The sequence below is a fragment of the Pseudomonas moorei genome (assembly GCF_008801475.1).
Classification (GTDB): Bacteria; Pseudomonadota; Gammaproteobacteria; order Pseudomonadales; family Pseudomonadaceae; genus Aquipseudomonas; species Aquipseudomonas moorei.
The window spans coordinates 56,228-112,114 of the sequence record NZ_VZPP01000010.1 but is presented as its reverse complement, the minus strand read 5'-3'; the positions used below and the strand labels follow the sequence as shown (position 1 = coordinate 112,114).

55 protein-coding genes and 1 pseudogene (2 of these 56 only partly in view) are annotated in these 55,887 nt (G+C 59.4%); 33 read left to right on the top strand and 23 right to left on the bottom strand.

Features of this window, described 5'->3' with window-relative positions; all coding sequences use genetic code 11:
* A protein-coding gene (gene hisD, locus F7R06_RS20115) for a histidinol dehydrogenase (RefSeq protein ID WP_090316141.1) crosses the window boundary here: on the top strand, positions 1-1,200 show its 3' portion. 126 nt of this gene lie to the left of the window's left edge; the window shows 1,200 of its 1,326 coding nt (coding positions 127-1,326); its start codon lies beyond the left edge, outside the window; its stop codon occupies positions 1,198-1,200.
* A 2-nt stretch (positions 1,201-1,202) separates the two neighbouring features.
* Entirely contained in the window at positions 1,203-2,255 is a 1,053-nt protein-coding gene (gene hisC, locus F7R06_RS20110; RefSeq protein WP_090316144.1) for a histidinol-phosphate transaminase, read from the top strand.
* Positions 2,256-2,370: 115 nt separating this feature from the next.
* Here the strand turns inward: hisC and algW are convergent, their stop codons facing one another.
* A complete protein-coding gene (algW, locus tag F7R06_RS20105) occupies positions 2,371-3,531 on the bottom strand; it encodes a Do family serine endopeptidase AlgW (protein WP_090316147.1) in 1,161 nt (386 codons plus the stop codon).
* A gap of 103 nt (positions 3,532-3,634) precedes the next feature.
* Between algW and F7R06_RS20100 the strand changes: the two genes are divergently transcribed.
* The 6 genes from F7R06_RS20100 (at position 3,635) to F7R06_RS20075 (ending at position 9,264) form a co-directional block, all read left to right on the top strand.
* A complete protein-coding gene (locus F7R06_RS20100) occupies positions 3,635-4,393 on the top strand; it encodes a Nif3-like dinuclear metal center hexameric protein (RefSeq protein ID WP_090316150.1) in 759 nt (252 codons plus the stop codon).
* A 262-nt stretch (positions 4,394-4,655) separates the two neighbouring features.
* Positions 4,656-5,573: a sulfate adenylyltransferase subunit CysD gene (gene cysD / locus F7R06_RS20095; RefSeq protein ID WP_090316153.1), complete on the top strand. Its 918-nt coding sequence runs from the start codon at positions 4,656-4,658 to the stop codon at positions 5,571-5,573.
* Between the two features lie 9 nt (positions 5,574-5,582).
* Complete coding sequence (gene cysN / locus F7R06_RS20090) at positions 5,583-7,481, top strand: sulfate adenylyltransferase subunit CysN (RefSeq protein WP_090316160.1); 1,899 nt, start codon at positions 5,583-5,585, stop codon at positions 7,479-7,481.
* Positions 7,482-7,881: 400 nt separating this feature from the next.
* The gene (locus tag F7R06_RS20085; RefSeq protein ID WP_139204748.1) at positions 7,882-8,421 is read left to right on the top strand and encodes a hypothetical protein; all 540 of its coding nucleotides are present in this window, start codon (positions 7,882-7,884) and stop codon (positions 8,419-8,421) included.
* Positions 8,411-8,965, top strand: a complete 555-nt coding sequence (locus tag F7R06_RS20080) for a 2OG-Fe(II) oxygenase (RefSeq protein ID WP_090316166.1) — start codon at positions 8,411-8,413, stop codon at positions 8,963-8,965. The genes F7R06_RS20085 and F7R06_RS20080 overlap by 11 nt, the downstream gene beginning before the upstream one ends.
* Before the next feature lie 41 nt (positions 8,966-9,006).
* A complete protein-coding gene (locus F7R06_RS20075; protein WP_151149693.1) occupies positions 9,007-9,264 on the top strand; it encodes a hypothetical protein in 258 nt (85 codons plus the stop codon).
* A gap of 683 nt (positions 9,265-9,947) precedes the next feature.
* On the opposite strand, the gene F7R06_RS20070 is transcribed toward F7R06_RS20075, so the two are convergent.
* From F7R06_RS20070 to F7R06_RS20060, 3 genes are all read right to left on the bottom strand, one after another.
* The gene (locus tag F7R06_RS20070; RefSeq protein ID WP_090316170.1) at positions 9,948-10,853 is read right to left on the bottom strand and encodes a 1-acylglycerol-3-phosphate O-acyltransferase, YihG family; all 906 of its coding nucleotides are present in this window, start codon (positions 10,851-10,853) and stop codon (positions 9,948-9,950) included.
* Complete coding sequence (pta, locus tag F7R06_RS20065; RefSeq protein ID WP_090316173.1) at positions 10,854-12,953, bottom strand: phosphate acetyltransferase; 2,100 nt, start codon at positions 12,951-12,953, stop codon at positions 10,854-10,856. It abuts the gene before it with no gap.
* Between the two features lie 94 nt (positions 12,954-13,047).
* A complete protein-coding gene (locus tag F7R06_RS20060; RefSeq protein ID WP_090316176.1) occupies positions 13,048-13,374 on the bottom strand; it encodes a DUF3565 domain-containing protein in 327 nt (108 codons plus the stop codon).
* On the opposite strand from F7R06_RS20060, the gene F7R06_RS20055 reads away from it, so the two are divergent.
* From F7R06_RS20055 to F7R06_RS20045, 3 genes are all read left to right on the top strand, one after another.
* Entirely contained in the window at positions 13,343-13,828 is a 486-nt protein-coding gene (locus F7R06_RS20055; protein ID WP_090316179.1) for an FKBP-type peptidyl-prolyl cis-trans isomerase, read from the top strand. The genes F7R06_RS20060 and F7R06_RS20055 overlap by 32 nt on opposite strands.
* 123 nt (positions 13,829-13,951) lie before the next feature.
* A complete protein-coding gene (locus F7R06_RS20050) occupies positions 13,952-14,434 on the top strand; it encodes a glutathione peroxidase (RefSeq protein ID WP_090316182.1) in 483 nt (160 codons plus the stop codon).
* Positions 14,435-14,654: 220 nt separating this feature from the next.
* Positions 14,655-15,758 (top strand): NADH:flavin oxidoreductase, encoded by a 1,104-nt coding sequence (locus tag F7R06_RS20045; protein ID WP_090316186.1) that lies wholly within the window; start codon positions 14,655-14,657, stop codon positions 15,756-15,758.
* Positions 15,759-15,827: 69 nt separating this feature from the next.
* On the opposite strand, the gene F7R06_RS20040 is transcribed toward F7R06_RS20045, so the two are convergent.
* Together F7R06_RS20040 and cysZ are read right to left on the bottom strand one after the other, a co-directional pair.
* Positions 15,828-17,027, bottom strand: a complete 1,200-nt coding sequence (locus F7R06_RS20040; protein WP_090316189.1) for a glycosyltransferase family 4 protein — start codon at positions 17,025-17,027, stop codon at positions 15,828-15,830.
* A 40-nt stretch (positions 17,028-17,067) separates the two neighbouring features.
* A complete protein-coding gene (cysZ, locus tag F7R06_RS20035; RefSeq protein ID WP_090316193.1) occupies positions 17,068-17,820 on the bottom strand; it encodes a sulfate transporter CysZ in 753 nt (250 codons plus the stop codon).
* Positions 17,821-18,135: 315 nt separating this feature from the next.
* On the opposite strand from cysZ, the gene trxB reads away from it, so the two are divergent.
* Complete coding sequence (trxB, locus tag F7R06_RS20025) at positions 18,136-19,092, top strand: thioredoxin-disulfide reductase (protein ID WP_090316196.1); 957 nt, start codon at positions 18,136-18,138, stop codon at positions 19,090-19,092.
* Between the two features lie 178 nt (positions 19,093-19,270).
* Here the strand turns inward: trxB and F7R06_RS20020 are convergent, their stop codons facing one another.
* The 7 genes from F7R06_RS20020 to F7R06_RS19990 all read right to left on the bottom strand — a co-directional run bounded on the left by F7R06_RS20020 (position 19,271) and on the right by F7R06_RS19990 (position 23,907).
* Positions 19,271-20,521, bottom strand: a complete 1,251-nt coding sequence (locus tag F7R06_RS20020; protein WP_090316199.1) for a 2-aminoadipate transaminase — start codon at positions 20,519-20,521, stop codon at positions 19,271-19,273.
* A gap of 252 nt (positions 20,522-20,773) precedes the next feature.
* Positions 20,774-21,112 carry a HopJ type III effector protein gene (locus tag F7R06_RS20015; protein ID WP_090316202.1) on the bottom strand — a complete coding sequence of 113 codons (339 nt, stop codon included), beginning with the start codon at positions 21,110-21,112 and terminating at the stop codon, positions 20,774-20,776.
* Positions 21,105-21,401, bottom strand: a complete 297-nt coding sequence (locus F7R06_RS20010) for a DUF1244 domain-containing protein (protein WP_047537806.1) — start codon at positions 21,399-21,401, stop codon at positions 21,105-21,107. The genes F7R06_RS20015 and F7R06_RS20010 overlap by 8 nt, the downstream gene beginning before the upstream one ends.
* A gap of 69 nt (positions 21,402-21,470) precedes the next feature.
* Positions 21,471-21,842 carry a dihydroneopterin triphosphate 2'-epimerase gene (gene folX, locus F7R06_RS20005; protein WP_008026970.1) on the bottom strand — a complete coding sequence of 124 codons (372 nt, stop codon included), beginning with the start codon at positions 21,840-21,842 and terminating at the stop codon, positions 21,471-21,473.
* A gap of 2 nt (positions 21,843-21,844) precedes the next feature.
* Positions 21,845-22,420 carry a GTP cyclohydrolase I FolE gene (folE, locus tag F7R06_RS20000; protein ID WP_090316205.1) on the bottom strand — a complete coding sequence of 192 codons (576 nt, stop codon included), beginning with the start codon at positions 22,418-22,420 and terminating at the stop codon, positions 21,845-21,847.
* A 20-nt stretch (positions 22,421-22,440) separates the two neighbouring features.
* Entirely contained in the window at positions 22,441-23,151 is a 711-nt protein-coding gene (gene folM, locus F7R06_RS19995) for a dihydromonapterin reductase (protein WP_090316212.1), read from the bottom strand.
* A 186-nt stretch (positions 23,152-23,337) separates the two neighbouring features.
* Positions 23,338-23,907, bottom strand: a complete 570-nt coding sequence (locus tag F7R06_RS19990) for an antibiotic biosynthesis monooxygenase (protein ID WP_090316215.1) — start codon at positions 23,905-23,907, stop codon at positions 23,338-23,340.
* 212 nt (positions 23,908-24,119) lie between these two features.
* On the opposite strand from F7R06_RS19990, the gene F7R06_RS19985 reads away from it, so the two are divergent.
* Positions 24,120-25,079, top strand: coding sequence for a MerR family transcriptional regulator (locus tag F7R06_RS19985; RefSeq protein WP_090318320.1), 960 nt, complete (start codon positions 24,120-24,122; stop codon positions 25,077-25,079).
* Positions 25,080-25,081: 2 nt separating this feature from the next.
* On the opposite strand, the gene F7R06_RS19980 is transcribed toward F7R06_RS19985, so the two are convergent.
* Both F7R06_RS19980 and F7R06_RS19975 read right to left on the bottom strand, forming a co-directional pair.
* A complete protein-coding gene (locus F7R06_RS19980) occupies positions 25,082-25,687 on the bottom strand; it encodes a hypothetical protein (protein ID WP_090316218.1) in 606 nt (201 codons plus the stop codon).
* A 72-nt stretch (positions 25,688-25,759) separates the two neighbouring features.
* Positions 25,760-26,218, bottom strand: a complete 459-nt coding sequence (locus F7R06_RS19975; protein WP_090316220.1) for a PAS domain-containing protein — start codon at positions 26,216-26,218, stop codon at positions 25,760-25,762.
* A gap of 101 nt (positions 26,219-26,319) precedes the next feature.
* On the opposite strand from F7R06_RS19975, the gene F7R06_RS19970 reads away from it, so the two are divergent.
* The 4 genes from F7R06_RS19970 (at position 26,320) to F7R06_RS19955 (ending at position 29,864) form a co-directional block, all read left to right on the top strand.
* A complete protein-coding gene (locus F7R06_RS19970; RefSeq protein WP_090316222.1) occupies positions 26,320-26,775 on the top strand; it encodes a flavodoxin in 456 nt (151 codons plus the stop codon).
* Positions 26,776-27,008: 233 nt separating this feature from the next.
* Positions 27,009-27,791 (top strand): class II aldolase/adducin family protein, encoded by a 783-nt coding sequence (locus tag F7R06_RS19965; RefSeq protein ID WP_090316226.1) that lies wholly within the window; start codon positions 27,009-27,011, stop codon positions 27,789-27,791.
* Positions 27,791-28,693 (top strand): alpha/beta fold hydrolase, encoded by a 903-nt coding sequence (locus F7R06_RS19960; RefSeq protein ID WP_090316229.1) that lies wholly within the window; start codon positions 27,791-27,793, stop codon positions 28,691-28,693. Before F7R06_RS19965 ends, F7R06_RS19960 begins: the two co-directional genes overlap by 1 nt.
* A gap of 259 nt (positions 28,694-28,952) precedes the next feature.
* On the top strand, positions 28,953-29,864 hold the full coding sequence (locus tag F7R06_RS19955) for an SDR family oxidoreductase (protein WP_090316232.1): 912 nt from the start codon (positions 28,953-28,955) through the stop codon (positions 29,862-29,864).
* A 49-nt stretch (positions 29,865-29,913) separates the two neighbouring features.
* Here F7R06_RS19955 and F7R06_RS19950 read toward each other — a convergent pair whose 3' ends face one another.
* The gene (locus tag F7R06_RS19950) at positions 29,914-30,684 is read right to left on the bottom strand and encodes an N-acetylmuramoyl-L-alanine amidase (RefSeq protein WP_090316235.1); all 771 of its coding nucleotides are present in this window, start codon (positions 30,682-30,684) and stop codon (positions 29,914-29,916) included.
* 839 nt (positions 30,685-31,523) lie between these two features.
* Between F7R06_RS19950 and F7R06_RS19945 the strand changes: the two genes are divergently transcribed.
* From F7R06_RS19945 to F7R06_RS19930, 4 genes are all read left to right on the top strand, one after another.
* Positions 31,524-33,317 carry a DUF1302 domain-containing protein gene (locus F7R06_RS19945; RefSeq protein WP_090316238.1) on the top strand — a complete coding sequence of 598 codons (1,794 nt, stop codon included), beginning with the start codon at positions 31,524-31,526 and terminating at the stop codon, positions 33,315-33,317.
* 23 nt (positions 33,318-33,340) lie between these two features.
* Entirely contained in the window at positions 33,341-34,708 is a 1,368-nt protein-coding gene (locus tag F7R06_RS19940) for a DUF1329 domain-containing protein (protein WP_090316240.1), read from the top strand.
* Between the two features lie 140 nt (positions 34,709-34,848).
* Complete coding sequence (locus tag F7R06_RS19935) at positions 34,849-37,401, top strand: LuxR C-terminal-related transcriptional regulator (RefSeq protein ID WP_090316243.1); 2,553 nt, start codon at positions 34,849-34,851, stop codon at positions 37,399-37,401.
* Positions 37,402-37,544: 143 nt separating this feature from the next.
* Entirely contained in the window at positions 37,545-37,871 is a 327-nt protein-coding gene (locus F7R06_RS19930; RefSeq protein ID WP_090316246.1) for a hypothetical protein, read from the top strand.
* A gap of 33 nt (positions 37,872-37,904) precedes the next feature.
* Here the strand turns inward: F7R06_RS19930 and F7R06_RS19925 are convergent, their stop codons facing one another.
* Positions 37,905-38,720: an IclR family transcriptional regulator gene (locus tag F7R06_RS19925; protein ID WP_090316249.1), complete on the bottom strand. Its 816-nt coding sequence runs from the start codon at positions 38,718-38,720 to the stop codon at positions 37,905-37,907.
* Between the two features lie 166 nt (positions 38,721-38,886).
* On the opposite strand from F7R06_RS19925, the gene hmgA reads away from it, so the two are divergent.
* The 3 genes from hmgA to maiA are packed head-to-tail and all read left to right on the top strand — an operon-like array spanning position 38,887 to position 42,147.
* Complete coding sequence (hmgA, locus tag F7R06_RS19920; protein WP_090316252.1) at positions 38,887-40,191, top strand: homogentisate 1,2-dioxygenase; 1,305 nt, start codon at positions 38,887-38,889, stop codon at positions 40,189-40,191.
* A 3-nt stretch (positions 40,192-40,194) separates the two neighbouring features.
* On the top strand, positions 40,195-41,499 hold the full coding sequence (fahA, locus tag F7R06_RS19915; protein WP_090316255.1) for a fumarylacetoacetase: 1,305 nt from the start codon (positions 40,195-40,197) through the stop codon (positions 41,497-41,499).
* 12 nt (positions 41,500-41,511) lie between these two features.
* Entirely contained in the window at positions 41,512-42,147 is a 636-nt protein-coding gene (gene maiA, locus F7R06_RS19910; RefSeq protein ID WP_090316258.1) for a maleylacetoacetate isomerase, read from the top strand.
* A gap of 34 nt (positions 42,148-42,181) precedes the next feature.
* Here maiA and F7R06_RS19905 read toward each other — a convergent pair whose 3' ends face one another.
* A complete protein-coding gene (locus F7R06_RS19905; RefSeq protein ID WP_090316261.1) occupies positions 42,182-42,985 on the bottom strand; it encodes a SirB1 family protein in 804 nt (267 codons plus the stop codon).
* A 183-nt stretch (positions 42,986-43,168) separates the two neighbouring features.
* Here F7R06_RS19905 and F7R06_RS19900 point away from each other — a divergent pair, with 183 nt between their 5' ends.
* A complete protein-coding gene (locus F7R06_RS19900; protein ID WP_090316263.1) occupies positions 43,169-44,188 on the top strand; it encodes a Glu/Leu/Phe/Val dehydrogenase family protein in 1,020 nt (339 codons plus the stop codon).
* Between the two features lie 185 nt (positions 44,189-44,373).
* Here the strand turns inward: F7R06_RS19900 and F7R06_RS19895 are convergent.
* Positions 44,374-44,613: pseudogene (locus tag F7R06_RS19895) on the bottom strand (YebG family protein); the annotation flags it as partial.
* A 281-nt stretch (positions 44,614-44,894) separates the two neighbouring features.
* On the opposite strand from F7R06_RS19895, the gene F7R06_RS19890 reads away from it, so the two are divergent.
* Positions 44,895-45,395, top strand: coding sequence for a phosphate-starvation-inducible protein PsiE (locus F7R06_RS19890; protein WP_090316269.1), 501 nt, complete (start codon positions 44,895-44,897; stop codon positions 45,393-45,395).
* Here the strand turns inward: F7R06_RS19890 and F7R06_RS19885 are convergent.
* The gene (locus tag F7R06_RS19885; RefSeq protein WP_090316271.1) at positions 45,392-45,709 is read right to left on the bottom strand and encodes a DUF3509 domain-containing protein; all 318 of its coding nucleotides are present in this window, start codon (positions 45,707-45,709) and stop codon (positions 45,392-45,394) included. The two genes, F7R06_RS19890 and F7R06_RS19885, sit on opposite strands and share 4 nt — an antisense overlap.
* 327 nt (positions 45,710-46,036) lie before the next feature.
* Positions 46,037-47,413, bottom strand: coding sequence for an L-serine ammonia-lyase (locus F7R06_RS19880; RefSeq protein ID WP_090316274.1), 1,377 nt, complete (start codon positions 47,411-47,413; stop codon positions 46,037-46,039).
* Between the two features lie 135 nt (positions 47,414-47,548).
* Between F7R06_RS19880 and F7R06_RS19875 the strand changes: the two genes are divergently transcribed.
* From F7R06_RS19875 to F7R06_RS19855, 6 genes are all read left to right on the top strand, one after another.
* Entirely contained in the window at positions 47,549-48,496 is a 948-nt protein-coding gene (locus F7R06_RS19875; RefSeq protein ID WP_090316277.1) for a LysR substrate-binding domain-containing protein, read from the top strand.
* Between the two features lie 214 nt (positions 48,497-48,710).
* Positions 48,711-49,121, top strand: a complete 411-nt coding sequence (locus F7R06_RS19870; RefSeq protein ID WP_090316280.1) for an HPF/RaiA family ribosome-associated protein — start codon at positions 48,711-48,713, stop codon at positions 49,119-49,121.
* Positions 49,122-49,309: 188 nt separating this feature from the next.
* Positions 49,310-49,456 carry a hypothetical protein gene (locus tag F7R06_RS30790; RefSeq protein WP_159437779.1) on the top strand — a complete coding sequence of 49 codons (147 nt, stop codon included), beginning with the start codon at positions 49,310-49,312 and terminating at the stop codon, positions 49,454-49,456.
* The gene (locus tag F7R06_RS19865; RefSeq protein ID WP_090316283.1) at positions 49,453-50,025 is read left to right on the top strand and encodes an RNA polymerase sigma factor; all 573 of its coding nucleotides are present in this window, start codon (positions 49,453-49,455) and stop codon (positions 50,023-50,025) included. The genes F7R06_RS30790 and F7R06_RS19865 overlap by 4 nt, the downstream gene beginning before the upstream one ends.
* Positions 50,022-51,011 carry a FecR family protein gene (locus F7R06_RS19860; RefSeq protein WP_090316286.1) on the top strand — a complete coding sequence of 330 codons (990 nt, stop codon included), beginning with the start codon at positions 50,022-50,024 and terminating at the stop codon, positions 51,009-51,011. Before F7R06_RS19865 ends, F7R06_RS19860 begins: the two co-directional genes overlap by 4 nt.
* Before the next feature lie 179 nt (positions 51,012-51,190).
* Positions 51,191-53,617 (top strand): TonB-dependent siderophore receptor, encoded by a 2,427-nt coding sequence (locus F7R06_RS19855; protein WP_090316291.1) that lies wholly within the window; start codon positions 51,191-51,193, stop codon positions 53,615-53,617.
* Positions 53,618-53,749: 132 nt separating this feature from the next.
* Here the strand turns inward: F7R06_RS19855 and F7R06_RS19850 are convergent, their stop codons facing one another.
* A complete protein-coding gene (locus tag F7R06_RS19850) occupies positions 53,750-54,625 on the bottom strand; it encodes a helix-turn-helix domain-containing protein (protein WP_090316294.1) in 876 nt (291 codons plus the stop codon).
* A gap of 138 nt (positions 54,626-54,763) precedes the next feature.
* Between F7R06_RS19850 and F7R06_RS19845 the strand changes: the two genes are divergently transcribed.
* Positions 54,764-55,666 (top strand): DMT family transporter, encoded by a 903-nt coding sequence (locus F7R06_RS19845; protein WP_090316297.1) that lies wholly within the window; start codon positions 54,764-54,766, stop codon positions 55,664-55,666.
* A gap of 25 nt (positions 55,667-55,691) precedes the next feature.
* On the opposite strand, the gene F7R06_RS19840 is transcribed toward F7R06_RS19845, so the two are convergent.
* Positions 55,692-55,887: the final stretch of a DUF2165 domain-containing protein gene (locus tag F7R06_RS19840; protein WP_090316302.1), read on the bottom strand. The gene runs 314 nt beyond the window's last position; only the last 196 of its 510 coding nucleotides appear in the window; the start codon falls outside the window, past its right edge — the gene reads right to left on this strand; its stop codon occupies positions 55,692-55,694.

Sequence of the window (55,887 nt, the reverse complement as noted above, 5' to 3'; positions counted from 1 at the left end):
ATCAAGGCCGTGCGCGAGCGTGGCGATGCCGCGCTGGTGGAATTCACCCGTCAGTTCGATGGGCTCGATGTCGCCTCCATGGCCGATCTGATTCTGCCGCGCGAACGTCTGGAACTGGCGCTCACCCGCATCACCGTAGCGCAGCGCGAAGCCCTGGAAAAAGCCGCGGCCCGCGTGCGCAGCTACCACGAAAAGCAGAAACAGGACTCCTGGACCTACACCGAAGCCGACGGCACCGTGCTGGGCCAGAAGGTCACGCCGCTGGACCGCGCCGGCCTGTATGTGCCGGGTGGCAAGGCATCGTACCCGTCGTCAGTATTGATGAACGCCATTCCGGCCAAGGTTGCCGGTGTGACCGAAGTGGTCATGGTGGTGCCGACTCCGCGTGGCGAGATCAATGAGCTGGTGCTGGCCGCCGCCTGCATCGCTGGCGTTGACCGTGTGTTCACCATTGGCGGCGCACAAGCTGTCGCCGCGCTGGCCTACGGCACCGAAAGCGTGCCGAAGGTCGACAAAGTGGTCGGGCCGGGCAACATCTATGTCGCCACAGCCAAGCGCCACGTGTTCGGTCAGGTCGGCATCGACATGATCGCCGGGCCGTCCGAGATCCTCGTGGTGTGTGACGGTCAGACCGATCCGGACTGGATCGCCATGGACCTGTTCTCCCAGGCCGAACACGATGAAGACGCCCAGGCGATTCTGGTCAGCCCCGACGCCGAATTCCTCGACAAAGTGGCCGTCAGCATCGCCAAGCTGATGCCGACCATGGAACGCGCGCAAATCATCGAAACTTCGATCAATGGTCGGGGTGCGTTGATCAAGGTGAGCGATATGGCCCAAGCCATCGAAGTCGCCAACCGTATCGCGCCGGAGCACCTGGAGTTGTCGGTGGCCGATCCGCAAGCCTGGCTGCCGCAGATCCGTCACGCCGGTGCGATCTTCATGGGGCGTCACACCTCTGAAGCCCTGGGCGACTACTGCGCCGGCCCGAACCACGTGCTGCCGACTTCCGGCACTGCACGTTTCTCTTCGCCGCTGGGGGTGTATGACTTCCAGAAACGTTCGTCGATCATCTTCTGCTCCGAGCAGGGTGCGTCCGAGCTGGGCAAAACCGCTTCCGTGCTGGCCCGTGGCGAGTCGCTGACCGCTCACGCCCGCAGCGCCGAATACCGCATCCTTGTCGACAAGAAGGGGAACTGAGCATGAGTAAATTCTGGAGCCCGTTCGTCAAGAATCTGGTGCCGTACGTGCCGGGCGAGCAGCCGAAACTGGCAAAACTGGTGAAGCTCAACACCAACGAAAACCCTTACGGTCCATCGCCCAAAGCGCTGGCCGCCATGCAGGCGGAGCTGAACGACAATTTGCGTTTGTACCCGGATCCGAACAGCGATCTGCTCAAGAGCGCGGTCGCCCGGTATTACGGCGTGCAGACCAACCAGGTGTTCCTCGGTAACGGTTCCGATGAGGTCCTGGCGCATATTTTCCACGGTTTGCTGCAGCACGATCAGCCGTTGCTGTTCCCGGACATCAGCTACAGCTTCTATCCGGTCTACTGCGGCCTGTACGGCATCCAGTTTGATGCGGTGCCGCTGGACGAACACTTCCAGATCAATCCGGCGGACTACGCCAGGCCGAACGGCGGGATCATTTTCCCTAACCCGAACGCGCCAACCGGTTGCCTGTTGGCCCTCGATGCCATTGAACGGATCCTCAAGGCCAGCCCGGATTCGGTGGTCGTGGTGGATGAGGCTTACATCGACTTCGGCGGCGAAACGGCAATCAGCCTGGTAGATCGTTATCCAAACCTGCTGGTGACCCAGACACTGTCCAAGTCCCGTTCGCTTGCCGGTCTGCGGGTTGGCCTGGCGGTGGGGCATCCGGACCTGATCGAGGCGCTGGAGCGGATCAAGAACAGCTTCAACTCCTACCCGCTGGACCGGATGGCGAATGTCGGCGCGGCGGCTGCGTTTGAAGATCGTGAGTACTTCGACAAGACCTGCCGGCTGGTCATCGAGAATCGCGAGCAGGTGATTGCACAGTTACAGGCGAAGGGTTTTGAAGTCTTGCCGTCGGCAGCGAACTTCATTTTCGCCCGTCACCCCAATCACGATGCGGCGGGCCTGGCGGCCAAGCTGCGTGAGCAGGGTGTGATTGTGCGGCACTTCAAGCAGGAGCGGATTGCCCAGTTCCTGCGGATTTCGATCGGCACGCCAGAGCAGAATCAGGCGCTGATCGACGGCCTGGGCGAGCTCTAAACCCCCCCGCGGGAGCGTGGTTTACCCACGATGGGAACGGCGCGGTGTATCTGGTTCACCGCGTTATTGTTCCTCTCGGGCAAGTCCCGCTCCCGCAGGACTCGCCAAGACAGTATCACTCCTCTTCTTTCTCTTTGACCGGCGCCGGCGGCGGACGCAAGCCGATTTCCGCCGTGAGCTTGAGTTCCTTGCCGTTGCGTATGACCTGAACCTCGACCTTGTCGGTCGGTTTGATCCGTGCGACCTGGTTCATCGAGCGACGGCCATCGCTTGCTGGCTCGCCGTCGATGCTGAGAATCACATCGCCCAATTGCAGGCCGGCCTTCTGTGCCGGGCCGTCTCGGAAAATCCCGGCGACCACGATGCCGGGGCGTCCGGACAGACCGAAGGACTCCGCCAGCTCCTGGGTCAACGGTTGCACTTCAATACCGAGCCAGCCACGAATCACCTGGCCATGTTCGATGATCGACTTCATCACTTCCATCGCCAGTTTGATCGGGATCGCGAAGCCAATGCCCTGGGAGCCACCGGACTTGGAGAAAATCGCCGTGTTGATGCCGGTCAGGTTGCCGTTGGCGTCCACCAGCGCACCACCTGAGTTGCCGGGGTTGATCGCGGCGTCGGTCTGGATGAAGTCTTCATAGTTGTTCAGGCCCAACTGGTTACGCCCGGTCGCACTAATGATGCCCATGGTCACGGTCTGGCCGACACCGAACGGGTTGCCGATGGCCAGGGCCACGTCGCCGATGCGGATGCTGTCAGAGCGGCCTACGGTGATCGCCGGGAGGTTCTTCAAATCGATCTTCAGCACCGCGAGATCGGTTTCCGGGTCACTGCCGATCACCCGGGCCAGGGTTTCGCGACCGTCCTTTAGCGCGACCACGATCTGGTCGGCACCGCTGGTCACGTGGTTGTTGGTCAGGATGTAGCCTTCCGGGCTCATGATCACGCCCGAACCCAGGCTCGACTCCATGCGTTTCTGCTTGGGCGAGTTGTCGCCGAAGAAACGGCGGAACTGCGGGTCTTCGAACAACGGGTGGCTGGGTTTGTTGATGACTTTGGTGGTGTACAGGTTCACCACGGATGGCGCGGCAATGGTCACCGCGTCAGCATAGGACACCGGACCTTGCTGCACGCTAGTGGTTTGCGGAGCTTGCTGCAGATTGACGTCGAGGCTTGGCAGCCCGACCCACTGCGGGTAACGCTGGATTATCAAAAGAGCGACAAGCACGCCGGCCAGTAGCGGCCAGCCGGAAAAACGCAGCGCCTTGAGCATTAAGCATGTCCTGAGAGGGTTGCAGGCGGTATCGGACCGCCCATAATGACGCGCATTATACGAGGCCGCGCGTGCCTCTGAACGGGATATTTAGGAGTCTTTTATGGCCGTCGCTCTGAGCACCCTGGTCGAAGAAGCCGACCGTTACCTCAGCAGTTCGAAAATTGCCGATTACTGCCCCAACGGCCTGCAGGTCGAAGGCCGGCCGCAAGTGATGCGCATTGTCAGTGGCGTCACCGCCAGCCAGGCGTTGCTCGATGCTGCCGTGCAAGCCAACGCCGATCTGGTGCTGGTGCATCACGGCTACTTCTGGAAGGGTGAAAATCCGTGCATCACCGGCATGAAGCAACGTCGCTTGAAGACGTTGCTCAAGCACGATATCAGCCTGCTGTCCTATCACCTGCCACTGGATCTGCACCCGGACGTCGGCAACAACGTGCAGTTGGCCCGGCAGCTCGACATCACCGTCGAAGGCCCGCTGGATCCGGACAACCTGAAGATTGTCGGTCTGGTCGGCTCGTTGAGTGAACCGATGATGCCTCGGGATTTTGCCCGCAGGGTCCAGGAAGTCATGGGGCGCGAGCCATTGCTGATTGAAGGCAGCGAGATGATTCGTCGGGTCGGCTGGTGCACGGGGGGCGGTCAAGGGTACATCGATCAGGCCATTCTGGCGGGTGTCGATCTGTACCTGAGCGGCGAGGCTTCCGAGCAAACCTTCCACAGCGCACGGGAAAACGACATCAGCTTCATCGCCGCCGGTCACCATGCCACCGAGCGTTATGGCGTTCAGGCGCTGGGGGATTACCTGGCGCGACGCTTTGCCCTCGAACACATCTTCATCGATTGCCCCAATCCCATCTGACGAAACGCTATCCCTGTAGGAGCGAGCCTGATCACGATGTTCGTCAACGATAACGCCAGGGGGCCTGACACCCCGCGGTGTTCTCAGGTTCATCGCGAGCAGGCTCGCTCCTGCAAGGGAGCGCGTTCTGCCCAAACAGGCGGGCATATTCATATGCTCTTTCGATCTAGTCGGCGTCCTGATTAGAAGAGGACGCTGTGCTAGGATTCCCCGCTCGAACACGGCCCGCTGGCCGTTCATAAGAAAGCTTTCGTGAGTAGCCATGGTCGACAAACTGACGCATCTGAAACAGCTGGAGGCGGAAAGCATCCACATCATCCGCGAGGTGGCCGCCGAGTTCGACAACCCGGTGATGCTGTACTCCATCGGTAAAGACTCCGCCGTGATGCTGCACCTGGCACGCAAGGCATTTTTCCCTGGCAAGCTGCCGTTTCCGGTGATGCACGTCGACACCCGCTGGAAATTCCAGGAGATGTACGCCTTCCGCGACAAGATGGTCGCCGAGCTGGGCCTGGACCTGATCACTCATGTGAACCCGGACGGCGTGGCGCAAGGCATCAACCCGTTTACCCACGGCAGTGCCAAGCACACCGACATCATGAAGACCGAAGGCCTGAAGCAGGCGTTGGACAAATATGGTTTCGACGCCGCTTTCGGTGGTGCCCGTCGCGATGAAGAGAAATCCCGCGCCAAGGAGCGCGTGTACTCGTTCCGCGACAGCAAGCACCGCTGGGATCCGAAAAACCAGCGCCCGGAGCTGTGGAACGTCTACAACGGCAAGGTCAACAAGGGCGAATCCATTCGTGTGTTCCCGTTGTCGAACTGGACCGAACTGGACATCTGGCAGTACATCTACCTTGAAGGCATCCCGATCGTCCCGCTGTACTTCGCCGCCGAGCGTGAAGTCATCGAGAAGAACGGCACGCTGATCATGATCGACGACGAGCGCATCCTCGAACACCTGAGCGATGAAGACAAAGCGCGCATCGTCAAAAAGAAAGTGCGTTTCCGTACCCTTGGCTGCTACCCGTTGACGGGCGCGGTGGAGTCCGAGGCCGAAAGCCTCACGGACATCATTCAGGAAATGCTCCTGACGCGAACTTCCGAGCGCCAGGGCCGTGTCATCGACCACGATGGCGCCGGCTCGATGGAAGACAAGAAACGTCAAGGTTATTTCTAAGGGGCTGTCATGTCGCATCAATCTGATTTGATCAGCGAGGACATCCTCGCCTACCTGGGCCAGCATGAACGTAAAGAGCTGCTGCGCTTTCTGACCTGCGGTAACGTCGACGACGGCAAGAGCACCCTGATTGGGCGCCTGCTGCACGACTCCAAGATGATCTACGAAGATCACTTGGAAGCGATTACCCGCGACTCGAAAAAAGTCGGCACCACCGGCGAAGACATCGACCTGGCGTTGCTGGTCGACGGCCTGCAGGCCGAGCGTGAGCAAGGCATCACCATCGATGTCGCGTACCGCTATTTCTCCACCGCCAAGCGCAAGTTCATCATCGCCGACACTCCTGGCCATGAGCAGTACACCCGCAACATGGCCACCGGTGCGTCCACCTGTGACCTGGCGATCATCCTGGTCGACGCCCGTTACGGCGTGCAGACCCAGACCCGTCGCCACAGCTTCATCGCCTCGCTGTTGGGCATCAAGCACATCGTCGTCGCCATCAACAAGATGGACCTCAAGGACTTCGATCAGGGCGTGTTCGAGTCGATCAAGGCCGACTACCTGAAGTTCGCCGAGGGCTTGAAGATGAAGCCGACGAGCATGCACTTCGTGCCAATGTCTGCCCTCAAGGGCGACAACGTGGTGAACAAGTCCGAGCGCTCGCCGTGGTACACCGGCCAGTCGCTGATGGAAATTCTCGAAACCGTGGAAGTGGCGGGCGATCGCAACTTCACCGACCTGCGTTTCCCGGTGCAGTACGTCAACCGTCCGAACCTGAACTTCCGTGGTTTCGCCGGCACCCTGGCCAGCGGCATCGTCAAGAAAGGCGACGAAGTCGTGGTCCTGCCGTCGGGCAAGAGCAGCCGCGTGAAATCCATTGTCACCTTCGAAGGCGAGCTGGAGCACGCCGGTCCTGGTCAAGCGGTGACGCTGACCATGGAAGACGAAATCGACATCTCTCGCGGCGACCTGTTGGTTCACGCCGATAACGTGCCGCCTGTCACCGACAGCTTTGAAGCGATGCTTGTGTGGATGGCGGAAGAGCCGATGCTGCCGGGCAAGAAGTACGACATCAAACGCGCCACCAGTTACGTGCCGGGCTCCATCGCCAGCATCGTCAACAAGGTCGACGTGAACACCCTTGAAGAAGGCCCGGCCAGCGCGTTGCAGCTGAACGAAATCGGCAAGGTCAAAATCGCGCTCGATGCGCCGATTGCCCTCGACGGTTACGACAGCAACCGCACCACCGGCGCGTTCATCATCATCGACCGCCTGACCAACGGCACCGTGGGCGCCGGCATGATCGTCGCCCAGCCTCTGGCACACGGCAGCGCCACCCACCACGGCAAACTGGCCCACGTCGCCACCGAAGAGCGCGCCCAGCGCTTCGGCCAGCAACCGGCCACCGTGTTGTTCAGCGGCTTGTCGGGCGCGGGTAAAAGTACGCTGGCCTACGCCGTCGAGCGCAAGCTATTCGACATGGGCCGTGCGGTCTTTGTGCTCGATGGCCAGAATCTGCGTCACGACCTGAACAAAGGTCTGCCACAGGATCGCGCCGGGCGTACCGAAAACTGGCGTCGTGCCGCGCACGTTGCGCGTCAGTTCAACGAAGCCGGTCTGCTGACCCTGGCGGCGTTCGTTGCGCCGAGTTCCGAAGGTCGTGAACAGGCCAAGGAACTGATCGGCAAGGAGCGTCTGCTGACGGTCTACGTCCAGGCTTCGCCAGCGGTCTGTGCCGAACGCGATCCACAAGGTCTGTACGCGGCGGGCGGCGATAACATCCCTGGCGAGTCCTTCCCGTACGACGTGCCGCTGGATGCCGATCTGGTGATCGACACCCAATCGCTGTCGCTGGAGGAAAGCGTCAAGCAAGTGCTGGATCTGCTGCGCAAGCGTGGTGCGATCTAAGCTCAAAGCAGCGGCAAGCTTCTAGCTTCACGCTGCAAGAAAAAGCCCGCAGACAGGTAACTGTCTGCGGGCTTTTTTTGTGCTCGGAAAAACGCGTGAATGGCCAGCGTTATTGGTGCTTGGGAAATGGACTACAGGGATATCGGAAATCGGTAAGTTACATTTGTTTGCATAGGGAGATATTGTTGTTAGCAGAGATGAGGTTGATATCTGTTTCGGTTTCTTTTGGGCGAAAAGAAAATACAAAGCGCAGGATTTTTGAATTTTAAGCGCTCTGAAATATTAAAGTTTAAAGAATTGGATTTCTCGGCGAGAAAAATCTGAGTTTCGAGCGGTGCCAATCCCTGTCAGGTGTGAGTGTTTAATGTTGTTTTTGATAGGCGTCTGGAGGTTGGTGTGCGTGCAAAAAATTTATATATCCCTCCTTGATATATTGCCGGGGTCGGTGAGGTTGTTTTTTTTACTATTTTTGTTTGTTGGTCTGGTTGTCGCTTCTATTTTTATGTATGGGGAAATACAGGAGATTCCTCCCTTGCCGGAACGGCTGGTTATGGAAAAAGCTTATTTGTATAGAGATGTTTCGCAGTCAAGAACTACGTCATCTTTATATTTGAGGGTCGGGCTGGGTGAAGATGCCTATAACTACATTATTGAAGCTTCTGCGAGTGACATTCAGCACCTGAATTTGAGGAAGGGGAAAAAATTATGGGTTGCTGTGGATTCAGATCGGACTAAACGGTTTGTTTGGTGGATCTATGATGTTGATACCAATTTGTTGATCAGTCGTAAAGATATATTGCTTTGGATAAGGTCAAATAACATTGAATGTTATTTTGTATTGATTGGGTGGTCAATTATATTGTCTTACTTGCTGTTGATAATTGTTCGGAATGGAATTTGGAACAGGGTTGTAGCGAAAGGGAGAGCGTATGAAAATTGAGCGCATTGATAATGGAATATATGTGATTGATGACTTTTTGACGGAAAGCGAAGAAGTCGCCATAAACCTTTTGCTCAAGGGGGCTGTCTGGAGATACAACTGGCCAAATTATGAAGAGCTGCCCTTTGTCAGGCCCTGCTGGCACGTATTCATTGCGGGTAAAGGTCGCCCTGAGCGGCAGTCCTGCCTGGAAGAATTGAACGGCAATGAATCATGGCGTTTTCTGGTAAGTTTCTGGGAGCGATTTTCAGATTTACATGATTTCAATATGACGTTGTTAGGTGTTTACGCAAACGGACAGACGTTCGGGCAAGACACCATTATTCATCGTGATAACAAAACCCATCCGGGATTGACTGTTATCGTTTTCTGCAACGAGCACTGGCCCACGTCCTGGGGAGGAGAGCTCGTTTTCTATGATGATGCGAAAGAAAATGTCATTAAGGCCGTGCTTCCAAAATCTCGTCGTGTGGTGGTTTTCGAGGGGCGAATTCCACATGCGGCGAGATCACCTTCCGTCAAACGGCGCAAACCGGTGCTGTAATAGCGAGCGTGACGTCAGTCACCAAGCTGGCAGGACCTTATGTGCCGATTGTGAGCATTCCAGCCAATATGGTTGCCGGTACTATTACTTTCCTGAAAATTGGAGTGGATGTCAGGAATGGCAAAGGATTTAGTTATGGTGATGTGATCAGTCTTATCGGGAATGTTGCAGGTGTGATTGCTGTCTTTGCTGTTTTAGTCGAAGCACCATTCATAGTCATAGGTACCGCTAGTGTTGTAGGGGGGGCGCCGCTGGTTTGTACTCAATTAGTGACTCAGGCATTTTCAAGGAGGTTTTAAAGAGTGCTGCAGACTTCTTTAGAGATAATGATTTGGATAACTACCTTGATTACGTCTGTGCACCCGATATGAGGATAGTGCACAAGGAAACTCTGAGGGTGGCGTACGGTAATCAGATGCTTTCTTGTAATTGATTTTCTGCAACCGGCGAATTTTTGCCTTCTGCGATAGCTGTATTCAACGAAAATATCGGGGGAGGGGGTTCTTATGCTCCTGCGCCTTTTTGTTCCTCCACCACCGCCACCTGAAAATATCGCAACGGTAACGATCGGGCCACTTGAAATAGGTGGTAACTCTGATGATACCGGTGACGAATATGGGTGCTGTACAAGCGGTAGTGATGGTTATATTTAACAGGCTGCACTGCAAGGCTAGTGGTGTTTAAGCAAACAATCCTTGGTTTTGGATAAAAGCGCGATTGAGTGCGAGTCGATTCAAGTTCGCGTCATACTGGGGCGTGCAGCTCATTACTTATAGAGGCCAGCCTATCCGTTTATCAAGTTCTTGCCATGCAGGCAGTGAGCATTAGCCCGTAATGAAAACCCCGCCGATGAGTGATCATCGGCGGGTTTTTTTCAGATTGATTCGATCAAATGTGCGAGCTTGCTCGCGAATACGGTGTGTCATTCAACATTGATCTAGGCTGATCCGCTGCATTCGCGAGCAGGCTTGCACACAGGGGATCAGCGTTTGTCTGGATATTCCCGATGCATCTGCCCCAGCAACGCATCCTTGTCTTCCCAAAGCTGATTGATCCAGCCCTGAAACTGCAGGCGATACTCACCGTCCTGGTCGTAGTTCTTGCCGATGAACTGCGGCGGGATCTTCAGTTCCTGAAAATGCACCACCACGTCTGTAACGTTCCCGCGCAGCAAATCCCAAAAACCAGGGCGTCCGGCCGGGTAGTGGATGGTCACGTTGACGATGGATTCCAGCTGCTCACCCATGGCATCCAGCACAAAGGCAATGCCGCCGGCCTTGGGTTTGAGCAGGTATTTGAACGGTGATTGCTGCTGGGCGTGCTTGCCCTCGGTGAAGCGCGTGCCTTCGACGAAGTTGAAAATCCCCACCGGATTATTGCGGAACTTCGCACAGGTCTTGCGGGTGGTTTCCAGGTCTTTGCCTTTCTTTTCCGGGTGTTTCTCCAGATAGGCCTTGGAGTAGCGCTTCATGAACGGAAAGCCAAGGGCCCACCACGCCAGACCGATCACCGGGACCCAGATCAGCTCCTGCTTGAGAAAGAACTTCAGCGGCTGGATGCGGCGGTTGAGCACGTATTGCAGCACCAGGATGTCGACCCAGCTCTGGTGATTGCTGGTGATCAGGTACGAGTGCCGATAGTCCAGGCCTTGCAGCCCGCTGATGTGCCAGCGGGTGCGACGGACCAGGTTCATCCAGCCTTTGTTGATGCTGATCCAGGCTTCGTGGGTATGGCTCATCAACCATCCGGCGATGCGCTGGGTGAAGGCGAAAGGCAGGACCTTGATCAGCGCTACGCAGAACAGGAATGAGCACAGCAGGATTGTATTGAGTGCCAACAGTAACGAAGCAATGACGCCGCGTGCGGCGCCAGGTAGAAAAACCAGCATTTAAACATCCATAGGTCGGTTGGCTGCCTGGATCGCGGTCAACGCGATGGTGTAGACGATGTCATCGACTTGCGCACCGCGTGGCAGGTCATTCACCGGTTTGCGCAGCCCTTGCAGCATCGGACCGAGGCTGACGCAGTCGGCGCTGCGTTGCACGGCCTTGTGAGTGGTGTTGCCGGTATTCAGGTCGGGGAACACGAACACCGTGGCGCGACCAGCGACCTGACTGTTCGGTGCCAGTTGCCGGGCCACGGTTTCGTTGGCGGCGGCATCGTATTGCAACGGGCCGTCGATCAACAGCGAGTTCTGCTGCTCGTGGGCGAGCAAGGTCGCCTCGCGAACCTTTTCGACTTCTTCGCCACTGGCCGATTCACCGCTGGAGTAACTAATCATCGCCACACGGGGCGTGATGCCGAACGCTGCTGCCGAATCAGCGCTTTGCAGGGCGATCTCGGCCAGTTCACTGGCACTTGGGTGCGGGTTCATCACGCAGTCGCCGTAGACCAGCACTTCTTCCGGGAACAGCATGAAGAATACCGACGACACCAGCGTGCAGCCCGGCGCCGTTTTGATCAGCTGCAGGGCCGGGCGAATGGTGTTGGCGGTGGAGTGAATGACCCCCGACACCAGGCCGTCCACCTCATCCAGCGCCAGCATCATGGTGCCGATCACCACGGTGTCTTCCAGTTGTTGCTCGGCCATGGGCGCGTTGAGGCTTTTGCTTTTGCGCAGGGCGACCATAGGCTCGACATAGCGCTCGCGGATCAGGTCCGGGTCGAGGATTTCCAGCCCCGGTGGCAACTCGATGCCTTGGGCGCGCGCGACGGCTTCAACGTCTGCCGGTTTGGCCAGCAACACGCAACGGGCAATGCCACGGGCCTGACAGATCGCTGCGGCCTGAACGGTCAACGGCTCGCTGCCTTCAGGCAGGACGATGCGTTTGTTGGCGTTCTGCGCGCGCTGAATCAACTGATAGCGGAACACGGCCGGCGACAGGCGCATTTCCCGTGGTGTGCCACAACGCTGGTGCAGCCAGTTGGCATCCAGATGGCTGGCGACGAAATCGGTGATGATTTCCGCGCGTTCGCGGTCGTCGATCGGGATTTCCTTGTTCAGTCCGTTCAACTGGTTGGCGGTGTCGTAGGAACCGGTGCTCACTGACAACACCGGCAGGCCGGCCTGCAAGGCGCCGCGGCAGAGGTCCATGATCCGTGGGTCGGGCAGGGTGTCGCTGGTCAGCAACAGGCCGGCCAGGGGCACGCCATTTATGGCGGCGAGACTGACGGCGAGGATGATGTCGTCGCGGTCGCCGGGGGTCACCACCAGTACGCCCGGTTTGAGCAGCTCTACGGTGTTACGCATGGTGCGCGCGCAGATAATGATTTTGGTCATGCGCCGGGTTTCGTAGTCGCCGGCGTTGAGCACTTGTGCGCCCATCAGGTCGGCGACGTCGCGGGTGCGGGGGGCGTTCAGTTCCGGCTGAAACGGAATGCAGCCCAGCAGGCGGAAATCACCACTGCGCAACAGCGGCGAATGCTCCTTCAGGCGGGCGGCGAAGGCCTCCATGCTTTCGTCGGTCTTCACCTTGTTGAGGATGACGCCGAGGACTTTCGGATCTTTCGGGCCACCGAACAATTGCGCCTGCAACTCGACGCGACCGGAGAGCTCGGTCAGGACTTCGTTTTCCGGCGCCGACACCAGGATCACCTCGGCGTCGAGGCTCTTGGCCAGGTGCAGGTTGACCCGTGCGGCATAGCTGGCACTGCGGGTCGGGACCATGCCTTCGACGATCAGCACGTCCTTGCCGATGGCGGCTTGCTGGTAAAGGGTGATGATTTCTTCGAGCAACTCGTCCAGCTGGCCATCGCCCAGCATGCGCTCGACATGGGCCAGGCCCAGCGGCTTGGGTGGCTTGAGGCCGTGGGTACGGGCGACCAGTTCGGTGGAACGCTCAGGGCCGGTATCACCGGGATGCGGCTGGGCAATCGGTTTGAAAAAGCCGACTTTGAGACCGGCCCGCTCAAGGGTGCGCACCAGCCCGAGGCTGATGGAGGTCAGACCCACGCCAAAATCGGTGGGCGCAATAAAAAAAGTTTGCATGCGGATTCTCTGAGGGTGCATGTGGGCGGCCGGGGTGGCGCAAAGGCCATACGGGCCGCCAGGCGATCATCTATAACTGACGATTTACCGGAATTCAGTCGCCAAGGTTATCGCTAACCGAGCCTTGTGCGCACCAACCGCAATCAAAGGGCTGGCCTATTTTTTCCTGGCGCTGCGCAGGGTCCGTGACCCAGGCGCGGGATTGCCAGGGCGGCTGGTGCCGCAGGTGCTGTGTGTGTCCGCAGGAAAGCTCGGCCACCCAGTGCCCGTCCTCGTCTTGATGGAAGCCGGTGATCGTCGCAATCCGTCTGTCCGGGTTGTGTTCGCTTTCGGGCGATTGCTTCGCTAAACTTGGTCTTTCAATATTCTTATGCAAAAGGTCTCGCCCCATGCTGATCGCCGCCAATAAGGCTGTCTCCATCGACTATACCCTGACCAACGACGCTGGTGAGGTCATCGACAGCTCCGCCGGCGGCGCGCCGCTGGTCTACCTGCAAGGCGCAGGTAACATCATTCAGGGCCTGGAAAAGGCACTGGAAGGCAAAGCAGTCGGCGACGAGCTGACCGTAGCCGTTGAACCTGAAGATGCCTATGGCGAGTACGCTGCCGAACTGGTCAGCACCCTGAGCCGCAGCATGTTCGAAGGCGTTGACGAGCTGGAAGTGGGCATGCAGTTCCACGCTTCCGCTCCGGACGGCCAGATGCAGATCGTGACCATCCGCGATCTGGACGGCGACGACGTGACTGTCGACGGCAACCATCCGTTGGCCGGCCAGCGCCTGAATTTCCAGGTCAAGATCATCAATATCCGTGATGCCAGCCAGGAAGAAATCGCTCATGGCCACGTCCATGGCGAAGGTGGCCATCACCACTGATTTCTGCGCTAAGCTTTCGAGAACTGGAGAGGCGCCCCGAGGGCGCCTTTTTAGTCTGCGGCTGTCCCAGGCGACACCGATAAGTGGCTGTTTCGAGAAGAACACGAGAATCTGGAGTTCGTCATGAGTGCTTTTCACGACCTAAATTTGACAGCCCTTGATGGTCAGGCGCTACCGTTGGCGCCGTTCAAGGGGCACGTGGTGCTGGTGGTCAACGTGGCCTCCAAATGTGGCCTGACCCCACAGTACGCGGCGCTGGAAAACCTTTACCAGCAATACAAGGGCCAGGGTTTCAGCGTGCTGGGCTTGCCGTGCAACCAGTTTGCCGGACAGGAGCCAGGCTCCGCGCAGGAAATCCAGGCGTTTTGCAGCCTCAACTATGGCGTGACCTTTCCGTTGTCCAGCAAGCTGGAAGTCAACGGACATGAACGCCACCAGCTGTACAAACTGCTGGCGGGCGAGGGCGCGGAATTCCCGGGTGACATCACCTGGAACTTCGAAAAATTCCTCCTCGGCAAAGACGGACGTGTACTGGCGCGGTTCTCGCCACGGACACCGCCGGACGATCCAAGCGTCATTCAGGCAATTGAAAAAGCCCTGAGCTGATCTCCCCCCTGTAGGAGCGAGCCTGCTCGCGATAGTTGTGAACGATAACGCGGGAAACCTGACACCCCGCAGCGTTCTCAAGTCCATCGCGAACAAGCTCGCTCCTACAAGGTTATTCCTAGCCTTTTGCTCCTTAATCACCCAAATCAATAGTGCTATCCAGCGCGTGGGCACCTCCATATTATCGTCGTCATAAAGTCATCCTTCGTAGAGCGTCCCCATGCCTGTCAAAGCCCTGTTCAAACCGTTCCATCTCGGCAATCTCGAACTGCCGACCCGCGTCGTCATGGCACCGATGACCCGTTCTTTTTCTCCGGGTGGTGTACCCAATTCCAAAGTGATCGAGTACTACCGTCGTCGTGCGGCCGCTGGCGTTGGCCTGATCATCACCGAAGGCACCACCGTCGGTCACAAGGCTTCCAACGGCTACCCGAACGTGCCGCACTTCTACGGTGAGGCCGCACTGGCAGGCTGGAAGAAAGTCGTTGACGCCGTACACGCCGAAGGCGGCAAGATCGTTCCGCAACTGTGGCACGTGGGCAGCGTGCGTCGCATCGGCACCGAGCCGGACGCCAGCGTGCCGGGTTACGGGCCATCGGAGAAAGTGAAGGACGGTCAGGTCGTGGTTCAGGGCATGACCCGACAAGATATTCAGGACGTGATCGCCGCGTTCGCCCAGGCCGCCAAGGATGCCCGGAGCATCGGCATGGACGGCGTGGAAATCCATGGTGCCCACGGCTACCTCATCGACCAGTTCTTCTGGGAAGGCAGCAACCAGCGTACCGACGAATACGGCGGCAGCCTGGCCAACCGCTCGCGGTTCGCCATCGAGTTGATCCAGGCGGTGCGTGCAGCGGTCGGCGAAGGTTTCCCGATCATCTTCCGTTTTTCGCAGTGGAAACAGCAGGATTACACCGCGCGTCTGGTGCAAACCCCGGAGGCGCTGGGCGAATTTCTCCAGCCGCTGTCCGACGCTGGCGTGGATGTTTTCCACTGCTCGACACGCCGTTTCTGGGAGCCGGAATTTGACGGTTCCGAGCTGAACCTGGCGGGCTGGACCCGCAAGCTCACCGGCAAACCTACGATCACCGTGGGCAGTGTCGGTCTGGATGGCGAGTTCTTGCAGTTCATGGTCAACACCGACAAGGTCGCGCAACCGGCCAGCCTGGAAAAACTGCTGGAGCGTTTGAACAACGACGAGTTCGACCTGGTAGCGGTCGGTCGCGCGCTGTTGGTCGATCCGGACTGGGCGCAGAAAGTTCGCGAAGGTCGTGAACAGGACATCCTGCCGTTTAGCCGCGATGCGTTGATGACGCTGGTCTAACGGCGTCTTCAAAGCCAGCTCCTGTGGGGACTGCACAAATCCAAGGAGCTGGCTTGCCAGCGAAGCTTTTCAAGGCAACAGAGCGGCATCCGGCAATGCCTGTCGCTGTACACAAGCCCCGCGTAACTGCCCCTCGAACTGCTCGATGATGGTCGCCCAACCCTGGCGACTGGCATGCTGGCGCGCGTTGAGCCGCACATTGCGCAATGTTTCCCGCTCTTCCAGCAACCACGCTGCTGCATCGCAGAATGCGCTTTCATCCCCCGGCATCGCCAGTACACCGTTATAGCCATGGCGAATATGCTGGGCTGCCGCCGCCTGATCGTAGGCCACTACTCCCAGCCCCGAGGCCAGCGCCTCGAGCACGACATTGCCGAAGGTTTCAGTCAGGCTCGGAAACAGAAATACATCCCCCGACGCATAGTGACAGGCCAGGGCTTCACCGCGCTGAGTGCCGCAGAAAATCGCCTCGGGCATCTCGTTCTCCAGTTCCTGGCGCTGTGGGCCGTCGCCGACCACGATCAGCTTCAAGGTGCGCTGTGGATAACTGGACTTGAGGGTGTCGAAAGTGCGCTTGAGCAATCCCAGGTTTTTTTCCGGGGCCAGGCGACCGACATGAATGACCGCGATGTCTTCCTCGGCCAATCCCCATTGTTCGCGCAGGGCGTTCAAGCGTTTGGCCGGGTGAAACAATTGACTGTCGACCCCTCGGGAAAGCAAGGCCAGGCGCTCGAAGTGACGCCGTTCCAGCTCCATGCGCTGGCTGACGCTGGGTACCAGGGTCATGGTCGAACGATTGTGGAACCAGCGCAGGTAGTGGGTTAGCAGCCGCGTCAGCAGGCCGAGCCCATATTGGTTGGAGTACTGCTGGAAATTGGTGTGAAAGCCGCTGACCACCGATATCCCCAGGCGCCGTGCCGCTCGCAGTGCCGATAACCCCAATGGCCCCTCGGTGGCGATATACAGCACGTCCGGGCGATGGCGCTTCCAGCGGCGCAACAGCTTGTGCATCGACGACTGACCCCATTGCAGTCCGGGATAGCCCGGCAGCGGCCAGCCCCGGCACAGCATCAATTCATCGTCGCTACCCAGTTGCTGATCGCAGCCCTGACGTGGTCGAACCAATTCCACCTGATGCCCACGCGCGCGCAAACCGTCGCACAAGCGACCAAGGGTATTGGCCACGCCGTTGATTTCGGGAGGGAAGGTTTCGGTGATCAGGGTGATATGCAGAGCTGTCGTCATGACCTCAGTGTCGGCTGAGGCCATGTCGGCGTTATGGCGTTTGCATGATGGATTTGTGACCGTCTCAGCGCTGGGTCACCAGGTTCTCGGCCCCGCGCTCACGCACCCAGAACAGCGTCGCTCCGGCCACCGCAGCCGGCATCATCAGAATGTTGACCACCGGAATCAGCAGCACCAGATAAACGATGCCGCCGAAACTCATGCACTGCCAGCGCTTCTGCCGCAACCAGGCGAGCATTTCATTCCAGCCCAGCTTGTGGTTATCCGCCGGGTAGTCGATGTACTGGATCGCCATCATCCAGACCCCGAACAGCAGCCACAACGGCGCGGCGATGATGTTTACCACCGGGATGAACGAAAGAATGAACAAGGCGATTGCCCGGGGGAGGAAATAGCCTAGCTTGCGCATTTCCCGGGACAGGGTGCGGGGGATCATGGCGATCAGCTCGCCCCAGCTGAATGCCGGGAAGTCGTCGGTGCCGCGTACCACCACTTCGACCTTTTCCGCCAGAAAGCCGTTGAACGGTGCGGCGATGACGTTGGCGAGCAGGGTGAAGGTGAAGAACACCATCAACACCACCAGCACCACGAACAGCGGCCACAGGACATAACTGAGGAAGCTCAGCCAGTCGGGCAGTGACGGCATCAGGGTGTCGACCCACAGGCTGAATTGATGGCCGGCCAGATAGATCAATCCGACGAACAGCACCAGGTTGATCGCAAGTGGAAGTATTACAAAAAGGCGCAGGCTGGGGCTGAGAACCAGTTTCAGGCCTTCGCGCAGGTATTGCGGGCCGGACAGAACAGGGGCGGGCATAACGTGCTCCGAGCAGAGGGAAAACGCGCCGACCTTACCGGCTTTGCCTGACGGGCGAAAGCGCGGTAGCGGCATCGACATTAACTGTAACAAAGGCGTCCTGATAATCACGGTGATCGGATAGAGACCACCTATGAGCTGGATTGTTAAACCGTATTTCCTTAATCTTCGCCCCCTCGATACGCTGCACCCAATCTTTTTACAGGACTGTCGAGTTCCAGCCTTCCCCAAGGCTTTCAATGGTCCTTTTTTAATTCCCGCCGGCAAGCCGGCGTTCCGCGCCAGGTGTTCCGGGCCGGTCAACAGGAGCAGGTCATGTCTGAAGTCCGTCATTCGCGAGTGATTATTCTCGGTTCCGGCCCTGCCGGTTACAGTGCCGCGGTCTATGCCGCCCGTGCCAACCTCAAGCCGCTGCTGATCACCGGCATGCAGGCCGGCGGTCAACTGACCACCACCACCGAAGTCGACAACTGGCCGGGCGATGTCCACGGCCTGACGGGCCCGGCGCTGATGGAGCGGATGAAAGAGCACGCCGAGCGCTTTGAAACCGAGATCGTTTTCGATCACATCAACGCCGTGGACTTCGCTGCCAAGCCGTACACCCTGACCGGCGACAGCGCGACCTACACCTGCGATGCGCTGATCATCGCCACCGGTGCCAGCGCCCGCTACCTGGGCCTGCCGTCTGAAGAAGCGTTCATGGGCAAAGGCGTTTCGGCCTGTGCGACCTGCGACGGTTTCTTCTACCGCAACAAGCCAGTGGCTGTGGTCGGTGGCGGTAACACGGCGGTCGAAGAAGCGCTGTACCTGGCCAACATCGCCAGCACCGTGACCTTGATTCACCGTCGTGAAACCTTCCGCGCCGAGAAAATCCTGATCGACAAGCTCAACGCCCGCGTGGCCGAAGGCAAGATCATTCTGAAGTTGAACGCGACCCTGGACGAAGTCCTGGGCGACAACATGGGTGTGACCGGTGCCCGTCTGAAGAACAACGACGGCAGCTTCGACGAAGTGAAAGTCGACGGCGTATTCATCGCCATCGGCCACACCCCGAACACCTCGCTGTTCGAAGGTCAGTTGACGTTGAAAGACGGCTACCTGGTTGTGCAGGGCGGCCGTGATGGCAACGCCACGGCGACCAACCTCGAAGGTATCTTCGCGGCCGGTGACGTGGCTGACCACGTGTACCGTCAGGCCATCACTTCGGCTGGTGCGGGTTGCATGGCGGCACTAGATGCCGAGCGTTACTTGGACAATCTGCAGAACGCTTGATTCTGCGATCGTAAAAGAACCGGCTTCGGCCGGTTTTTTTATTGCCTCGAAGAAATCTCATTCCTGAAGGAGCGAGCACGCTCGCGATGGTGGTCAACGATGACGCTGGCAACCTGACACCCCGCGGTGCCCTGTCGTCCATCGCGAGCAGGCTCGCTCCTGCAGGGAAGGGAGGTGTTCAGACCAATTTCTTCAGACACGCTTCGAGAATATCCAACCCTTCCTCCAGCACCGCTGCCTCCGTGGTCAACGGGGCCAGCAGCCGAATGATGTGGCGCGATTTACCGCTGGGCATCAGCAGCAAACCGGCGTCCCGCGCCAGGGCCAGCAATTGCGTCAACTGCGCCGCTGCCGGCGTGCCATCGGGCGTGATCATTTCGATGCCGCGCATCGCCCCGACGCCCGTCAGTCGTCCCAGGTACGGCGACAGCTTGTTCGTGCGCCAGGATTCGTAGCGGCTGACAATCGCTTCTTCCTGCTGCGAGCCCCAGGCTTGCAGATGGGCATCGGTCATTTCATCCAGGGTCGCCAGTGCGGCAGCACAGGCGATGGGATTGCCCGAGTAGGTGCCGCCGAGTCCGCCCTTGGGCAAGTTGTCGAGCAGTGATTTGCGCCCGACCACCGCACCCAGCGGCACGCCGCCTGCGATGCTTTTGCCCAGCAGGATCAGGTCAGGCTCGATGCCCAGTCGCGAGAAGGCGAAGCGTTGGCCGGTACGGCCGAAACCGGACTGGATTTCATCGGCGATCAGCACAATGCCTTTCTCGTCGCAGAAGCGCCGTAATGCCTGGGCGAACTCAACGTCCATCGCCAGGAAACCGCCCTCGCCCTGCACGGGTTCGACAATGAAACACGCCACGTCTTCGACATCGATCTCGACGCTGAACAGCCGCTCCATCGCCTTCAGGGCCTCGGCGCAGGTCACGCCGTTGTCCTGGCTCGGAAAGGGCAGGTGATACACCGGGCCTGGCAACACACCGACTTTCTGTTTGTAGGGCGCGACTTTGCCGTTGAGGTTGAGGGTGGCCAGCGTACGACCGTGGAAGCCTCCATCGAAGGCGATCACGGCGCTGCGGCCGGTGGCGCCGCGCACGATTTTCAGGGCGTTTTCCGCCGCTTCGGCGCCGCTGTTGGTGAGCATTCCACTGACAGGGTAATCCACCGGGACAAACGCGCTCAGGCGATCCATCAAGGCGATGTAGGGTTCATGTTGCGCCGCGTTGAACGCGTAATGGGTCAGCCGGGTGGCCTGTTCACGAATGGCTCCGACGATGCGCGGATGGCAGTGGCCGAGGTTGAGTACGCCAATCCCACCGACGAAGTCGATGTAGCGTTTGCCATCGGTATCCCAGACCTCGGCGTTTTTACCGTGGCTGAGGGTGACAGGGTGAACGACGTTGATCGACTGGCTGATGCTTTCGCTGCTCATGAATGACCGGCTCGGAAGAAGGAGGACTTCCTTTTATCTAAGCCGTGAGCAGCACTGGCGGGCAAACGAAATAAAGTGGCGGGATCAATCTTAAAAGTCAGGACGTGGTTCGGGCGCCTTGAACGCTGAACTTGTAGGCGCGAGCCCGCTCGCGATGGTGGTCAACGATAACGTTGGCAACCTGACACCCCGCGGTGCCCTGTCGTCCATCGCGAGCAATCGAGCGTCGACCGACTGCTCCTGCAAGTTAAATCAGCGGCGGGTCAGGGGCTGTTGAGCGAACTTCACGCCGGCCAGACCATGGGCCATCAACGCACGGATATTGCCGTGATCGCTGCCTTCAGGCGTCGCCAGCACCGAACGGTAGTGTTCGCCGAACGCCAGCAGGGCTTCTTCATCGCTCAAGCCTTCCAGCAGTGCCAGGCCCAGCGTCTTGCACGAACCTTCGTTCTGTCCGGCGGCGTTTTCCACACCACCGTTGTTGAACGCCTGTGGCTGGTAGTCGTAACCGGCGGCGATGAACGCCAGGGTATCGGCGAAGGCGTGTTCGCCGCTTTTGAGGCTGGCGCGTAGGGTGTTCAAATCACTCATTGGGTTTTCCTTTGGCAAACGCCGCTTGTTGTTCGGCGCTGGCTTCTTGCTGAAATTGGGCTTTCCAGTCGGCGTACGGCATGCCGTAAACCACTTCACGGGCTTCGTCGAGGCTGACCTCGATCTGGCGTTCGTCGGCCGCCGCCTTGTACCACTTGGACAGGCAGTTACGGCAGAAACCCGAGAGGTTCATCAGGTCGATGTTCTGGACATCCTTGCGGCTGTCCAGGTGGGCCACCAGCCGGCGAAAGGCGGCGGCTTCGAGTTCCAGGCGTTGTTGATCGTTCATGGCGGGCTCTGTGAAATCCAGTCGTGGCGCGGGATGATAAAAGTCTGGCGGGCAATCCGCCAGACGCACTCAGCGACTCGCCGCCAGGGTGATCGACACCGACTCGGCGAATCGCAGGGCGTGGGGCTTGTCCACTTCGACCTCGGCATACAGTACCGACTCGTTGGCCATGACCAGATCGAGAATCTCCTGAGTCAGGCGTTCAAGCAGGGCGAAGCGATTGCCCTCGACGTGGGCGATGATGGCCTTGGTGATGGTCCGGTAGTTCAGCGCGTGGTCGATGTCATTGTCACGCACGGCTTCCTGGGCCGCGTAGAGGATGGTCAGGTTGATCAACACATCCTGCTTGTTGAGGATTTCGTCCTCGTTGATGCCGATGAAGGTGCGCAGGCACAGGTCCTTGACCCGGATGCGTGCCATGCCTGGTTGAAGTTGTGGCATTACTACTTGCTCCGTCCAATCAATTGCAGGAACTCCTGGCGGGTGTTGCTCGACTCGCGGAAGGCGCCGAGCATCACCGAGGTGTTCATGGTCGAATTCTGTTTCTCGACGCCGCGCATCATCATGCACATGTGCTGGGCTTCGATGACCACCGCCACGCCCGCCGCGCCGGTCACTTGCTGCACCGCGTCGGCGATTTGCCGGGTGAGGTTTTCCTGGATTTGCAGGCGTCGGGCGAACATGTCCACCAGCCGTGCGATTTTCGACAGGCCCAGCACCTTGCCCGTGGGAATATAAGCCACATGCGCCTTGCCAATGAAGGGCAGCAGGTGATGTTCACAAAGCGAGTAGAGCTCGATGTTGTCGACGATGACCATTTCATCATTGTCGGACGCGAACAACGCACCGTTGACGATTTCTTCGACACTCTGGTCGTAACCGTGGCAAAGGTATCGCATGGCCTTGGCCGCGCGCACCGGCGTGTCGAGCAGACCTTCGCGGTCGGGGTCTTCACCGAGACCGATGAGGATCTCGCGATAGCTCTGAGACAAAGCGTTCTGAGGCAGGGATAACGTCATGGAAAATCCTCGCGGGACACTTATTTGATGTGCCTTCCGCCGTTGACGGTCAGGGTCGTGCCGGTGACATAAGGGTTGTCGAGCAAATAGCGCAGGCTCTGGTAGATCACTTCGCTGCCGGGTTCGATACCCAGCGCGGATTTGGCCAACGCCTTGGCGCGGTAGGCCGCGTCGTCATCAGGATTGAACAGTAGCAGGGCCGGGGCGATCCCGTTGACCTTGATGCCCGGCGCGTATTTTGCGGCGAATGACAGCGTCAGGCTGTCGAGCCCGGCTTTGCTGGCGCAGTAGCCAATGTGCCTGCTGCTGCCCTTGCGGGTCACGTCATCGCTGATATGCACGATGTCGGCTGGGCTCGAGCGTTCGAGCAACGTGGCGCAATGCAGGTTGATCAGGTAGGGCGCCAGCATGTGCACGCTGAACATGCGGGTGAAGGCTTCGCCTTCGGTCTCCGGGGTTTCGGCCAGCCATTCGGAGGCGTTATGCACGATCGCCCGCAGGCTGTCGGTATGGGTTTTCAGCTCGCTGATGAAGGCTAGGATTCCGCCTTCGCTGGCGAAATCGGCGAACAGCGCCGTCGCCCCCAGATCGCGCAGGGTTTGCACGCCGGGGCGTTCACTGCGGTAGCTGAAAATCACGCGATGGCCGTCTTCGAGCAGGCGCTGCGCGCAATGCAGGCCGACACGCTGGCCGGCGCCGGTGATGAGGATTGGGGCTGCGCAAGAGGTCATGAACGGCTCGCTTTGCGGTAAGAGCAAAACTATAACAGCGCAATGCGGCGTTCACCTACGCCCCCGGTAGGAGCAGCCGGTCGACGCTCGACTGCTCGCGATGGTTGTGAACGATAACGCTGGAAGCCTGATACCCCGCAGCGTTCTCGGGCTCATCGCGAGCTGGCTCGCTCCTACAGGAGGAGATCAGCGGCTTTGAGGGCTTGGCTCGGCGGACAACCGGCGCACAGGTTTGCCATTGAGCCAACCCGCCAGCAGCCGGGTCGACAGTGGAATGAAGCAGTAGACCATCAACGGCGTCAGGCACAGCGTGCTGACCAATATCCGCGGCAGCAGGCTCATTTCGCCCAACAACGGTCCGAGAGCAAAGTTGAACAGCAGCGACACCGGAAAGAACGCCAGCCAGATCGCCACCGCCTGTTTCCAGCGCGGCGGACGTTGGCCGGCTGCGCCGAACCAGCCTTCGATGCCACTGACCCGATGCTCTGTCGGATGGGCGAACAGGTCGCTGCCGCGCGCCAACCAGGCAGTCCGCGAGGCGGAGTGCTCCCAGGTGTGCAGGGTCTGTTCGTCGGCGAAGCGGAAAATAATCTGGAATTCGTCATCCTCGGGCGGCGGAGCGAGCACGCCGGAGCCGAGGTAACCGGGGAAGTCGGTGGCCAGTTGTTCGCCTTCGCGCAGCCAGGCAATCAGATCCTGATAGCGCCCATCGGCGACGCGACGCGCCACCATCAGCGTGACGGGTGAGGTAGACATTGTGTATCTCCATTAAGACTTTGCGTCGTTCCGGATAGGAACTTCGCCAAACGCAGTGCCGGGGTAGAGGGCTGCGTATCGGGTCAAGCAAGGATTGTTCCGTATTCCAACTGTTTTCGTATTTGTTGTTTTTCGATCACACATCGCTTGAATGGGGATGGGGAAGGGGAGTTAGAATGAGGTCCGAACCACACATGGACGTCGAACTCCAGATGCCCGTACTCACTGATGTTGCTTCAGGCGTACCGCAGGCTGTATCTCTTGAGCAGCAAGAGCTTTTCCCCATTCGCGAAGTGTCGCGCCTGACCGGCGTCAATCCGGTCACGCTACGTGCGTGGGAACGCCGCTACGGTCTGATCGTGCCAACGCGCACCGAAAGTGGGCATCGCCTGTATTCGATGACCGATATCGAGCGTGTCCGCAGCATTCTCGGCTGGATCGAACGCGGTGTCGCGGTCAGCAAGATTGGCAAGATTCTGGCCAGGTCCGAGCCGCTGCAGGCGTTGTCCCACATTATCCCCAACGACCTCGTACAAGCGGATTACGCGCAATGGCAGCAACAGGTCCAGGCCGCCGTCAGTGCGTTTGATGACGTTCAACTCGAACAGGTCTATGGACAGATCTATTCCAGCTACAGCCAGCCGGTCGTGTTTCAGGACATCCTTCTCCCGCTCTGGAAGCAATTGCTGCAACGCCAGGATTCATTCGGCCGGACCAGCGAGTGGCTGTTCCTGGACGGCTTTCTGCGCTCTCGGGTATTGCAGCGGCTGATGTTGATCCGTGACAAGCAGCCAAGGCGAGTCATCGTCAGCGCCCTGGATGGCCAATGCCGGGAACTGGAATTGCTGGTAGCGGCCTTGTTCCTGAGCAGTGGGCAAACCGGCGTGCGTGTGTTGACCATCGGCCAGCCGTTCGACGAGTTGACCCTGGTGTGCGAAAGGATCAAGCCCCAGGCGCTGGTGCTTTTTTCCAATCACGTACCAGCCCCTGAATTGCCACGGCGCTTGAATCGCCTGGCTATGAGCCTGGAGTGTCCGTTGTTGTTGGCCGGTGATGCGTCCGACCTGGCACAGGAAAGCCTGGCCGGATCGTCGATCGGTTGCCTGGGGAACGAGGGTGTGGTGATGCGCCAGCGTCTGAAACAGTTCCTGGCGGGCGATCTGGATACTTGAGTTCAGAGATGCAGCGCAGGATGAGTCAACCGATGTTGCTGCAGGATGTATTGGCGCAGGCGCTCGGTTTCATCGGTGTCGCTCTGGCTCAACTGATAAGCGTAGAAGCCATTTTCGGTTTCTTTCTCCAAGGTGCCGCGCAGCGCAATTCGCTCGTAGCCTGAAGGGCTGAACCACAGCGCGAAATGCTTCGGTGCCTTGGTCTTGTTGCGGACCTCCAGCAAAACCCCCTTGAACGAGACTTCGTGCACCCACATCGTGCCGGGTTGTCCCTGAGAGTTCTCCAGCGCCACCGGTTCGTCGAGCACCAGTCGCCAAGGGCGAACCAAGGGGCCGTCCTCATAAATGCTGGGGACGCCAAGACGTAAATGCAACGCATGAAACTCGTCTTCCACCAGGTGCAGCGGGAAAGTTATTTGCTGGTTTTCGAAGTTGGCTTGAATGGTGACTTGTTCGTGTGCGGCAAGGCGCGTGAGCAAGTCACGGATTTGCGAACCGCCATTGACAAGCAGACTCGACGTCGCGTCCCGCACATTGAGCTGCGGGTTGTGTTGCATGGTCTGGATAAAATCCAGCTCATCCTGGGTGAGGAGCGCGTCGCGTTGCATGGCAGGCTCGAAAGAATTAGTTACAAAGCGTTCGGTGATTGTAGTTAAAGACAATTGGTTCGCTGTTTTGTTTTAACCGTTCGTCGCTTTGAGCGCTGCCAGTTCGGCCTGAACCTCGGCCAACTGCGCTTCAAGCTGCACAATCCGCTGCTGGGCCTTGACCTGCACCGTCACGTCTTTCTGCACACCGATGAAATAAACCAGTCCGTTGCTCGGGTTTTTCACCGTCGAAATGGACAGCTCATTCCAGAACGGTGTGCCGTCCTTGCGGTAATTGCGCAGGATTTCCCGGCACGATCCTTCGTTGTTCAATGCATCACGGATCTTTGACAACGCTGGCTGATCGCGATCACCTGATTGCAGGAAGCGGCAATCCTGATAGAGGATTTCTTCGCTGGTGTAACCGGTCAGGCGTTCGAAGGCAGGGTTGACGTAAATCAGGATCTTGTCTTGATCGCCTTCTTTTTCGGCAATCACGATGCCGTCGTTGGAGGCGTTGATCACCAGTTGCAGCAGTTTCGCGTTGATCATGGGCGGAACCCTTCCTTGTCGGTTGTCCGGGGATTCTAAAAGAACAATAAAGACCGTGCTGTTAAGATCCCGGTCTTTTACTCAGGTTCAGGATCAGATTGATGAAAGTCGCCATCATTTCCGGCTCGGTGTACGGCACGGCTGAAGAGGTTGCCCGTCACGCCGCCAGCCTTTTGCAAGCCGCTGGTTTCGAAACCTTTCACAACGCCCGTGCAAGTCTGGCCGATGTCCAGGCCTTTGGCCCGCAGGCCTTCCTGGCAGTGACCTCGACCACCGGCATGGGTGAGTTACCCGATAACCTGCAACCGCTGTATTTCGCGATCCGTGACCAATTGCCGGCAGCCTGGCGTGGGTTGCCGGGCGCGGTGATCGGCTTGGGCGATGCGAGCTATGGCGATACCTTCTGCGGCGGTGGCGAGCTGATGCGCGAGTTGTTCGGTGAGCTCGGCATTCGCGAAGTCCTGCCAATATTGCGCCTGGACGCCAGTGAAAGCGTCACGCCGGAAACGGACGCCGAGCCCTGGCTGGCTGAGCTGGTCGGCGCTCTGCGAGGCTGACCAGGCACCGCTCGACGCTTGTAAACATCGATTGTCAGGACGCTGACGGGGCGGCAGACAGGGGCCGCCTCGTCTTCTCTGGCGGCGGTACTTTGACGTGGCTCCCATTTCATGGGGCGACTGACTCGCTCGGCCATCAAGCTGGCTGCTAATGCAACTACGCGAACCTTTGGGGGTGTCTAGACTCGGTAGTCATTGGAAACACTCCATAATAAAAACAGAGGTTCCTTGCCGTGAGCGTAGCCCCCGTCCAATCCTCCAACAGCGTCAAAGACCAGGTCAGTGCCGCCGAGTGGCAGACCCGGGTCGATCTGGCGGCCTGTTACCGCCTGGTTGCCCTGCACGGCTGGGACGATCTGATTTTCACCCACATCTCGGCCAAGGTACCCGGCACCGAAGACTTCCTGATCAACCCGTTCGGGATGATGTTTCACGAAATCACCGCCTCAAGCCTGGTCAAGGTCGATCAGGCCGGCAACAAGCTGATGGACAGCCCCTACGAGATCAATCCGGCCGGCTATACCATCCACAGCGCGGTGCACGAGGTTCGTCATGATGTCGTCTGCGTGCTGCACACCCACACTGCCTCGGGTGTTGCGGTCTCGGCGCAGAAACAAGGCATTTTGCCGATCAGCCAACAGTCGTTGTTTGTCCTTTCCAGCCTGGCGTATCACGCCTACGAAGGTGTTGCGCTGAACCACGAAGAGAAGGCGCGACTGCAAGCCGACCTCGGGGAAAACAATTTCCTGATGCTGCACAACCACGGATTGCTGACCTGCGGCAGCACCATCGCCGACACCTTCCTGATGATGTTTACCTTCCAGCGCGCCTGCGATATCCAGGTCATGGCGCAGGGCGGTGGCGCCGAACTGATCGCCATCGAACCGCAGATTCTGGCGGGTGCCAAGGCGATGATCGCCGGTGTCACCAAAAGTGCTCAAGGCATGGGCGGAGCGTTGGCCTGGCCAGCGCTGCTGCGCAAACTCGATAAACAAGACCCGGGTTATAAACTCTAATGGCACTCGCTGAGATTCCGCTGTGTATCTGGCGCAAGCGCAGCCAGACGTTCGTCTTCCGTGGCCAGACCATTCGTTACTGGACGGCAGGGCAGGGTGAGCCGTTGCTGCTCATCCATGGCTTCCCGAGCGCCAGTTGGGATTGGCATTACCTGTGGCAGCCGCTGGCTCAGCGCTATCGGGTGATAGCCTGCGACATGCTCGGTTTCGGAGACTCGGCCAAACCGGTCAACCACTCGTACAGTTTGCTGGAGCAGGCTGATCTGCAACAGGCGCTGCTGGCCCAACTGGGTGTCGAGCAGCCCGTGCACCTGCTGGCGCATGATTACGGCGACAGCGTGGCTCAGGAGTTGCTGGCCCGGCATTATGAAGCCCGTATTCACGTCGCCAGTTGCGTGTTCCTCAACGGCGGCCTGTTCCCGGAAACCCACCGTCCGGTGCTGATGCAAAAACTCCTGCTCAGCCCCTTGGGCTGGATGATTGGCCGCGCGTTCAGTCGTGATGGCCTGGTGAAGAGTTTCCGCCAGATCTTCGGCCCGCAGACCCGTCCCACTGAAAGCCAAATGGATGACTTCTGGAGCCTGATCGACAGCAATCACGGGCCGCGAGTCATGCACAAGCTGATCGGTTACATCCCTGAACGGCGAGTGCAGCGCGATCGGTGGGTCGCCGCCATGCAGCGCGGTGAAGTGCCGTTGCGAGTGATTGATGGCGAGGTCGATCCGATCTCCGGCGCGCACATGGTCGCGCGCTATCGGGAGCTGATCCCCAACCCGGATACGGTGCTCCTGACCGACATCGGTCATTACCCGCAGATCGAGGCGCCGTGCGAGGTGCTCAAGCACTATCTGGCGTTTCGCGATCAGCAGGTGCTGCCGCCCCTCAAGGTGGCGTGTTCCTGAGTCCGGCTGAACGCTGAACACCTTGTGGCGAGGGAGCTTGCTCCCGCTCAGTTGCGCAGCAGTCGCCTATCCCGAATATATTAAGGTCCGCTTCGCGGCCCAGCGGGAGCAAGCGCCCTCGCCACAAAGTCCTAGTTGTCTGACGTTCATCATCCCCCAGCCTTATCGCGCACCATTCAGCCTCCCCTCAGTTCATTGTGACCCGCTGCGCCGTGCCTGAAACTCCAAGGCAATGTCCCTGGCCTGTTGGAGTTCTCCCATGAATGAATCTGTGCGCTTCGAAGATAAAGTCGTGATCATCACCGGTGCAGGTGGCGGCCTGGGACGGGCGCATGCGCTGTTGTTCGCTCAACAGGGTGCCAAGGTGCTGGTCAACGACCTCGGCGGTTCGACCCAGGGTGAAGGCGCCAATGCGTCGGCCGCCGACCGTGTGGTCGCGCAAATCCGTGACGCCGGTGGCACCGCCGTGGCCAACCACGACTCGGTCACCGATGGCGACAAACTCGTTCAACATGCCCTCGACGTCTTCGGTCGTGTCGATGTGGTGGTCAATAACGCTGGCATCCTGCGTGATAAAACCTTCCACAAAATGGAAGACGCCGACTGGGACCTGGTGTACCGCGTCCACGTCGAAGGCGCCTACAAAGTTACCCGCGCCGTATGGCCACACATGCGCGAGCAAAACTATGGCCGGGTGATTTTCACGGCGTCCACCTCGGGCATCTACGGCAACTTCGGCCAATCCAACTACGGCATGGCCAAGCTCGGCCTCTACGGCCTGACCCGCACCCTGGCCATCGAAGGCCGCAAGAACAACATCCTGGTCAACGCCATCGCCCCCACCGGCGGTACGCGCATGACCGAAGGCTTGATCCCGCCGCAAGTGTTCGAACAACTCAAACCGGAACTGGTCAGCCCGCTGGTGGTGTACCTGGCCAGCGAAAACTGCCAGGAAACTTCCGGCCTGTTCGAAGTCGGCGGCGGCTGGATGGGCAAGGTGCGCTGGGAGCGCAGCCTGGGCGCCGGGTTCGACCCGCGGGTGGGGTTCTCCCCGGAAGACGTGGCGGCGCACTGGCAGCAGATTTGTGATTTCGAGGGCGCGGCGCATCCGAAGGACAACATTGAAGCGCTGAAGGAAATGATGGGGAATTTGCAGAAGTATTCGTTGTAACGCAGCAGGCAAGGTCATGTTGAATGACCTTGCCGATTGTGTTTATGGGCTATCGAGGAAAGTACTTGGATACCAGCGCCGCCAGGGTTGCGGCTGTTTGCGCATCCATGACCCCATCGTAACGCTCCGGGCGAAAATGCATCTGAAAGGCCCGGACCAGTTGTTTAAAACCTTGCTCGGTCTCAGCGCCTGAGATGTCATATCCATAGGACTTGAATAGCGCCAACAACTCGCTGCGCGATGGAATGGCGCTGGCGTTGAATCGCTGTAGAAAGTCGTCCCGGGTGGCCTCATCGAACCAGGCGCCGATGCCTTTGAGGTAAAGCGCATGCCAGGGAAACACAGGTCCCGGGTCGCTTTTTCGTCCAACCGCGATGTCCGAGTGCCCCAATACTTGTGTCGGGGTGATGTCCGGGTAGCGTTTGAGGATATTCAGCGCCAGTTCTTCAATGGCAGCGATCTGTTCGGGATGATAGGGCGGGAAAGTGAAATCGCCGTTGTTATCCGTCGCAAGATTGATGATTTCAATGCCAATGGAGGTGTCGTTAAGATTGCTGCGACTGCCCCACTGGCTGACGCCCGCATGCCAGGCCCGATGGGACTCATCCACCAGGTTGAAGACTTCCTGTGCGGTAAAACCTTCGCTCAGGTAACTTGGATCAGTGATGTTCGGAACCAGGTAGTGGGCGCTGACGCTCGGCCCTGTCAGAATCTTCACCGAGCTGGAGAAGTTGCCGGCTGTGTAGTGGAAGATAAGAAAGCGTATTCGGCTGTTGTAACTTTTACTTGAACGGTATTTGTTGTAACTGATGGGTTTCATAAAAGCGCTCGCAATAAATCGGGAAGAGGTCAGCTGATTGTGGGAAGTGTCTGACCTGCGATTTAGCTTAATCGCTGGAGTGCTCCGGATAGTTACAAAGTTCCGTAGGTGTTTTCTGAGCTTGATGTAGGTTGAAAGCTGTTTATTGGCTAATGCGCGCTTGAGTGTCAGGGGTGTTTTTTAATTTAAAAGTTACTAAAGATTAAAATAATAAAGGAGGAAGGTGTGTCGTTTATGTGTAGTTATTAGTGGGGCGGCGAAATGGTTGTATGAAATATATCTTTGCGTAAAAAAATATTGCTTATGCAATATCAGGAAGTCTATCTGTCGACCGTGGTTCAAGTGGATCCAGTCGGCTTTAAAAAAACGGCGCCCATAAAAAAGGCCGCTGCAAACGCAGCGGCCAAGGTAAGACGTTGGATCAGGAGCTACAAATCAACGTCAGTGAACACAGAGCGATGAGTCGAAACCGTCAATCTCATCTGAAAACTGTCATGAACGGGATGGTCGGATCACACACCGTTGCTTCGTGCTTCCAGGTGGGTTCCCGTGAAAGCCAGGCCAGAATAAGTGTTTGCTGGCAAAGGAAAAACAGCGATTCGCGACATGCAGTGTTACAGCCCGCGCAACAGTGCCGTTTTTGCCCCTCCCATTCAGACCCCCACGATATGCGCATGGATGATGGTCCTGCATCCAGCTCATCCATGCCTCGCGCAAAACGCCCTGCCATGCGGCCTGTCATCCCTTAGAGGTACATCACGAATACCTCCTTGGTGCGCTTATCGCCCCTGGCGGGCGGCAGTAGGGTGAGGCCTTCTGTCACTCACCGGGGAAGACGCATGACAAAAACAACAATGCGCGCCATCTTCACACCGCAGGCGCTGGCTGCTGCGGTGGTCTTGGGTTGCTGCGCCCAGGCGCAGGCCATTTCATTCAACATCGGCGAGATCGAGGGGACGTTTGACTCGTCACTGTCAGTGGGCGCGAGCTGGGGCATGCGCGATGCCGATGATTCGTTGGTGGGCACGGTCAATGGCGGTTCCGGACAGTCCTCGACCGGCGATGACGGGCGGTTGAACTTCAAGAAGGGCGAGACGTTCTCGAAGATCTTCAAAGGCATCCATGACCTCGAGCTCAAGTACGGCGACACCGGTGTGTTCGTCCGTGGAAAATATTGGTACGACTTCGAACTGAAGGACGAAAACCGCGAGTTCAAGCCCATCAGCGACGAGGGCCGCCAGGAGGGTGCAAAGTCTTCCGGTGGACAGATCCTCGATGCCTTCGTCTATCACAACTACGCCATCGCCGACCTGCCGGGCACGGTGCGTGCGGGCAAGCAGGTGGTCAGTTGGGGCGAAAGCACGTTCATCGGCAACTCGATCAACAGCATCAACCCGGTGGACGTGTCCGCCTTCCGCCGTCCCGGTGCCGAGATCAAGGAAGGCCTGATTCCGGTGAACATGCTGTTCGCTTCCCAGGGCCTGACGGACAAATTGACCGTCGAAGGCTTCTACCAGCTGGAATGGGACCAGACCGTCCTCGACAACTGCGGGACCTTCTTCGGCGTCGATGTGGCAGCGGACGGTTGCAACAAGAACTACACCGTCGCCAGTCCGGCGATCGCCCCGTTGCAACCGATAGCTGCCGCGTTTGGCCAGGGGTTTGAAGTCAGCAAGGAGGGCGTGATCGTGCCCCGTGGCAGTGACCGTGATGCCCGCGATTCCGGGCAATGGGGGACGGCGCTGCGCTGGCTTGGCGACGATACCGAGTACGGCCTGTACTTCATGAACTACCACAGTCGCACGCCGACGGTGGGCACCGTCACCGCGGGTGCCAGCACGCTGGCGAGCATTCCGGGGATCGTGGCCACGGCCAACCGGATTGCGCCCGGCAGTGGCTCGGGGCTCGCGCAAAGTGTGATGCTCGGGCGCGGTCAGTACTACCTCGATTACCCGGAAGACATTCGCCTGTACGGCGCAAGTTTCTCCACCACCTTGCCCACCGGTACCGCATGGACCGGCGAGATCAGCTATCGGCCCAACGCGCCGGTGCAGGTCAACACCAACGACCTGACGCTGGCCATGCTCAACCCGATTGCCGGCGGCGCGGCATCGCCCATTGCGTCCAGTCCGGGTACCGATAACAAGGGCTATCGGCGCAAGGAGATCACCCAGGTCCAAAGCACCCTGACGCACTTCGTCGATCAGGTGATGGGCGCTGATCGCCTGACCCTGGTGGGCGAGGCCGCGGTGGTTCACGTCGGTGGCCTGGAAGCCCGCAGCAAGCTGCGCTACGGCCGCGACTCGGTGTACGGGCAGTATGGTTTCGGCGGCGATACCGATGGTTTCGTGACCTCGACCTCCTGGGGTTATCGCGCACGGGCCATCCTCGATTACAACAACCTCATCGCCGGCATCAACATCAAACCCAACCTGTCGTGGTCCCACGACGTCAGCGGTTACGGCCCCAACGGGCTGTTCAACGAAGGTGCCAAGGCCATCAGCCTCGGCGTCGATGCCGACTATCGCAATACCTACACCGCAAGCCTCAGTTACACCGATTTTTTCGGGGGTGACTACAACACCCTCGAAGACCGCGACTTCATGGCGTTGAGCTTTGGCGTGAACTTCTGATCTGGCTGAGAAGGATGATTTCCATGCGCAAGATGATTCTGCAATGCGGTGCCCTGGCCCTCGGTCTGCTGGCCGCCAACGTGATGGCGGCGGTGACGCCGGAAGAAGCCAACAAACTCGGCACCAGCCTTACACCGCTCGGTGCGGAGAAGGCCGGCAACGCCGACGGTTCGATTCCACCCTGGACCGGCGGCCTCCCGAAAAACGCCGGTGCGGTGGACAGCAAGGGGTTCCTGGCCGATCCATTCGCCAATGAAAAGCCCTTGTTCGTCATCACGGCCGCGACGGTCGACAAGTACAAGGACAAGCTGTCCGATGGGCAGATTGCGATGTTTAAACGCTATCCCGAGACTTACAGAATCCCGGTATATCCGACGCACCGCACCGCGGCCCTGCCACCGGAAATCTACGAGTCGGCCAAGCGCAGCGCGCTCAATGTAACGCCGATCAACGACGGTAACGGTCTGGCCAACTTCACCGGCAATCGCTATTACGCGTTCCCGATTCCAAAGAACGGAGTCGAGGTGATCTGGAACCACATCACCCGTTATCACGGCGGTAATCTGCGACGCACCATTACCCAGGCAACGCCGCAATCGAATGGTGATTTCACCGTCATTCGCTTCAAGGACGAGGTGGCCGTACCGTCCCTGCTAGGGGATTACAAACCGGGCAGCGATGAGAACGTGCTCAGCTATTTCAAGCAGGAGGTGACCGCACCGGCGCGGCTGGCGGGCAACGTGTTGCTGGTTCACGAGACCCTCGATCAGGTCCAGGAGCCGCGCAAGGCGTGGATCTACAACGCCGGCCAGCGTCGCGTACGGCGTGCACCGCAAGTGGCCTATGACGGCGTCGGCACCTCATCGGACGGGTTACGCACCACCGACAACTTCGACATGTTTTCCGGAGCGCCTGATCGCTACGACTGGAAACTGATCGGCAAGAAAGAAATGTACATCCCGTACAACAGCTACAAGCTCGATTCGCCTGACCTGAAGTACACCGATGTGATCAAGGCCGGGCACATCAATCAGGACCTGACCCGCTATGAGTTGCACCGGGTCTGGGAGGTTGTCGCCACGGTCAAGCCCAACGAGCGGCACATATACGCCAAGCGCCACATGTACCTCGACGAAGACACCTGGCAAGTGGCCCTGGCCGATCACTACGACGGTCGCGGACAGCTCTGGCGTGTGGCCGAGGGGCATGCCCAGTTCTACTACGATCATCAGGTTCCGGCCTATACCGTCGAAGCGCTGTATGACTTGATTGCCGGTCGTTACATCGCCCTGGGGATGAAAAACGAAGAGAAGCGCAGCTTCGAATTCAACATCGCGGCAAAAGCCGGGGACTACACGCCTGCAGCCTTGAGGAGTACAGGTGTGAAGTAGTCTTCCTACAGGCTCTTACACAAAAAGGTGACCTCGCGGTCACCTTTTTTATGGGTGTAAATCAGTCTGCTGAATACTTCTTCAACAAGCGTTCGGGAGAGGTCTAGGGTGGCGCCACAACTATAAAAAGGCGCCTCACTATGACTGCCATGACCCTGAGTCTGGACCGTCCTGGACCTCTGCCTCGTTTGTCTGCTCATCACCTGTCTCGCGACCGGTTGACCGCGCCGTTGCTGGCCTCGTCGGCGCGGGTGAAGTTGCTTTGCGCCCCGGCCGGCAGCGGCAAGACCGCACTGCTCACCGAGTGTCTGCTGCGAGCACCAACGCACTGTCGCGTGTATTGGCTGTCGTTGGCGGGGGCGTCCTTGAGTGTCGTCGAGTTCCAGCAACGGCTGGCCTGCGCACTGGGGCTGGCTGCCGCGGACGAGCCCGCTTTGCTGGAGGCTCTGGCCCGGTTGCAGACGCCGACCTGGCTGTTTCTCGATGATTACTGTCGCGTGCCCAATCCTGAGCTCGACCGCTTGCTGGACCGTTTACTGGCTGTCAGAAATCCACTGTTGAACTGGTGGTTGGGTTCGCGCCGGCGTCCATCATGCAACTGGCCACGCTTGTTGCTCGACGATGAGTTGTACGAATGCGAGGCGCGCGCCCTGGCATTCAACGAATCGGACATCGAACAATTGATCGTCCATGTCGTGCCGCCGCAGTCAGCCAATACGGCAAGGAGGATCATCCAGCGTAGCGGTGGCTGGTGCGCCGGCGTGCGCATCGCCTTGCTCGACGGTTGTCAGTGGGCGACCGGGGAGGGCAGGCAGGGGCGATCGGCGACGTTGCTCGATTACCTGCAACATGAACTGTTCAACACCTTGCCGCCAGAACTGGTGGAAGCCTGGCAAGTGCTGGCGCACCTGCCGCGCTTCAATGCCAGCCTGTGCGAGCATCTGTTTGGCGCCGGTGAGGGCGCGCAGTGGTTGCACGCCTTGCAGGACATGGGATGTTTCATCGAACCCTGGGAGGACTCGCCCGACTGGTTGCGGGTGTTCGTGCCATTGGCCCGGGCCATGCGCGAGGAACAAGGTTCGGCAGGGCGCTCCTGGCACCGGCGCGCCTGCCAGTGGTTCACCGCCGAGGAGGACTGGCAGGGCGCGTTCGAGCAGGCATTGTTGGCCGAAGAGTTCGAGGTGGCGGTCAGCCTGTTGCAGCACTTCAGCTTTGAGCATTTGTTCCGCCGGGAGAATGTGCGTCTGTTGCTCAGTCTGCATGAGCGCCAAGGTGAAGAATTGACCCTTGGTACGCCGCAATTGGTGGGTTTGATCACCGCGGCGTTGTTGTTTGCCGGGCGCTTCGATCAGGCCGCGTCGTGCATCGAGCAACTGGTGCGGTTCACGCCTCAGCCGACGGCTGCCCTGCAACGGCAACTGCTGGCGCGCTGGCAGGCTCAGCAGGGCTGGTTGCTGCATTTGCAGGGGCGGATGGAAGCGGCGCGCACGCACTTTATCGAGGCGCTGGCCGAGTTGGACTCCGACGCTTGGGCCGCGCGCTTGTTATGCCTGTCCGGGCTGACCCAGCAAGCGCTGCTGACCGCCGACCTCGATGGCGCACAGGCCTTCAATCGTGAGGCGCTTTGTCTGGCGCGGGCGCAGGGTTCGCTGCTCTTTGAAGGCTTGCTCGAACTCGATCATGCCCAGTGGCTGGAGCAGCGCGGTGCTCCCCAGCGAGCCGAAAGCTTGTTGGCGGATATCCATGAATTACTGTGTCGGCAGGCCGATCGCCCGACGCCGCTGCTGGGGCGGATTGCCTTGCGACGCGGACGTCTGGCGCTCTGCCAGGGGCAGGATGGCCTGGCATCCCGGTTCTTCCAGTCCGGTCTGCAGGACTGCCTGCACAGTCAGGACAAACGCGCGTTGTATGGTTTTCTCGGGTTGGCACAGGTGGCCGCCAATCAGCGCGATTACGCACAGGCGTTTGACCGGTTACGTGATGCCGAACGGTTGATGCAGCAGCGGCAGATTCCCGACACGGTTTATCGCAGCGCACTGCTGCAGATCAGCAGTCACTTCTGGTTGCAGCAAGGTCGCACGACATTGGCTTGTGAAGCGTTGACCCGAGTCCTGCGGCACTACCGTGGACCTCAGGCCCGCCAGGCACCTCCGGCCACCATCGAACTGATCGCGCGGATCGAATACCAGCTGGTGATCGCCGAGACGTATCTGCAACAGGCGAAGCACCCCCTGGAGCGGCTCAAGGCGTTGCTTGATCAAGCGCAACGTGATGCCAGGCTGGCGCTTGAAGCGGAGTTGCAATTGGCGATTTGCGAAGTGGCCGATCTGATGGGCGAGACTGCACTGGCGAAGTCGGCCTTGCAGGCCGGGCTGGAACTGGTGAAACGCTGCCATTTGCAACAAGCCTTGTGCGAACTGCGCCTGCGACAGCCGACATTGCTCAGTCGCTTGGGTGAGGAGGAGCCCCTGGCGCCGTCAACGCTGGACGCCAATCCATTGAGCGTACGAGAACTGGAGGTGCTGAGCCTGATCGCCCAAGGCAACTCCAATCAACAGATTGCCGAACAGTTGTTTATTTCCTTGCATACCGTGAAGACCCATGCACGGCGAATACACAGCAAATTGGGTGTCGAGCGTCGTACCCAAGCCGTGGCCACTGCGAAGAAGTTAGGGCTCATATCGTCAGGATGAAACGGGTGCTCTTAAAGTGGGTTGAGTATTACCTGCAAGATAGCGAAACATTCTACTGCGTGCGTGGTGTGTGAATTTGCCTAGTATGCTTTCCGGCAACAACTAACGAAGATTCATTAATTGGCAAACAAGGAAGTTAAATCATGGAAGAGCTGAATATTGAACGGGTGCGTGCCATGTTGCATGCAAGACTCAGCGGGCGTGGTATCAATGTCGATAAAGTGTATGTGAATGGCATTAATAAACTTGACGAACCGTTGGTGACTTATTCCCAAACACTGGTGTGGGCGTTCCTTCTGCAGTTGCAGGATCGCGAGACTCCCTACTTTGAAGGAGAGCACCTGGGGTTGTTTTCCGAGCCTTACACATTCGACCCGGACTTTCGTTTCAAAGGTCTCGATTTTGACGAGCTAAACAGAATGGGCGTAGACATCGCCCAGGTTTTTCTGGGTGGCTCCGTAAACGGTTGAAAGCAGTGATACCCGCGGCAGTGGGTATGAATGTTATTTGCGTGCTCCCTCCAGCACCTCTGAGCGGGCGGGACTCTCGTATCCCATGCGCCAACTGACGGCCCGCGATGCCGCGAGTAATCGCTGCGCCGCCGGGCCGTTTTCGTCGGCGTGAAACAGCGATGCCGGGCCCACCACCGTCAGCACGGCCACCACTTTCCCCATCGCATTGAACACCGGCGCCGACAAGGCATCCACACCGGGCATCAACAAACCATGCACATGATGCAGGCCGCGTGCGCGGATCTGTTCGCACATGGCGGCATAGGTTGGGTCATCCGCCAGGGCGTGGGCTGATTGGCCCCGCAATTCCTGCTCGCGCAGGTCCGCGGTCTCGCGCTTGGGCAGGTAGGCGCCAAAGACCAGTCCCGTCGACGAACTGAGCAACGGCAGCACCGAGCCCAATTGCGTCACAACCGTCACCGCACGCACCGCCGGCTCGATGTGCACCACGGTTGCCCCCTGGTTGCCCCATACCGCCAGGAAGCAGGTTTCGTTCAAGTCGTCGCGCAACTCGGCCAAGGGCAGGGCGGCGACTTTCAGCACGTCCATACTATTGAGTGCGGCCAGCCCGACGCGCAAGGCTTCGCGGCCCAGGCCGTAATGGTTGGTGACGCTGTTCTGTTCGGCAAAACCGCTGGCGATCAGCGCCTGCAGATAGCGGTGAACTTTGCTCGCCGGCATCTGCACGTGCTCGGCCAGGCGCGAGAGCGAAGTCGAGGGGGACAACTGCGCCAGGGCCTTGAGGATGTCGGTACCCACCTCGGCCGAGCGTACTTTCTGTTTACCGTTGCTGTCTGGCTTTTCCATGGAGGCGGTGTGATCCCGGGACGAATGGGCGTCTTTATAGCTTGACGGTCAATACCAATCAAATTACGTTAAGCGTAATTGAATTACGATAAAAATAACCCCGGCGTGTCCCAGACCTCTGCAATGGAGCGACAGGCCACTGCCCACTCCCTGTTCAGGAGGCTCCATGAACCTCGATTCAACGGCGCCAGCGCTGGCTTACCAGTCAGGCTTCGGCAACGAATTCAGCAGTGAGGCATTGCCCGGTGCGCTGCCGGTCGGCCAGAACGCGCCGCAAAAAGCCCCGTACGGCCTCTACACCGAACTGTTCTCCGGCACCGCGTTCACCATGGCCCGCAGTGAAGCGCGGCGTACGTGGATGTACCGCATCCAGCCATCGGCCAATCATCCGGCATTCGTCAAGCTCGAGCGGCAACTGGCCGGTGGCCCATTGGGTGAAGTGACCCCTAATCGGCTGCGCTGGAACCCGCTGGATATTCCCGCCGAACCGACGGACTTCATCGACGGCCTGGTGAGCATGGCCGCCAACGCCAGCGCCGACAAACCGGCCGGGATCAGCATCTATAGCTACCGCGCCAACCGCTCCATGGAACGGGTGTTCTTCAACGCCGACGGCGAATGGCTGCTGGTGCCGGAGCAGGGCCGTCTGCGCATTGCCACGGAACTGGGCGTGCTCGAACTCGAGCCACTGGAAATCGCCGTGCTACCGCGCGGTTTGAAATTCCGCATCGAACTGCTCGACCCGCAAGCCCGTGGCTACATCGCCGAGAACCATGGCGCGCCGCTTCGCCTGCCGGATCTGGGGCCGATCGGCAGCAACGGCCTGGCCAATCCGCGGGACTTCCTGACCCCGGTGGCCCATTACGAAAACCTCAAGCAGCCGACCACGCTGGTGCAGAAATTCCTCGGTCAGCTGTGGGGCTGCGAGCTCGATCATTCACCGCTGAACGTGGTCGCCTGGCACGGCAACAACGTGCCGTACAAATATGACCTGCGCCGGTTCAACACCATCGGCACCGTCAGCTTCGATCACCCCGACCCGTCGATTTTCACCGTATTGACCTCGCCGACCAGCGTCCACGGCCTGGCCAATCTCGACTTCGTGATCTTCCCGCCACGCTGGATGGTGGCCGAGAACACCTTCCGTCCACCATGGTTCCACCGTAACCTGATGAACGAATTCATGGGCCTGATCAAAGGCGAGTACGACGCCAAGGCTGAAGGCTTTGTGCCCGGCGGTGCTTCCTTGCACAGCTGCATGAGCGCGCACGGCCCGGATGGCGAAACCTGCACCAAAGCCATCAACGCTGACCTCAAGCCGGTGAAAATCGACAACACCATGGCCTTCATGTTCGAGACCAGCCAGGTGCTGCGTCCAAGCCGGTTCGCCCTCGATTGCCCGCAACTGCAAACCAACTACGATGCCTGCTGGGCCACATTGCCCGCGACTTTCGACCCGACACGGAGATAACCCATGACGCAAACTTCCATCCCTCGCAGTTGGGTTGCTTCCGCCAACGGCCATACGGATTTCCCTTTGCAAAACCTGCCGCTGGGCGTCTTCAGCGTGAAGGGTTCGGCGCCACGCAGTGGCGTGGCCATCGGTGAGTATATCTTCGATCTGGAGGCCGCACTCGAGGCCGGCCTGTTCGATGGCGCAGCAAAAGCCGCCGTCGAAGCCACCCGTGGTGGTCAGTTGAATGCGTTCTTCGAACTCGGTCGTGAAGCCCGCGTGGCCTTGCGTGAACGTTTGATCGAGTTGCTCGAAGAAGGCAGCAGCCTGCGCGGCAAGATCGAAGCCCAGGGCGCAAAACTCCTGCCACTGGCGGCGGATTGCGTGATGCACCTGCCGGCGAAAATCAACGACTACACCGACTTCTATGTCGGTATCGAACACGCGCAGAACGTCGGCAAACTGTTCCGCCCGGACAACCCGTTGCTGCCGAACTACAAGTACGTGCCGATCGGATACCACGGCCGCGCCTCGACCATTCGCCCCTCCGGCACTGACGTGCGTCGCCCGAAAGGCCAGACCTTGCCGGCCGGTCAGAGCGAACCGACTTTCGGCCCTTGCGCGCGCCTGGACTACGAACTGGAACTGGGCATCTGGATCGGTCAGGGCAACGAGATGGGCGACTCCATCGCCATTGGCGACGCCGCCGATCACATCGCCGGTTTCTGCCTGCTCAACGACTGGTCGGCACGGGATATCCAGGCGTGGGAATACCAGCCGCTGGGGCCGTTCCTGTCGAAGAGCTTCATCACCAGCATCTCGCCGTGGGTCGTCACCGCCGAAGCGCTAGAGCCGTTCCGTCGCGCCCAGCCCGCGCGTCCTGAAGGCGATCCGCAGCCGCTGCCGTACCTGTTCGACAAGCGTGATCAGGCCGCTGGCGCCTTCGACATCGAGCTGGAAGTGCTGCTGCTGACCGAAGCCATGCGCGAGCAGAACCTGCCAGCCCATCGCCTGACCCTGAGCAACACACAACACATGTACTGGACCGTGGCGCAAATGGTCGCGCACCACAGCGTCAACGGCTGCCAGTTGCAAGCCGGCGACCTGTTCGGATCGGGCACCTTGTCCGGGCCGGAAAATGGTCAGTTCGGCAGCCTGCTGGAAATCACCGAGGGCGGTAAAAAGCCGATCGAACTGGCATCGGGCGAAGTGCGCAAATTCCTCGAAGACGGCGATGAAATCATTCTTCGTGGCCGTTGCCGCCGTGAAGGTTTTGCGTCCATCGGTTTCGGCGAATGCCGCGGCAAAGTGTTGCCGGCGCGCTAAGGGGAACGGGTCATGCAGCTCTATACCTATTACCGTTCGACCTCGTCGTATCGGGTGCGCATCGCTTTGGCGCTCAAAGGCCTGGATTACCAGGCGCTGCCGGTCAACCTGATCGCGCCGCCGGGTGGCGAGCACCGCCAGCCGCCGTATCTGGCCATCAACCCGCAGGGCCGCGTGCCGGCCTTGCGAACCGATGAAGGCGAGCTGCTGATCCAGTCACCGGCGATCATCGAGTACCTGGAAGAGCGTTATCCACACGCGCCGCTGCTGTCGAAAGACCTCGCGGCCCGCGCCCATGAACGTGGCGTAGCGGCGGTGATCGGCTGCGATGTGCATCCATTGCACAACGTCAGCGTGCTCAACAGGCTGCGCCAGTTGGGCCACGACGAGCCGCAGGTGGTGGAGTGGATCGGGCACTGGATAAGCCAGGGGCTGGCGACGGTGGAGCAGTTGATCGGCGATGAGGGTTACTGCTTCGGGCCTGAGCCAGGTCTGGCCGACGTCTACCTGATCCCGCAGCTGTATGCGGCCGAACGCTTCAATATTGCGCTTGAGGCCTATCCACGCATCCGTCGCGTGGCGGCGCTGGCGGCGACACATCCGGCGTTCATCAAAGCGCATCCGGCGAATCAGCCTGATACGCCTTGAATCCCGACACAAATCCCCCTGCGGGAGCGGGCGATCAATGGACGACGGAATTGGGCGGCAAATGCCCCAGTCGTTCAGTGAGGCGAATTCGCTGGATCGGATCATCACTGAGCAACAGTGCATGTTCCAGGTCGAAGCGTTCGGCGTTCGGGCAGTCCAGCCTTTGGTAGAGGCTGGCGCGGGCCAGATAGTCGGCGGCATTGCCATTGCCCAGTTCCAGCACACGTTCGGCGTCGATCAAGGCGCCGATGTAATCGTCGTGGGAAAGGTGCAGTTGACGCAGGTTGCGCGACAGGCGTTGCAGCATCTGCACGGGATCGGCGGTGACCAGGTGTTCGGCGCTGAGTTTCATGTTCGGGCCGTACTGGCGTTGCAGCAATTCCCGGCAATCGTTGGGGTATAGCCGACGGCCGCCACACGGGTCGAGCAAGTGATCGGCCCCCGGCACGCGCAACAGGAAATGCCCCGGGAAGTTAACCCCGACCAAGGGGATTTCCAGGCCCCTGGCCAGTTCCAGGGCAATCAGCCCCAGGGAAAGCGGTTGCCCGCGGCGCAATGCCAGCACTTTGTTGAGCAAGGCCACCTGTGGGCGCAATGGGCTGAAGTCGTCCTGGGCGAATCCCAGGTCATTCATGCGGCGTAACAAGGGTTGCGCCAGCTCGTTGACCGGCAACATCGGCAAGCCGTAACTCACACGCTGTTGCAACTCATGGAAATCCTGGAGCAACGCCTCGGGGTTTACCTCGCTGTCATGTTCGGCCGCAATCCATAGCGCCGCCTCGAACAGCGCGGGCGGTGAACGTTGCAGACAGGCGAAAAACGATTGGCGCGGTGTCATCAGAATCTCCGGGCAATGCCTCGTTTTAGCCCCGTCGCCAGCATTCGTCCAGTGTCGTGCAGAGGCTGAAACAGGTTATTTCCGAAAGCTTGCATCAAGCCTTCGCTTATTCCGGTGCGCTTCTGCAATTTTTGGGCGCAAGCCTATACTGGCGACTACAAGAAGTGATTCGGGAGCCTTACGATGTTCGCTCTCATGCAAAGCACTCGCCTTGAATCGCTGCATCTGAGCGTCGACCCGGTCACCGGGTTGAAGGCGGTCATTGCCATTCATAACAGCCGATTGGGACCTGCCCTGGGTGGTTGTCGTTACCTTGCCTACCCCAGCGACGAATCCGCGGTCGAGGATGCGGCGCGCCTGGCCAAAGGCATGAGCTACAAAGCCGCATTGGCCGGCCTGGCCCAGGGCGGTGGCGTCGCGGTGATCATTCGGCCGGCCCATGTGGCCAACCGCGCGGCGCTGTTCGAGGCCTTTGGGCGCTGCATCGAGCAGCTCGACGGCCGTTACATCACCGCCATCGACAGCGGCACGTCGGTAGCGGATATGGATTGCATCGCCCAGCAGACCCAACATGTCACCAGCACCACCTCGGCGGGCGACCCTGCGCCCCATGCGGCGATGGGCGTTTTTACCGGCATCCGCAGCACCGCGATGGCGCGACTGGGCAGCGATAACCTCGAGGGTTTACGGGTGGCCATCCAAGGCCTGGGCAATGTCGGGTTTGCGCTGGCCGAACAACTGCACGCCGCGGGTGCAGAACTGTTGGTCAGCGACATCGACCACGGCAAGGTGCAACTGGCCATGGAGCAACTCGGCGCGCACCCGATCGCCAACGATGCATTGCTCAGCACCCCATGCGACATACTCGCCCCGTGCGGTCTGGGCGGTGTGCTCAACAGCCACAGCGTGACGCAACTGCGCTGCTCGGCCGTGGCCGGTTCGGCGAATAATCAGTTGACTCATCTGGATGTCGCCGATCAGTTGGAGCGGCGGGGCATTCTGTATGCGCCGGATTACGTGATCAATGCCGGCGGGCTGATTTACGTTTCACTCAAACACCGTGGTGAAGAGCTTCCGACCATCACGGCCCACCTGTCAAAAATCAGCTCGCGCCTGACGGAGGTCTTCGCCCATGCCCAGGCGGAAAAACGTTCGCCGGCCCGGGTGGCGGATGAATTGGCGGAGAAAGTCTTGTATCGCTGAGTGGATTTCCTGGCATGAAAAAGGCCCTGACTCCATCGGACTCAGGGCCTGTTCAATTCGGGCGTTGCTTACTTTGCGGCTTTGGCAACCTTGGCTGGCTTCGCCGGGGCGATCGGCTCGGCAACTGGCTCCTCGACGGGCGTCGCCACTTCAACCGGTTCCGCGACTTCGACAGGCGCGCTGAGCAATTCGGACAAAGCGTCCGGCTGGCTCTTGAATGCCTTGGCAAACACATCGCGATTCTTCGCCATGTAGATCCCGGCTTCTTCCACTTGCTGCTCGGTCAGGGACGGAACGGCTTTTTGCAACACTTCCGCCAGCAACTCGGCCAGTTCGAGCATTTTGTCATGACGGTCAGCTTCGGCTTTATCCATGAACAAGCGCTCCAGATCTCGGCTGCTGCGGTATACCACTTCGACGGCCATTCACCACCTCACATGCCTTCACATTTGGTTGTCTGATTCGACTACTGTATCTATATACAGCTAAAAGGATAAGCGAAACCCCGGGGTTTGGGTAGTGGCTTTTTAATCTAGACCGAAAACAGGGTTTGTCAGGCCCTGACAAGACAGGTGGGTGCGACCAAACGCCACGGAGCGCGTTCCAGAGCGCCCGGCCATCATGGCGTGGCCTTGTTTCTGCATGCAGAACAATCGTCATGTCCAACCCGCATTATCCGGTCGAGCCGACCTAAGGAAGCATCATCGTGAAAATCAACTGGGCAGAAAACCTGCGGCAGAACGTGCATGAACTGGCCGAGTCCTTGGGCAACCTGTTCGTCGAAACCTTCCACTACATGGCGCTGTTCGCCATTGGTGCGGTGACCGCATGGGCCGCGGTGATGGAATTTCTTGGGATGATCGAACAGGGGCACATCAAGATCGATGACATCTTGCTGCTGTTCATCTACCTGGAACTGGGGGCGATGGTCGGGATTTACTTCAAGACCAACCACATGCCGGTGCGTTTCCTGATCTACGTGGCGATCACCGCGCTGACGCGGTTGCTGATTTCCAACGTCTCGCACCACAACCCGCCGGACATCGGGATCATCTACCTGTGCGGCGGGATTCTGCTGCTGGCGTTTTCGATTCTGGTGGTGCGTTACGCTTCGTCGCAATTCCCGTCGGTGAAAATTGAAAACCCGCACCGCAAGACCGGCGCGGGTTCCAGTGAACACCCGGAAGTGGAGAAGGGCGAGCTTTAAAACCTCATGGCGGGTCGAGGCCGGCCTTTGGCGGGTGGAGGTGGCAGGTTGCGGGTGTTGCCATCGGTCATGGCTTCGAGGATTGCCACGGCGCTGTGGCCCTGTTCGATGGCGATACCGAATTGAATGCTTTGCACCAGGCGTTTGAGGCGTTCAGGGTCGTTGCGCTGGTCAGCACTGATCATGCGTTTGGCCACCACATGGCCGCTATTGGACAGGGTCAGCATGATGCTGCCATCGAGTCCCTGAATGCTCAGGTTGATCTGATAATCCGCTGAAAAAGCATCGGTAATGAGCTGGAAAGGGTTGTCCATGATGCGTCACCGCCTGATTGAACGTGCAGTTGTTGACCGGTCGATATCGGGATTAGTTCGCAACACCGGACCATCGGCCTTCATGGCCACATCGCCATCAATGCTTGCAACAGGGGGTGTAGCAAGGGGCATGCCGTAAAGATTGTCGGACAATATTTACAGCATGCAGGAGCGAGCCCTGCTCGCGATGGACGTGAATGATCACGCGTCTAACCAGCTGTTTCGCGGTGCTGGTGGGGTTTTCGCGAGCGAGCTCGCTGCTACAGGGACCGTGTTTATTTTTCTGCCCGTTTCAGGGCAATAAATCCGGGTATGCCTCCAAAGCGGTCAGCATTCGACCCAATTCACCGCAAGGCCGCCCCGTGACGTTTCCTTGTATTTATCGTGCATGTCGGCACCGGTATCGCGCATGGTGCGGATCACCCGATCCAGGGAAATGAAGTGCTTGCCGTCACCGCGCAGGGCCATTTGCGTGGCGTTGATCGCCTTCACGGCGGCAATCGCGTTGCGCTCGATGCACGGCACTTGCACCAGCCCGCCGACCGGGTCGCAGGTCAGGCCCAGATTGTGTTCCAGGCCAATTTCGGCGGCGTTTTCCAGTTGCTCCGGCGTGGCGCCCAGCACCTCGGCCAGGCCGGCGGCGGCCATGGCGCAGGCCGAACCCACTTCGCCCTGACAGCCGACTTCGGCGCCGGAGATCGAGGCGTTTTTCTTGCACAGAATGCCAACCGCTGCCGCGCCCAGAAAGAACGAAACCACGTCATCGTCCGACGCATCCGGATTGAATTTCATGTAGTAGTGCAGGACCGCCGGGATGATCCCCGCCGCGCCGTTGGTCGGCGCCGTGACCATGCGCCCGCCTGCCGCATTCTCTTCGTTCACGGCGAGGGCGAACAGGTTCACCCATTCCATGGCCGACAGGGTCGAGGTGATGACGTTCGGCTTGCCGATTTCCAACAGGCTGCGGTGCAATTTCGCGGCGCGGCGCGGAACATTCAGACCGCCGGGCAGGATCCCTTCATGTTCCAGTCCTTGCTCGACGCACTCACGCATTACCGACCAGATGTGCAGCAGTCCCTGACGAATGTCGGCGTCACTGCGCCAGGCCCGTTCGTTGGCCATCATCAATTCGGAAACCCGCAAGCCATGCTCGTTACAGAGCTTGAGCAATTCGACGGCGCTGGAAAAATCGTACGGCAGCACCACATCGCTGGCGGGCGCAATACCCGACTCGGCTTCGGCCGCTTCGATGATGAAACCGCCGCCGACCGAGTAGTACGTCTGCTCGAACAGCTCACCGGTTTCGCCGAAGGCGGTCAAGGACATGGCGTTTGGGTGGTAGGGCAAGCTTTCGTCGAGCAGCAGGAGATCGCGCGACCAATTGAAGGCGATGGTCACTTGCCCTGCCAGCAGCAGTTCGCCAGTATTGCGCAGGGTCTGGATTCGGCTGTCGATGGTGGCGGGATCGATTCGGTCAGGCCATTCGCCCATCAGGCCCATGACACAGGCGCGGTCAGTGGCGTGGCCGACGCCGGTCGCCGACAGAGAGCCGTAGAGACGTATTTCCACACGTCGAACGTCCGGCAGAAAAGCTTGGTCGACCAACGCCTGGGCGAAGGTCGCGGCGGCGCGCATCGGACCGACGGTATGGGAACTGGATGGGCCGATACCGACTTTGAAGAGATCAAAAACACTGATAGCCATGCTAAAGCCTATTCCTGCAATGGAAGATAAATCGCTGCCATTTTTGTAGGACAAGCGCACTTTCAGCGATACTGCCTCCCTCGGTCCTACGTGACCAACGAAACTTCCTAAGACAGCCTTTAGCGGGACTAAACGATGAGCCGACAATTGCATGCACAGACTTACGTGTGGTTGCAGGTGTTTTCCTGCGCGGCCCGGCACTTGTCGTTCACCCGTTGCGCCGAAGAACTGCACATCACGCCAGGGGCGGTCAGCCAGCAGATCCGCCAATTGGAGGAGCGCCTGGGTTTTCGCCTGTTTCACCGGCGTGCCCGGGGTGTGGAGTTGAGCGCCGAAGGTCAGCGACTGGCCATCACCGTCAATGAGGCCTATGGCAGCATCGATGCGGAATTGCGTCGACTGGACGCCGGCATGATCAGCGGAACGTTGCGGGTACGTTCGATTCCATCGTTCCTGAGCAAATGGCTGACCCCACGCCTGCCGCGATTGCAGCAACGTTTTCCGGACATTCAATTGCGCCTGGTGGCCGAGGACAGCAGCGTGCCACTGCACGAGGGCGACTTCGATCTGGCCATCGACCTGAACGATGGCAGCTATCCCGGGCTGTTATCCACAGCCTTGCTCGACGAACAGATTTTTCCGGTGTGTGCGCCGGGCTTGTTGCGCGGACGCCCACCCCTGCATGGTCCGGCGGACCTGATGCATTTTCCGCTGTTGCACGACATCACCGCCTGGCGGGGCAGCTACGAATATGCGGAATGGGAGTTCTATCTCAATGCCATCGGCTTCGAAGGCGCGGATGTCCGGCGCGGGCACACCTTCAATCGCAATCATTTGACCATTGAGGCGGCGATCGCCGGGATGGGCGTGGCGATTGCGCGGCGCACATTGCTCAACGACGAGCTGGAGCGCGGCGCATTGATCGTGCCGTTCGGCCTCGCGGTGCCCAATCACAAGCGTTACATGCTGCTCTATGCACCAGGTGCGCTGAGCCATCCGGGCGTGCGGGCGGTACATGACTGGCTGGTGGAGGAGGCGGGGATTTTTCGCAGCCTGCACCCACTGGCGGATCAGCAGATGTGAGCAAATATGACAAAGGCGCGGGGCGACTCAACTCCCGACATTAACAGCGCTTTTGCCCATTGTCCGGCTTTTTTTGCGATTAAAACTTTATCTTTTTTTAGGGGTTGAATTGTTCAGCGTACAGACCGATTGTGTAATCAAGAGGTCACGGTGATGACGCCCAAGGGCTTAGCTGACCGGCCTCTCGCGAGCTAGCTGAAATAAGGGATGAACTATGCAAATCCAAGTCAATAGCGATAACCATATTCAAAGCAGCATCCGACTGGAGGAGTGGGTACGTACTACCATTGAGAGCACGCTCGAACGTTATGAGGAGAACCTGACCCGAGTGGAGGTTCACCTGCGGGACGAGAACGGCGACAAGCCCGGTCCCCACGATCTACGCTGCCAGCTGGAAGCGCGGCCAAAAGGCCACCAACCGATTTCCGTTACCCATAAAGCCGCCAGCCTGGAACTGGCGATCGACGGAGCCGCCGAGAAACTCGAGCACGCGCTGGAACACCTGTTCGGCAAATTGCGAGGCAAACCCCGCGCCGCCGTCGTGCCGTTCGAGCGCAGGGCTCACGCGGATGAGTTGCTGGAGGAAGAGTTTCTTGAAAACGAACAGGCAGCGCAAAACGGCTGAAGCCTGATCCACTTTTTAACTTCCCACTTGAACGGGCCTGCATTGCAGGCCCGTTTCGTTTTCAGCGTTGTCGACATTGGAGTGCGGTCTTAACCATTATTTTTGCGTATGAGAATATTTATCATTAGTATTGGCGGCCTTGCAGGCCCGTGACGTTCACGCGGCTTCATCGGTTTTCAGGTCGCGACATGAAGGGCAACATCAGCACGTTCTCCCGCTTCACCGTTGATGCTCGGCGCCGTGCTGCTGTTGTTGATGCCGTATCGCCGGCGTCCGGCCGCGATGAGGCGGCTGGTCAGGCCAAAGGACGCATTGGCGCAGCATTGGCTCGATGATCACTCCTCCTCCCAAACCCCATGAAATCCAACGTGATGACCTGCGCGGCGACCGTGCGCATTTTCTTCATGTGTTCCTTTCGCAACGGTCGCAAATGGAAGCGCTGGTCAGTCGCCGGGTCGGTTGCCGGGCGACGGCCGCGGACCTGGTGCAGGACTTGTTCCTGCGGTTCTGGCGACGGCCGCTGGTGCAGGTCGAAGAACTCGGCACCTACCTGCTGCGCTGCGCCGGCAACATTGCCATCGACCATCTGCGCAGTGAGGCCACGCGGGTCCGGGCCAGTGAAGGCTTGATGGCGGAACCGTCGGACGGCGTGGACAGTGAGCCACAAGCGGCGCTGGAGGCGGGCAATGATTTGCGCCATGTCGAGGCAGCGTTACGCGCATTGCCTGAACGTACGCGGCAGATTTTCTTGCTCAATCGCATCCATGGCCGCAAGTACGCCGAGATCGCCAAAGCGATGGGGCTGTCCCAAAGTGCGGTTGAAAAACACATGATGCGTGCGCTCGAGGCCTGCAAGGCCAGCCTGCGCGAGCCTCAACTGCGCGCGCCGGGGCACGCCAAGTGAAAGACTGCAAACGCGCGATCCCCACGCTCGCTCAGGAACAGGCGGCGCTGGCCTGGTTGAGTCTCCTGCGTGACCAGCCCGACAGCGCTGATCAGGCTGCTTTCAGCCGGTGGTTGCAGGCCGATCAGGCGCATGTCGAGGCCTATGCCCGAGCGCAGGTGGTCTGGGAGTTGAGCGAAGTCCCGGCACGGACCCTGGCGGATGAAGAGGCAGTGGCCCTGCAAGGTTATCTCGACGCCATGAACCGCCCACGCCGCAGCAGTCTTCGGAGCGGGTCCGGGGCGTTGGCCATGGCGGCGTGCCTGTTGCTGATGATCAGCCTCGGCGCGGGCTGGCAACCATCGCGCTGGATCGACGACCTGGGTGCCGATTACGTATCGGCGCCGGGGGAAATTCGCACCATCACACTGGCCGATCAGTCGCAGGTCACCCTCGATGCCGACAGTGCCATCGCGGTGGATTTCAGTCGTGGCGAGCGGCGGGTGCAGTTGCGGCGCGGTGCCGGTTTTTTCAGCGTGACCCACACCGGCGAGCCGTTCGTGGTGGACGCCGAGAAGGGCCAGGCTCGGGTCCTGGGCACGCAGTTCGAGGTGCGCCTGCAACCCCATGGCGCGCAGGTCACGGTGTTGTCCGGTCGCGTTGGCGTGTTGGCGGACAAGAGTGCCGCACAGCAGATACTCACCGCCGGCCAGCAAGTGGCATACGGCGAAGGCGTGGGGCAGAAATTCCACGCGGTGGACAGTGAAGCGCAGTTGGCGTGGCGCCAGGGTTGGCTCAATTACTACAAGGCGCCGTTGGCCGATGTGGTGCGGGATCTCGGGCGTTATTACCCCGGTAGAATCGTGCTGCTCAACAATGAACTGGCGAAGCGCCGGGTCAGTGGCAGCTTTCCGAGCAAGGACCCGCAGGCGGTGTTGAGTTCGTTGCAGGGCGTGTTGGGATTTGAACAGCACCAGCTTTCGGGGCATTTGATTATTTTGCGCTGACCTTTATGACGTCTTCGCTGACAAGCCAGTTCATGCGGTAAAACGCGATCTCAGGCACCCAATCACCCTCACTAAGATTATTTTCAAAATTCTACTGAGGTAAAACCGAATGCCATCCGTGTAGTGGCTGAAACTGCGAGTCATTCGCATCCGTTGCGGTTCTACACAGGTCATGAGTCATGAAGTCCAGGGCAAAATCGGGTTCGGTCAAACAATGGTTAGGTGTTTCTGCGTTGAGCTTTTCGGCCTTGGCGTTGCTGCCGCTGAGTGCTGCAAGGGCCGCAGACATCGGTGCCCGGCAATACGCGCCGTTCAGTTTTTCGATGGACGCCAAACCGCTTCCCCAGGCCCTGAGCGATTTCAGCCGTGTCACCGGCATCAGCGTGGTCTACACCGATGAAGCGCCCTACGGCTTCAATGCCCCGGCGATCAACGGTCAGATGACTGCTGAACAGGCCCTGCAGCGTTTGCTCAGTGGTTCAGGTTTCACCTTCCGTCGCGCCGACGATCACACCATCGCACTGGAACCGCAGCCCACGGAGGGGGCCTTGAACCTGGGTGCGACCACCATTACTTCGGAGATGGATCAATCCACCAGCTACCAGCCGCCCCCCACCAGTTCAGTCATGCGCACCTCCGCGCCGATTCAGGAGATCCCGCAGACCGTCAACGTGGTTGCGGCCCAGGTCATTCGCGATCAGGCACCCCGTAATCTGGATGACGCACTGGCCAATGTCAGCGGCATTACCCAAGGCAATACGCTGGGCAGTACTCAGGATTCAGTCATGACCCGCGGCTTCGGCGACAACCGCAACGGCTCGATCATGCGCGATGGCATGCCGCTGGTGCAGGGTCGTGGCATGAACGCCACGGTGGATCGGGTTGAAGTGCTCAAAGGGCCGGCTTCGTTGCTCTACGGGATTCAGGACCCCGGCGGTGTGGTGAACATGGTCAGCAAAAAACCAGAGCTTGAGCAGTACAACGCCTTGACCCTGCGTGGCTCGACTTACGGCGACGGCAAGAACGGCAGCGGCGGCACCTTCGACAGCACCGGAGCCCTGGGTACTTCCGGGCTGGCCTATCGCATGGTGCTGGACCACGAAGACGAAGATTACTGGCGCAACTATGGCGTGCATCGCGAGACACTGGTGGCGCCGTCGCTGGCCTGGTTCGGCGAGCGCACCAAGTTGCTGCTGGCCTATGAGCACCGTGAATTTCTCACCCCGTTCGACCGTGGCACGGTGATTGATCCACGCACTAACCATCCGCTGGACATTTCGCGCAATGAGCGCCTCGACGAGCCGTTCAACGACATGGAAGGGCGCTCGGACCTCTATCACTTCGAGGCCGATCACGAACTCGACGACAACTGGAGCGCCCACTTCGGCTATAGCTGGAACCGCGAAACCTACGACGCCAGTCAAGTGCGTGTCACCGCCATCGACACCAGCAAGGGCAGCCTGACCCGCAGCATGGACGGCACGCAGAATGCGATCAGCGCCGACCGGTTCGCCACGGCCAGTCTTGAAGGCAAGGTCGATGTTGCGGGCATGCGCCACGACCTGTTGATCGGTATTGATGACGAGTACCGCAAGATCTATCGCGCCGACCTGATCCGCCAGAAAAGCCTGAGCACGTTCAGCTACCTCAACCCGATCTATGGTCGTGAAGTCGAAGGCAGCACGGTGAGCCCGGCCGACAGCGCCCAGACCGATTTGCTGCGCAGTGATTCGGTGTTTGTGCAGGACTCGATCCACCTCACCGACCAGTGGATTCTTGTAGCGGGCGGGCGTTTCCAGACGTACGACCAGTACGCCGGCAAAGGTGTGCCGTTCAAGGCCAACACCGACAGCAACGGCCAGAAATGGGTGCCGCGCGCCGGCCTCGTCTATCGCTACACCGATGAGCTGTCGTTCTACGGCAGCTACACCGAATCCTTCAAACCCAACTCGACCATCGCCCCCCTGAGCGGCAGCAGCACCGTGCTCGATGGCAGCGTTGCGCCGGAACAAGCCAAGTCCTGGGAGATCGGTGCCAAGCTCGACATGCCGGGGCGGATAACGGGCAATATCGCCCTGTTCGATATCAAGAAACGCAACGTGCTGGTGGCTAATTCCGAAGGCCCGGTCACGATCTACAGTGCGGCCGGCGAAGTGCGTTCCCGTGGTCTTGAATTGGACCTGAGCGGTCAACTGAGTGACCGCTGGAGCATGATCGGCAGTTACGCCTACACCGATGCCGAAGTGACCGAGGACCCGGACTACGAGGGCAAGAAACTGCAAAACGTGGCCCGTAACAGCGGTTCGCTATCGGCGGTGTACGATTTCGGCAGTGTCATCGGTGGCGATCAACTGCGGGTCGGCGCGGGGGCGCGTTATGTCGGTGAACGAGAGGGCAACGCGGTGAATGATTTCGAGCTGCCGGGCTACACGGTTGCCGATGCGTTCGCCACCTACGACACGCAACTCGATGGGCAAAAGGTCAAGTTTCAGCTCAATGTGAAGAACCTGTTTGACCGCACTTACTACACCTCGGCGGCGAGCCGGTTCTTTGTGTCGATGGGCGATTCGCGGCAGGTGACCTTGTCCAGTACGCTGGAGTTCTAACGGAAGACCGCGTCATCGTTCTTCGCGAGCAAGCTCGCTTCCCAAGGGGCCGCGTACTTTCACGAGAATGCGATCAAATGTGGGAGCGGGCTTGCCCGCGATGGCGGCCTGTCAGGCACCGAAATCTGCAAACTAGCGCAAAAACGCCTGCCGATACTCGCCAGGCGTCCCACCCAATACCTGGCGAAACCGATTGGTGAAGTGACTGGCACTGGCAAACCCGCAGGCCAGCGCGATGTCCCCCAGCGGCTGCGACGTGGAGCGCAACAGCTCCCGCGCCCGGCCCAGTCGCCGTGCCAGCACATATTGATGCGGCGGCAGGCCGAAGCTTTCGCGGAACATCCGCGCAAAGTGGTATTCCGACAAGGCGCACAGCGCTGCCAGTTGTCCCAGGCTGATGGCTTCGGCCAACTGACTGTCGATGTACTCCACCAGTTGACGACGCTGATGCGCCGCTAACCCGCCCTTGAGTCGCAACCCGTCGCGCAGGCCGACCTGACCGAGCAGGGCATGACTGAGCATTTCGTGGGCCAGGCTGCTGGTGAGCAGGCGTTCGCCGGGTTCATCCCAATTGAGCGTGATCATCTGCCGAAAGCGTCGGGCTTGCAGTGGATCGTCGAGGAACGTGCCTTCACGCAGTTGCACTTCACGAGGTTCGCGGTCCAGCAGCGTGACGCAGCCGAGGGCGAATTGTTCGGGGCTGAAATAGAGATGGGCCAGGCGAATATCACCGTTGATCACCCAGCCGGACTGATGATCGGCCGGCAGGATGCACAGTTTGTCCGGGCCTCCCTTGTTGCCGGGCTGATCACGGCGAAAGGTGCCCGTGCCGCCGGCGATATAGCAGGACAGCGTGTGGTGGCTCGGCGCCTCGTAATCCTGGGCGTCATGATGATTGCTCCACAAGGCTGCAGCCATGCCGTCACCGAGCTCGGCGCTGTGCTCGAGGCGAGCATTGGGCGAGCGGTTGAGGGCTTGAAAGACTTGCAGGGTTTCCAGTGCGGGCATGATCAGTTCTCTCCAACGCCTTGCATCCTACTCCGTAGGCGTTCGCCTGCCAGCCAGTGGCGCGACAAAAGCGCAAGTTTATGCAAGTGCGCCACGGCGCGAAGCCGGACACTGGGCACCTATCGAGGAGCCTTTGTCATGAACCTTTCATTGTATTTGCTGACCGTGCTGATCTGGGGCACCACCTGGATTGCCCTGAAATGGCAGTTGGGCGTGGTGGCGATTCCCGTGTCGATCGTTTACCGCTTTGGGCTCGCCGCGCTGGTGCTGTTCGTGATGTTGCTGCTCAGCCGGCGGTTACAGGTGATGAACCGTCGTGGGCATTTGATATGCCTGGCCCAAGGTCTGTGCCTGTTTTGCGTTAACTTCATGTGCTTCCTGACGGCCAGCCAGTGGATTCCCAGTGGTCTGGTCGCCGTGGTGTTCTCCACCGCGACGCTGTGGAATGCCTTGAATGCTCGGGTGTTCTTCGGCCAGAAAATCGCCCGCAACGTGCTGATGGGTGGTGCGTTGGGCTTGTCCGGCCTGGGCCTGTTGTTCTGGCCGGAACTGGTCGGCCATACCGCCAGTCCGCAAACCCTGCTGGGTCTGGGCCTGGCCCTGTGCGGCACCCTGTGTTTCTCGGCGGGCAACATGCTATCGAGCTTGCAACAGAAAGCCGGGCTCAAGCCTCTGACCACCAACGCCTGGGGCATGGCCTATGGCGCGGCGATGCTGTCAGTGTGGTGCCTGGTCAAAGGGATTCCATTCGATGTGGAATGGAGTGCCCGCTACATCGGTTCGTTGCTGTACCTGGTCATTCCGGGGTCGGTGATTGGTTTCACGGCTTACCTGACGCTGGTCGGGCGCATGGGGCCGGAGCGCGCCGCCTATTGCACGGTGCTGTTCCCGGTGGTGGCACTGAATGTATCGGCGTTCGCCGAGGGTTACCAATGGACGTTGCCGGCCCTGGTGGGTCTGGTGCTGGTGATGCTGGGCAACGTCCTGGTGTTCCGTAAACCCAAGGCGCCAATCCTGCAGGGCACTGGCAAGTTGGCTTGAAGTCGCATCAGGATCGAGTGCGTTTTCAGCGCTCGATCCTGATCGCCACGTATAGCAGCGAAGGCAAGATGAAGTCGACGATGTGCTGGGCCCAGTCTTTATAGTTCCATTGATGCGACTCGTCCATGTTGAACCACTCGGTGCCGATGACCTGGAAACAGAGGTAATAAAGAAAGAGTGCAATCAATAAGCCAATGATCGCGAACTTCTTCGCTTCGTGG

What these genes read in the sequence shown, in the direction of transcription:
- F7R06_RS20050 (WP_090316182.1), top strand. Translation starts at nt 13,952, where the DNA reads ATGAGTGCTTTTCACGACCTAAATTTGACAGCCCTTGATGGTCAGGCG.
- F7R06_RS19870 (WP_090316280.1), top strand. Translation starts at nt 48,711, where the DNA reads ATGCAAATCCAAGTCAATAGCGATAACCATATTCAAAGCAGCATCCGA.
- algW (WP_090316147.1), bottom strand. Translation starts at nt 3,531, where the DNA reads ATGCTCAAGGCGCTGCGTTTTTCCGGCTGGCCGCTACTGGCCGGCGTG.
- F7R06_RS19855 (WP_090316291.1), top strand. Translation starts at nt 51,191, where the DNA reads ATGAAGTCCAGGGCAAAATCGGGTTCGGTCAAACAATGGTTAGGTGTT.
- F7R06_RS19930 (WP_090316246.1), top strand. Translation starts at nt 37,545, where the DNA reads ATGGAAGAGCTGAATATTGAACGGGTGCGTGCCATGTTGCATGCAAGA.
- hisC (WP_090316144.1), top strand. Translation starts at nt 1,203, where the DNA reads ATGAGTAAATTCTGGAGCCCGTTCGTCAAGAATCTGGTGCCGTACGTG.
- F7R06_RS20055 (WP_090316179.1), top strand. Translation starts at nt 13,343, where the DNA reads ATGCTGATCGCCGCCAATAAGGCTGTCTCCATCGACTATACCCTGACC.
- F7R06_RS19950 (WP_090316235.1), bottom strand. Translation starts at nt 30,684, where the DNA reads ATGAAACCCATCAGTTACAACAAATACCGTTCAAGTAAAAGTTACAAC.
- F7R06_RS19980 (WP_090316218.1), bottom strand. Translation starts at nt 25,687, where the DNA reads ATGCAACGCGACGCGCTCCTCACCCAGGATGAGCTGGATTTTATCCAG.
- F7R06_RS19990 (WP_090316215.1), bottom strand. Translation starts at nt 23,907, where the DNA reads ATGTCTACCTCACCCGTCACGCTGATGGTGGCGCGTCGCGTCGCCGAT.
- folE (WP_090316205.1), bottom strand. Translation starts at nt 22,420, where the DNA reads ATGACGTTATCCCTGCCTCAGAACGCTTTGTCTCAGAGCTATCGCGAG.
- F7R06_RS20060 (WP_090316176.1), bottom strand. Translation starts at nt 13,374, where the DNA reads ATGGAGACAGCCTTATTGGCGGCGATCAGCATGGGGCGAGACCTTTTG.
- F7R06_RS19875 (WP_090316277.1), top strand. Translation starts at nt 47,549, where the DNA reads ATGAGCCGACAATTGCATGCACAGACTTACGTGTGGTTGCAGGTGTTT.
- folM (WP_090316212.1), bottom strand. Translation starts at nt 23,151, where the DNA reads ATGACCTCTTGCGCAGCCCCAATCCTCATCACCGGCGCCGGCCAGCGT.
- F7R06_RS19955 (WP_090316232.1), top strand. Translation starts at nt 28,953, where the DNA reads ATGAATGAATCTGTGCGCTTCGAAGATAAAGTCGTGATCATCACCGGT.
- cysD (WP_090316153.1), top strand. Translation starts at nt 4,656, where the DNA reads ATGGTCGACAAACTGACGCATCTGAAACAGCTGGAGGCGGAAAGCATC.
- F7R06_RS20015 (WP_090316202.1), bottom strand. Translation starts at nt 21,112, where the DNA reads ATGAGTGATTTGAACACCCTACGCGCCAGCCTCAAAAGCGGCGAACAC.
- F7R06_RS19985 (WP_090318320.1), top strand. Translation starts at nt 24,120, where the DNA reads ATGCCCGTACTCACTGATGTTGCTTCAGGCGTACCGCAGGCTGTATCT.
- folX (WP_008026970.1), bottom strand. Translation starts at nt 21,842, where the DNA reads ATGCCACAACTTCAACCAGGCATGGCACGCATCCGGGTCAAGGACCTG.
- hmgA (WP_090316252.1), top strand. Translation starts at nt 38,887, where the DNA reads ATGAACCTCGATTCAACGGCGCCAGCGCTGGCTTACCAGTCAGGCTTC.
- cysZ (WP_090316193.1), bottom strand. Translation starts at nt 17,820, where the DNA reads ATGCCCGCCCCTGTTCTGTCCGGCCCGCAATACCTGCGCGAAGGCCTG.
- F7R06_RS20045 (WP_090316186.1), top strand. Translation starts at nt 14,655, where the DNA reads ATGCCTGTCAAAGCCCTGTTCAAACCGTTCCATCTCGGCAATCTCGAA.
- F7R06_RS19865 (WP_090316283.1), top strand. Translation starts at nt 49,453, where the DNA reads ATGATCACTCCTCCTCCCAAACCCCATGAAATCCAACGTGATGACCTG.
- F7R06_RS20070 (WP_090316170.1), bottom strand. Translation starts at nt 10,853, where the DNA reads ATGCTGGTTTTTCTACCTGGCGCCGCACGCGGCGTCATTGCTTCGTTA.
- F7R06_RS19885 (WP_090316271.1), bottom strand. Translation starts at nt 45,709, where the DNA reads ATGGACAACCCTTTCCAGCTCATTACCGATGCTTTTTCAGCGGATTAT.
- F7R06_RS19935 (WP_090316243.1), top strand. Translation starts at nt 34,849, where the DNA reads ATGACTGCCATGACCCTGAGTCTGGACCGTCCTGGACCTCTGCCTCGT.
- F7R06_RS20080 (WP_090316166.1), top strand. Translation starts at nt 8,411, where the DNA reads ATGAAAATTGAGCGCATTGATAATGGAATATATGTGATTGATGACTTT.
- F7R06_RS19960 (WP_090316229.1), top strand. Translation starts at nt 27,791, where the DNA reads ATGGCACTCGCTGAGATTCCGCTGTGTATCTGGCGCAAGCGCAGCCAG.
- F7R06_RS19945 (WP_090316238.1), top strand. Translation starts at nt 31,524, where the DNA reads ATGACAAAAACAACAATGCGCGCCATCTTCACACCGCAGGCGCTGGCT.
- F7R06_RS19925 (WP_090316249.1), bottom strand. Translation starts at nt 38,720, where the DNA reads ATGGAAAAGCCAGACAGCAACGGTAAACAGAAAGTACGCTCGGCCGAG.
- F7R06_RS19905 (WP_090316261.1), bottom strand. Translation starts at nt 42,985, where the DNA reads ATGACACCGCGCCAATCGTTTTTCGCCTGTCTGCAACGTTCACCGCCC.
- F7R06_RS20020 (WP_090316199.1), bottom strand. Translation starts at nt 20,521, where the DNA reads ATGAGCAGCGAAAGCATCAGCCAGTCGATCAACGTCGTTCACCCTGTC.
- trxB (WP_090316196.1), top strand. Translation starts at nt 18,136, where the DNA reads ATGTCTGAAGTCCGTCATTCGCGAGTGATTATTCTCGGTTCCGGCCCT.
- F7R06_RS20100 (WP_090316150.1), top strand. Translation starts at nt 3,635, where the DNA reads ATGGCCGTCGCTCTGAGCACCCTGGTCGAAGAAGCCGACCGTTACCTC.
- F7R06_RS19850 (WP_090316294.1), bottom strand. Translation starts at nt 54,625, where the DNA reads ATGCCCGCACTGGAAACCCTGCAAGTCTTTCAAGCCCTCAACCGCTCG.
- pta (WP_090316173.1), bottom strand. Translation starts at nt 12,953, where the DNA reads ATGCAAACTTTTTTTATTGCGCCCACCGATTTTGGCGTGGGTCTGACC.
- F7R06_RS20010 (WP_047537806.1), bottom strand. Translation starts at nt 21,401, where the DNA reads ATGAACGATCAACAACGCCTGGAACTCGAAGCCGCCGCCTTTCGCCGG.
- F7R06_RS20040 (WP_090316189.1), bottom strand. Translation starts at nt 17,027, where the DNA reads ATGGCCTCAGCCGACACTGAGGTCATGACGACAGCTCTGCATATCACC.
- F7R06_RS19845 (WP_090316297.1), top strand. Translation starts at nt 54,764, where the DNA reads ATGAACCTTTCATTGTATTTGCTGACCGTGCTGATCTGGGGCACCACC.
- F7R06_RS19975 (WP_090316220.1), bottom strand. Translation starts at nt 26,218, where the DNA reads ATGATCAACGCGAAACTGCTGCAACTGGTGATCAACGCCTCCAACGAC.
- maiA (WP_090316258.1), top strand. Translation starts at nt 41,512, where the DNA reads ATGCAGCTCTATACCTATTACCGTTCGACCTCGTCGTATCGGGTGCGC.
- F7R06_RS19970 (WP_090316222.1), top strand. Translation starts at nt 26,320, where the DNA reads ATGAAAGTCGCCATCATTTCCGGCTCGGTGTACGGCACGGCTGAAGAG.
- F7R06_RS30790 (WP_159437779.1), top strand. Translation starts at nt 49,310, where the DNA reads ATGAAGGGCAACATCAGCACGTTCTCCCGCTTCACCGTTGATGCTCGG.
- F7R06_RS19880 (WP_090316274.1), bottom strand. Translation starts at nt 47,413, where the DNA reads ATGGCTATCAGTGTTTTTGATCTCTTCAAAGTCGGTATCGGCCCATCC.
- fahA (WP_090316255.1), top strand. Translation starts at nt 40,195, where the DNA reads ATGACGCAAACTTCCATCCCTCGCAGTTGGGTTGCTTCCGCCAACGGC.
- F7R06_RS19940 (WP_090316240.1), top strand. Translation starts at nt 33,341, where the DNA reads ATGCGCAAGATGATTCTGCAATGCGGTGCCCTGGCCCTCGGTCTGCTG.
- cysN (WP_090316160.1), top strand. Translation starts at nt 5,583, where the DNA reads ATGTCGCATCAATCTGATTTGATCAGCGAGGACATCCTCGCCTACCTG.
- F7R06_RS19900 (WP_090316263.1), top strand. Translation starts at nt 43,169, where the DNA reads ATGTTCGCTCTCATGCAAAGCACTCGCCTTGAATCGCTGCATCTGAGC.